At 64.4% G+C, this 56313-nt stretch carries 59 protein-coding genes and 1 pseudogene (1 of these 60 only partly in view); 23 read left to right on the top strand and 37 right to left on the bottom strand.

What is annotated here, in order from left to right; genetic code table 11:
- Positions 1 to 735, top strand: the end of a protein-coding gene (locus A39O_RS0128565) for a nickel-dependent hydrogenase large subunit (RefSeq protein ID WP_020508075.1). 996 nt of this gene lie to the left of the window's left edge; only the last 735 of its 1731 coding nucleotides appear in the window; the start codon falls outside the window, past its left edge; it ends in the stop codon at positions 733 to 735.
- 227 nt (positions 736 to 962) lie between these two features.
- Here the strand turns inward: A39O_RS0128565 and pgl are convergent, their stop codons facing one another.
- Positions 963 to 1688, bottom strand: coding sequence for a 6-phosphogluconolactonase (gene pgl / locus A39O_RS0128560; RefSeq protein WP_026199815.1), 726 nt, complete (start codon positions 1686 to 1688; stop codon positions 963 to 965).
- Between the two features lie 74 nt (positions 1689 to 1762).
- On the opposite strand from pgl, the gene A39O_RS37240 reads away from it, so the two are divergent.
- From A39O_RS37240 to A39O_RS0128545, 3 genes are all read left to right on the top strand, one after another.
- Positions 1763 to 2818: a response regulator gene (locus A39O_RS37240; protein ID WP_020508073.1), complete on the top strand. Its 1056-nt coding sequence runs from the start codon at positions 1763 to 1765 to the stop codon at positions 2816 to 2818.
- An 83-nt stretch (positions 2819 to 2901) separates the two neighbouring features.
- Positions 2902 to 3249 (top strand): TusE/DsrC/DsvC family sulfur relay protein, encoded by a 348-nt coding sequence (locus A39O_RS0128550; protein ID WP_020508072.1) that lies wholly within the window; start codon positions 2902 to 2904, stop codon positions 3247 to 3249.
- Between the two features lie 323 nt (positions 3250 to 3572).
- Positions 3573 to 4547, top strand: coding sequence for a serine hydrolase (locus tag A39O_RS0128545; protein ID WP_020508071.1), 975 nt, complete (start codon positions 3573 to 3575; stop codon positions 4545 to 4547).
- A 3-nt stretch (positions 4548 to 4550) separates the two neighbouring features.
- On the opposite strand, the gene A39O_RS0128540 is transcribed toward A39O_RS0128545, so the two are convergent.
- The 3 genes from A39O_RS0128540 to A39O_RS39560 all read right to left on the bottom strand — a co-directional run bounded on the left by A39O_RS0128540 (position 4551) and on the right by A39O_RS39560 (position 8163).
- A complete protein-coding gene (locus A39O_RS0128540; RefSeq protein ID WP_020508070.1) occupies positions 4551 to 4898 on the bottom strand; it encodes a hypothetical protein in 348 nt (115 codons plus the stop codon).
- A 248-nt stretch (positions 4899 to 5146) separates the two neighbouring features.
- A complete protein-coding gene (locus A39O_RS0128535) occupies positions 5147 to 7285 on the bottom strand; it encodes a glycoside hydrolase family 44 protein (protein WP_157640479.1) in 2139 nt (712 codons plus the stop codon).
- A 329-nt stretch (positions 7286 to 7614) separates the two neighbouring features.
- Positions 7615 to 8163: a DUF4189 domain-containing protein gene (locus A39O_RS39560; RefSeq protein ID WP_083924947.1), complete on the bottom strand. Its 549-nt coding sequence runs from the start codon at positions 8161 to 8163 to the stop codon at positions 7615 to 7617.
- A gap of 71 nt (positions 8164 to 8234) precedes the next feature.
- Between A39O_RS39560 and A39O_RS43315 the strand changes: the two genes are divergently transcribed.
- On the top strand, positions 8235 to 8366 hold the full coding sequence (locus A39O_RS43315; RefSeq protein ID WP_281170114.1) for a hypothetical protein: 132 nt from the start codon (positions 8235 to 8237) through the stop codon (positions 8364 to 8366).
- A gap of 655 nt (positions 8367 to 9021) precedes the next feature.
- Here the strand turns inward: A39O_RS43315 and A39O_RS0128525 are convergent.
- The 4 genes from A39O_RS0128525 to A39O_RS35625 form a co-directional block, all read right to left on the bottom strand.
- Entirely contained in the window at positions 9022 to 9444 is a 423-nt protein-coding gene (locus A39O_RS0128525) for a type II toxin-antitoxin system VapC family toxin (protein ID WP_020508067.1), read from the bottom strand.
- 40 nt (positions 9445 to 9484) lie between these two features.
- A complete protein-coding gene (locus A39O_RS35630) occupies positions 9485 to 9844 on the bottom strand; it encodes a type II toxin-antitoxin system Phd/YefM family antitoxin (RefSeq protein WP_020508066.1) in 360 nt (119 codons plus the stop codon).
- Positions 9841 to 9966 carry a hypothetical protein gene (locus tag A39O_RS43310; RefSeq protein ID WP_281170113.1) on the bottom strand — a complete coding sequence of 42 codons (126 nt, stop codon included), beginning with the start codon at positions 9964 to 9966 and terminating at the stop codon, positions 9841 to 9843. The genes A39O_RS35630 and A39O_RS43310 overlap by 4 nt, the downstream gene beginning before the upstream one ends.
- 161 nt (positions 9967 to 10127) lie before the next feature.
- Positions 10128 to 11585 carry a Y-family DNA polymerase gene (locus A39O_RS35625; RefSeq protein ID WP_020508064.1) on the bottom strand — a complete coding sequence of 486 codons (1458 nt, stop codon included), beginning with the start codon at positions 11583 to 11585 and terminating at the stop codon, positions 10128 to 10130.
- Positions 11586 to 11895: 310 nt separating this feature from the next.
- Between A39O_RS35625 and A39O_RS0128505 the strand changes: the two genes are divergently transcribed.
- Complete coding sequence (locus A39O_RS0128505) at positions 11896 to 12312, top strand: YchJ family protein (protein ID WP_020508063.1); 417 nt, start codon at positions 11896 to 11898, stop codon at positions 12310 to 12312.
- Between the two features lie 16 nt (positions 12313 to 12328).
- Here the strand turns inward: A39O_RS0128505 and clpX are convergent, their stop codons facing one another.
- The 6 genes from clpX to nifV all read right to left on the bottom strand — a co-directional run bounded on the left by clpX (position 12329) and on the right by nifV (position 17707).
- Positions 12329 to 13630: an ATP-dependent Clp protease ATP-binding subunit ClpX gene (gene clpX / locus A39O_RS35620; protein ID WP_051088905.1), complete on the bottom strand. Its 1302-nt coding sequence runs from the start codon at positions 13628 to 13630 to the stop codon at positions 12329 to 12331.
- A complete protein-coding gene (gene nifM / locus A39O_RS35615; protein WP_020508061.1) occupies positions 13627 to 14559 on the bottom strand; it encodes a nitrogen fixation protein NifM in 933 nt (310 codons plus the stop codon). Before nifM ends, clpX begins: the two co-directional genes overlap by 4 nt.
- Before the next feature lie 303 nt (positions 14560 to 14862).
- Positions 14863 to 15318, bottom strand: a complete 456-nt coding sequence (locus tag A39O_RS0128490) for a nitrogen fixation protein NifZ (RefSeq protein WP_020508060.1) — start codon at positions 15316 to 15318, stop codon at positions 14863 to 14865.
- Positions 15302 to 15646 carry a nitrogenase-stabilizing/protective protein NifW gene (gene nifW / locus A39O_RS0128485; RefSeq protein WP_020508059.1) on the bottom strand — a complete coding sequence of 115 codons (345 nt, stop codon included), beginning with the start codon at positions 15644 to 15646 and terminating at the stop codon, positions 15302 to 15304. Before nifW ends, A39O_RS0128490 begins: the two co-directional genes overlap by 17 nt.
- Before the next feature lie 344 nt (positions 15647 to 15990).
- Positions 15991 to 16533 (bottom strand): 3-isopropylmalate dehydratase small subunit, encoded by a 543-nt coding sequence (locus A39O_RS0128480; RefSeq protein ID WP_020508058.1) that lies wholly within the window; start codon positions 16531 to 16533, stop codon positions 15991 to 15993.
- Between the two features lie 22 nt (positions 16534 to 16555).
- On the bottom strand, positions 16556 to 17707 hold the full coding sequence (nifV, locus tag A39O_RS0128475) for a homocitrate synthase (RefSeq protein WP_026199813.1): 1152 nt from the start codon (positions 17705 to 17707) through the stop codon (positions 16556 to 16558).
- A gap of 554 nt (positions 17708 to 18261) precedes the next feature.
- Here nifV and A39O_RS0128470 point away from each other — a divergent pair.
- On the top strand, positions 18262 to 18567 hold the full coding sequence (locus A39O_RS0128470) for a helix-turn-helix domain-containing protein (protein WP_020508056.1): 306 nt from the start codon (positions 18262 to 18264) through the stop codon (positions 18565 to 18567).
- A 22-nt stretch (positions 18568 to 18589) separates the two neighbouring features.
- Here A39O_RS0128470 and A39O_RS0128465 read toward each other — a convergent pair whose 3' ends face one another.
- Entirely contained in the window at positions 18590 to 21040 is a 2451-nt protein-coding gene (locus A39O_RS0128465) for a heavy metal translocating P-type ATPase (RefSeq protein ID WP_020508055.1), read from the bottom strand.
- A gap of 139 nt (positions 21041 to 21179) precedes the next feature.
- On the opposite strand from A39O_RS0128465, the gene A39O_RS0128460 reads away from it, so the two are divergent.
- The 6 genes from A39O_RS0128460 (at position 21180) to A39O_RS35605 (ending at position 24564) form a co-directional block, all read left to right on the top strand.
- The gene (locus tag A39O_RS0128460) at positions 21180 to 21839 is read left to right on the top strand and encodes an ATP-binding protein (RefSeq protein ID WP_020508054.1); all 660 of its coding nucleotides are present in this window, start codon (positions 21180 to 21182) and stop codon (positions 21837 to 21839) included.
- A gap of 255 nt (positions 21840 to 22094) precedes the next feature.
- Positions 22095 to 22550, top strand: coding sequence for an ATPase, T2SS/T4P/T4SS family (locus A39O_RS43880; RefSeq protein WP_020508053.1), 456 nt, complete (start codon positions 22095 to 22097; stop codon positions 22548 to 22550).
- Positions 22551 to 22781: 231 nt separating this feature from the next.
- Positions 22782 to 23036: a type II toxin-antitoxin system ParD family antitoxin gene (locus A39O_RS0128450; protein WP_020508052.1), complete on the top strand. Its 255-nt coding sequence runs from the start codon at positions 22782 to 22784 to the stop codon at positions 23034 to 23036.
- Positions 23037 to 23049: 13 nt separating this feature from the next.
- On the top strand, positions 23050 to 23337 hold the full coding sequence (locus A39O_RS39535) for a type II toxin-antitoxin system RelE/ParE family toxin (RefSeq protein WP_083924944.1): 288 nt from the start codon (positions 23050 to 23052) through the stop codon (positions 23335 to 23337).
- A 212-nt stretch (positions 23338 to 23549) separates the two neighbouring features.
- On the top strand, positions 23550 to 23762 hold the full coding sequence (locus A39O_RS41370) for a hypothetical protein (protein WP_245562005.1): 213 nt from the start codon (positions 23550 to 23552) through the stop codon (positions 23760 to 23762).
- A gap of 355 nt (positions 23763 to 24117) precedes the next feature.
- Positions 24118 to 24564: a hypothetical protein gene (locus tag A39O_RS35605; RefSeq protein ID WP_020508049.1), complete on the top strand. Its 447-nt coding sequence runs from the start codon at positions 24118 to 24120 to the stop codon at positions 24562 to 24564.
- Between the two features lie 50 nt (positions 24565 to 24614).
- Here the strand turns inward: A39O_RS35605 and A39O_RS0128430 are convergent, their stop codons facing one another.
- From A39O_RS0128430 to A39O_RS0128390, 10 genes and pseudogenes are all read right to left on the bottom strand, one after another.
- Positions 24615 to 25763 carry a hypothetical protein gene (locus tag A39O_RS0128430; protein WP_020508048.1) on the bottom strand — a complete coding sequence of 383 codons (1149 nt, stop codon included), beginning with the start codon at positions 25761 to 25763 and terminating at the stop codon, positions 24615 to 24617.
- A 42-nt stretch (positions 25764 to 25805) separates the two neighbouring features.
- The gene (locus A39O_RS0128425; RefSeq protein WP_020508047.1) at positions 25806 to 28166 is read right to left on the bottom strand and encodes an nSTAND3 domain-containing NTPase; all 2361 of its coding nucleotides are present in this window, start codon (positions 28164 to 28166) and stop codon (positions 25806 to 25808) included.
- Positions 28167 to 28209: 43 nt separating this feature from the next.
- Entirely contained in the window at positions 28210 to 28611 is a 402-nt protein-coding gene (locus A39O_RS0128420) for a hypothetical protein (RefSeq protein ID WP_157640477.1), read from the bottom strand.
- A 135-nt stretch (positions 28612 to 28746) separates the two neighbouring features.
- Complete coding sequence (locus tag A39O_RS43305; protein WP_020508045.1) at positions 28747 to 28869, bottom strand: hypothetical protein; 123 nt, start codon at positions 28867 to 28869, stop codon at positions 28747 to 28749.
- On the bottom strand, positions 28866 to 29096 hold the full coding sequence (locus tag A39O_RS0128410; RefSeq protein ID WP_245562004.1) for a type II toxin-antitoxin system ParD family antitoxin: 231 nt from the start codon (positions 29094 to 29096) through the stop codon (positions 28866 to 28868). Before A39O_RS0128410 ends, A39O_RS43305 begins: the two co-directional genes overlap by 4 nt.
- A gap of 5 nt (positions 29097 to 29101) precedes the next feature.
- A complete protein-coding gene (locus A39O_RS43010) occupies positions 29102 to 29401 on the bottom strand; it encodes a type IV toxin-antitoxin system AbiEi family antitoxin domain-containing protein (protein WP_245562003.1) in 300 nt (99 codons plus the stop codon).
- Between the two features lie 18 nt (positions 29402 to 29419).
- Positions 29420 to 29494, bottom strand: a pseudogene (locus A39O_RS43735) (type IV toxin-antitoxin system AbiEi family antitoxin domain-containing protein); the annotation flags it as partial.
- Between the two features lie 331 nt (positions 29495 to 29825).
- Positions 29826 to 31037 (bottom strand): cysteine desulfurase NifS, encoded by a 1212-nt coding sequence (gene nifS / locus A39O_RS0128400; protein WP_020508042.1) that lies wholly within the window; start codon positions 31035 to 31037, stop codon positions 29826 to 29828.
- 46 nt (positions 31038 to 31083) lie between these two features.
- Positions 31084 to 31959 (bottom strand): Fe-S cluster assembly protein NifU, encoded by an 876-nt coding sequence (gene nifU / locus A39O_RS0128395; protein ID WP_020508041.1) that lies wholly within the window; start codon positions 31957 to 31959, stop codon positions 31084 to 31086.
- 45 nt (positions 31960 to 32004) lie between these two features.
- Positions 32005 to 32328, bottom strand: a complete 324-nt coding sequence (locus A39O_RS0128390) for a HesB/IscA family protein (protein WP_020508040.1) — start codon at positions 32326 to 32328, stop codon at positions 32005 to 32007.
- A 230-nt stretch (positions 32329 to 32558) separates the two neighbouring features.
- Between A39O_RS0128390 and A39O_RS0128385 the strand changes: the two genes are divergently transcribed.
- Positions 32559 to 32834 (top strand): nitrogen fixation protein NifZ, encoded by a 276-nt coding sequence (locus A39O_RS0128385; protein ID WP_020508039.1) that lies wholly within the window; start codon positions 32559 to 32561, stop codon positions 32832 to 32834.
- A gap of 248 nt (positions 32835 to 33082) precedes the next feature.
- On the opposite strand, the gene A39O_RS0128380 is transcribed toward A39O_RS0128385, so the two are convergent.
- The 4 genes from A39O_RS0128380 to glyA form a co-directional block, all read right to left on the bottom strand.
- On the bottom strand, positions 33083 to 33742 hold the full coding sequence (locus A39O_RS0128380; protein ID WP_020508038.1) for a riboflavin synthase: 660 nt from the start codon (positions 33740 to 33742) through the stop codon (positions 33083 to 33085).
- Positions 33743 to 34079: 337 nt separating this feature from the next.
- On the bottom strand, positions 34080 to 35228 hold the full coding sequence (ribD, locus tag A39O_RS0128370) for a bifunctional diaminohydroxyphosphoribosylaminopyrimidine deaminase/5-amino-6-(5-phosphoribosylamino)uracil reductase RibD (protein WP_020508036.1): 1149 nt from the start codon (positions 35226 to 35228) through the stop codon (positions 34080 to 34082).
- 24 nt (positions 35229 to 35252) lie between these two features.
- Positions 35253 to 35768 (bottom strand): transcriptional regulator NrdR, encoded by a 516-nt coding sequence (gene nrdR, locus A39O_RS0128365; RefSeq protein ID WP_026199811.1) that lies wholly within the window; start codon positions 35766 to 35768, stop codon positions 35253 to 35255.
- Positions 35769 to 35825: 57 nt separating this feature from the next.
- A complete protein-coding gene (gene glyA, locus A39O_RS0128360; protein ID WP_020508034.1) occupies positions 35826 to 37082 on the bottom strand; it encodes a serine hydroxymethyltransferase in 1257 nt (418 codons plus the stop codon).
- Positions 37083 to 37424: 342 nt separating this feature from the next.
- On the opposite strand from glyA, the gene ubiG reads away from it, so the two are divergent.
- From ubiG to A39O_RS0128345, 3 genes are read left to right on the top strand one after another with little or no spacing between them, the layout of a single operon-like run.
- A complete protein-coding gene (ubiG, locus tag A39O_RS0128355) occupies positions 37425 to 38162 on the top strand; it encodes a bifunctional 2-polyprenyl-6-hydroxyphenol methylase/3-demethylubiquinol 3-O-methyltransferase UbiG (RefSeq protein WP_020508033.1) in 738 nt (245 codons plus the stop codon).
- Between the two features lie 45 nt (positions 38163 to 38207).
- Complete coding sequence (locus tag A39O_RS0128350) at positions 38208 to 39074, top strand: squalene/phytoene synthase family protein (RefSeq protein ID WP_020508032.1); 867 nt, start codon at positions 38208 to 38210, stop codon at positions 39072 to 39074.
- Complete coding sequence (locus A39O_RS0128345) at positions 39065 to 39787, top strand: SDR family NAD(P)-dependent oxidoreductase (RefSeq protein WP_040529001.1); 723 nt, start codon at positions 39065 to 39067, stop codon at positions 39785 to 39787. Before A39O_RS0128350 ends, A39O_RS0128345 begins: the two co-directional genes overlap by 10 nt.
- On the opposite strand, the gene A39O_RS0128340 is transcribed toward A39O_RS0128345, so the two are convergent.
- A complete protein-coding gene (locus tag A39O_RS0128340) occupies positions 39774 to 40454 on the bottom strand; it encodes a CDGSH iron-sulfur domain-containing protein (protein WP_020508030.1) in 681 nt (226 codons plus the stop codon). The genes A39O_RS0128345 and A39O_RS0128340 overlap by 14 nt on opposite strands.
- A 122-nt stretch (positions 40455 to 40576) precedes the next feature.
- Between A39O_RS0128340 and A39O_RS0128335 the strand changes: the two genes are divergently transcribed.
- The 3 genes from A39O_RS0128335 to A39O_RS0128325 all read left to right on the top strand — a co-directional run bounded on the left by A39O_RS0128335 (position 40577) and on the right by A39O_RS0128325 (position 43402).
- The gene (locus tag A39O_RS0128335) at positions 40577 to 41638 is read left to right on the top strand and encodes a 3-deoxy-7-phosphoheptulonate synthase (protein ID WP_020508029.1); all 1062 of its coding nucleotides are present in this window, start codon (positions 40577 to 40579) and stop codon (positions 41636 to 41638) included.
- A 120-nt stretch (positions 41639 to 41758) separates the two neighbouring features.
- Positions 41759 to 42931, top strand: a complete 1173-nt coding sequence (locus tag A39O_RS0128330) for a TonB-dependent receptor (protein ID WP_020508028.1) — start codon at positions 41759 to 41761, stop codon at positions 42929 to 42931.
- Positions 42932 to 42943: 12 nt separating this feature from the next.
- Positions 42944 to 43402: a hypothetical protein gene (locus A39O_RS0128325; RefSeq protein WP_020508027.1), complete on the top strand. Its 459-nt coding sequence runs from the start codon at positions 42944 to 42946 to the stop codon at positions 43400 to 43402.
- Positions 43403 to 43452: 50 nt separating this feature from the next.
- On the opposite strand, the gene A39O_RS0128320 is transcribed toward A39O_RS0128325, so the two are convergent.
- From A39O_RS0128320 to A39O_RS0128290, 7 genes are all read right to left on the bottom strand, one after another.
- Positions 43453 to 44142, bottom strand: coding sequence for a class I SAM-dependent methyltransferase (locus A39O_RS0128320; protein WP_020508026.1), 690 nt, complete (start codon positions 44140 to 44142; stop codon positions 43453 to 43455).
- A gap of 364 nt (positions 44143 to 44506) precedes the next feature.
- A complete protein-coding gene (locus A39O_RS0128315; RefSeq protein WP_020508025.1) occupies positions 44507 to 45367 on the bottom strand; it encodes a ThiF family adenylyltransferase in 861 nt (286 codons plus the stop codon).
- Positions 45368 to 45416: 49 nt separating this feature from the next.
- Complete coding sequence (locus A39O_RS35595) at positions 45417 to 46232, bottom strand: PEP-CTERM/exosortase system-associated acyltransferase (RefSeq protein WP_020508024.1); 816 nt, start codon at positions 46230 to 46232, stop codon at positions 45417 to 45419.
- Between the two features lie 52 nt (positions 46233 to 46284).
- Positions 46285 to 46761: a Crp/Fnr family transcriptional regulator gene (locus A39O_RS35590; RefSeq protein WP_020508023.1), complete on the bottom strand. Its 477-nt coding sequence runs from the start codon at positions 46759 to 46761 to the stop codon at positions 46285 to 46287.
- Between the two features lie 218 nt (positions 46762 to 46979).
- Entirely contained in the window at positions 46980 to 47984 is a 1005-nt protein-coding gene (locus tag A39O_RS0128300) for a S49 family peptidase (protein WP_020508022.1), read from the bottom strand.
- Positions 47985 to 48123: 139 nt separating this feature from the next.
- Entirely contained in the window at positions 48124 to 48804 is a 681-nt protein-coding gene (locus tag A39O_RS0128295; RefSeq protein ID WP_026199809.1) for an HAD-IA family hydrolase, read from the bottom strand.
- A complete protein-coding gene (locus A39O_RS0128290; protein WP_245562002.1) occupies positions 48804 to 49889 on the bottom strand; it encodes an RluA family pseudouridine synthase in 1086 nt (361 codons plus the stop codon). Before A39O_RS0128290 ends, A39O_RS0128295 begins: the two co-directional genes overlap by 1 nt.
- 576 nt (positions 49890 to 50465) lie before the next feature.
- Here A39O_RS0128290 and A39O_RS43730 point away from each other — a divergent pair.
- From A39O_RS43730 to A39O_RS0128275, 3 genes are read left to right on the top strand one after another with little or no spacing between them, the layout of a single operon-like run.
- Positions 50466 to 54209: an Rne/Rng family ribonuclease gene (locus A39O_RS43730; protein WP_407635665.1), complete on the top strand. Its 3744-nt coding sequence runs from the start codon at positions 50466 to 50468 to the stop codon at positions 54207 to 54209.
- 9 nt (positions 54210 to 54218) lie between these two features.
- Entirely contained in the window at positions 54219 to 55766 is a 1548-nt protein-coding gene (gene dacB / locus A39O_RS35580) for a D-alanyl-D-alanine carboxypeptidase/D-alanyl-D-alanine endopeptidase (protein ID WP_020508018.1), read from the top strand.
- The gene (locus A39O_RS0128275) at positions 55753 to 56079 is read left to right on the top strand and encodes a helix-turn-helix domain-containing protein (RefSeq protein ID WP_020508017.1); all 327 of its coding nucleotides are present in this window, start codon (positions 55753 to 55755) and stop codon (positions 56077 to 56079) included. The genes dacB and A39O_RS0128275 overlap by 14 nt, the downstream gene beginning before the upstream one ends.
- Positions 56080 to 56313: the final 234 nt, after the last annotated feature.

The raw sequence follows: 56313 nt of genomic DNA, 5'->3' as shown, positions 1-56313 counted from the left end.
TATGACTATAGCGGCGGCAAGCAGACCGGATTACACCCCTACGCCGGCCAGACCACCCTCGACTACGACGGCCGCGGCGGGGTCAAACCGCCCTATAAACAACTGGCGGTCGACGACGGTTACTCCTGGCTCAAGGCCCCCCGCTGGCAGGGCCATGCGGTCGAGGTCGGCCCGCTGGCGCGGGTGCTGCTCCTCTACGCCAAGAACCATGCCCAAACAAGGGAACTGGTCGATTCGACCTTGTCCAAACTCGACCTGCCGGTCAGCGCCCTGTTCTCCACCCTGGGACGCACCGCCGCGCGGACCCTGGAGACCAAGATCGTGGTCGATCAGATGCAGGGCTGGTATGACCAGTTGATCGCCAACATCAGATCCGGCGACATCAGCACCTTCGACGCCACGCGCTGGGACCCGTCAACCTGGCCCGCAGAAGCCCGTGGTGCCGGCTTCATGGAGGCACCGCGCGGAGCCCTTGGGCACTGGATCGTGATCAAAGACGGGCGCATCGCCAACTATCAGGCCGTCGTGCCCTCCACCTGGAACGCCGGGCCGCGTGATCCCGCCGATCAGGCCGGAGCCTATGAGGCGGCGCTCCAGGACAACCACCAGTTGGCGGATGTGAAGCAGCCGATCGAGATCCTGCGCACCATCCACTCCTTCGACCCCTGCATCGCCTGCGCGGTCCACCTGTCCGATCCGCAAACCGGAGAGCGGCTGGAGATCAAGGTGACCTGAGGGGGGGGGCCGACGGCCCTGTGGGAGCGGCTTCCGGCCGCGGATGCGTAGTCAGGCCATCCTGGCCTGACACCGTCAGGGCTGGAAGCCCTGACTACGCATGCCGCCGGCAGGGATGACGATCAAGGCCGCCGCGCGGGATCCCCCGTATCAGAACTCACCCGGCCCCCAGCGCGGCCGGAGGCCGCTCCCAGTGGGGGAACGCTCATGTCACGGGGTGCGGTGTCTCAAGGCGGCGCGGCGCCTTCCGCGGCGCGGTCCACCAGGACCAGGGCCGCACCCAGTGCGGCGACGCGGCCCACCGGCAGGTCGGCCCCGGCGCGCCAGGCCCTGAGCGCATCGGCCTTGTCGGCACCAGTCACCAGAACCAACATCGCGCGCGCCGCGCACAGCGCCTTCGGGGTCAGCGACACCCGTTTCGGCGGCGGCTTGGGCGCATCCAGCACCGGGATCACCAGCGGACCATCAGGAACCGGGTGTCCGGGGAACAGGCTCGCGGTATGCCCATCCTCGCCCATGCCCAACAACACGAGGTCGAACGGGAGTCGCGGCACCGCGGCCGCCTTCCCGGTCGCCGACCCGGACAGGGTCCGCTGATAGCTCAGCGCGGCGGCGACTGGACCCTGCTCCGCCGGCATCGGGTAGATATTCGCCGGTGGGATCGGCACCTGATCCAGGAAGGCCTGCCGGGCGGCCACGCTGTTACGCTCCGGATGATCAGGCGGCAGACATCGCTCGTCACCGAAAAAAATGGACCAGCAGTCCCATTGCGCGGGTTTGCCAACGAGCATGGTGTACGCCATGATGGGGGTACGCCCGCCCGCCAGGACCAGGAGAAACCGCCCACGCTCGGCGACCGCGTGCTCGGCCGCGGCCAGAATGCGCTCGGCGGTCGCCGCGGCCACGTCCGCGCTGGTTGCGAGCGACTGAAAACGTACAGATCCTGCTGGCATGGCGATTTTCTCCGACCTTCATTACACTTCCGAGGCATTTCCTGCCTGGCCCGCTATTGGCGATCATGGACCCAATGAAAATCCTTTTGGTCGACGACTCCAAGTCCGCTCGCTACGCGTTGCGGCTCCAGTTGCAGCGTCACGGCGTCGAGGTCGACACCGCGGAGTCCGCGGAGACCGCCCTGGAGATCCTGAAGGGCGATCTGCCCGACGCCCTCTTGATGGATCACATGATGCCTGGGCTCAGCGGCTTCGAGGCACTCGAGATCATCCGCGCGGATGCGCGCACCGCGCACCTTCCGGTAGTGATGTGTACTTCACACGAGGACCCGGAATTCGCCGCCGCCGCCCAACGCAAGGGCGTCGTTGCGATTCTACCCAAGTCGGTCGCCGCGGAGAAACTCCCAGGGGTCCTGGCTCAGTTGAAAGCCGTATTGGATCGGCCGCCAACCCAACCCCAGGACGAATCCAGGCCGAGCCCCGCGAGCACGCCCACACCAACCGCGGCCCCCGACTGGCAGCGGCAGATCGAGCTGCGCATCGCGGGGCTGGTCGACGAGCGCGTCGAGGCCCGACTGTCAAACCTGATCGCACCGCTGCTGGCGGACCTTAATCGGGACCTGCGTGAACGCCTGCTGGCCGAGGCGCAACAACTGATCGCGATGCAGATCGCCGAGGCCCGCGCGGCGATCGAGGCACCGCTCGCGACCGACCGGGAAGCCACCTGGGCAAGGTTGGAGGCGATCACCGGCGAGTTGGAGTCTACCGCCGGCCGACTGGTCGCGGAGACCCTGCCCGACCTGGTCAAAGTCGAGATCGAAAGCGAACGCGGCGCGATCATGAACCTGGTCGATCGGTACGTGCAGGAATTCTCCCCCCCGATCCCGGTCGTACCGGGGACCGCCGGTCAGACCGTCCCGCTCGATGGCGAGTTGATGGCCCGCATCCAGGAGATCGCCAAGCGCGAGGCCAATGCGACCGCGATAGCCACGCTGGAGCGGTGCCAACAGCTGAGCGATGGCCTGGAGCAGCGGGTGCGAACCGGTCATGGTCTGCTCTACCTGGCCATCCTGGGAGCGGCAGTGCTCGGAGTCTTGGCCGCATTTCTCGTGTACGTTATCGTACGCTGAGCCGTGCGGCGCATACAGCGAGCCGGCGCTACAGATGCCGGCGTCTATTCAATCAGTCGGAGGTAACGAACGTGTTTCAAAGCATGAGCGAGTTCATGAATCCAGGTGCGACCACCCCGGACCCGGAGTTCCCGCAGGCACCGTCGGACTGGACCCGTGCCGGTGCCGCCGCCGCGGCCCAGACCGACGGGATCACCCTGAGCGAAGACCACTGGCATGTGATCAAGGCACTGCAAGGCTATTTCGCCACCCATGAGCGCCCGAACGTGCGCGAACTTCACGACGCCTTGGACGAGGCATTCCACGCCAAAGGCGGTCTTAAGTATCTTTACACGCTCTTGCCTGGCGGCCCGGTGGCCCAGGGCTGTCGTTTCGCCGGCTTACCGGCCCCGGCCGGCGCGGCGGACAAGTCGTTCGGCAGCGTTCAATAATCGCCGCGGACGGTCCGCACAGCGGACCCTACGGTATGACCTGTAGGGTCCGCCGCGCGGACCGACGACCGTGCCGATCGCGCGGTGGCCGGGTTGATGACCAAGACCCGGCACTTCATACAAGGCTACTTGAACAAAAAACCCGATACCGCTGACTTACTTAGATTTTCCTTGCTCGCACCCCCTTGTTTTCAGCACCACATCCGCCTATGCTTTCAGCGAATACCCCGATGGGGTGATGGCTGGGTCGGCTGGCAGGTTGCCTGTCCCGCACGTCCGGGCGCAGGCCCCGGCAGCCGAGTCAATACTGGGAGAATCTGAGGATGCACGACCAACCGCGCGACAGCGATGATCCGGGCCTGTTCAACCAGCACTTCTTTGTCAATCGGCGCGGGTTCCTGGAGGGACTGGCCGCGCTCTCGGCCGGCCTGCTGTGCGGCACCCCGAGCTTCGCAAAGGCCGGCTTTTTCGGTCAGGAGTCGCCCCAGCGCCAGGACGGGCTCCAGCGACAGGTCGCGGATTTGGTGCAGCGACTCAAGGCCCAGGGTCAGATCAGCGAGAACGAAAAAACCGCCTGGTCGGTCTACGATTTCTCCTCCGGCAAGAAACTGGTGGCGATCAATGAGGACGCCCCGCGCCAGGCGGCGAGCATGATCAAGCCATTCGTCGCCCAGGCGTTTTTCTTCCAGGTGAAAAACTCGCGAGGACGCGTGCGCTACACCGAGGACATTCGCGACACCATGGAGCGTTCGATCCGGCGCAGCAGCAACCCTGCCACCAACGAACTCATCGAACTGGTCAGCCGCAATCAATCAAAACGCGGACCCAAGGACGTCGAGACCGTGCTCAAGACCAATGCGCCGCAGGTTTTCGTGCAGACGCGGGTCGTTGAGAAGATCCCCGCCGGGGGCAAGACCTATCGCAACCTCGCCTCGGCTCACGACTACAGTCGGTTTCTGATTGCACTCTGGGAGGACCGCCTGCCCTATAGTCAAGAACTCCGGGCGCTGATGGCGCTGCCGAATCACGACCGCATCTGCCAGGGCGTCGCGTCCATGCCCTCTTCGGTGCGTGTCTACGACAAGACCGGTTCGACCTCGCAACTCTGCGGCAACATGGGCATCATCGAGGCCCAGACACTGTTTGGCCGACGCGTCCCCTACGCCTTCGTCGGGATCATCGAGCGCTCGAGCAGCGCCAAGAACTACGGAACCTGGATCACCAAACGCAGCAATGCCATCCGCGCCGTGTCCAATCTGGTCTACCTGGACATGAAGGACCGTTACCGCCTGGCGTGATTATCAACTCCCTGGATCGCCGTAGAACACGTAATTGGTCGAGTAGTCGCTGATCTCGAAATAGACCTTGCGCTCGCCCGGTTCCTGCTGGCCATTCTGATTCAGATCCAGCACGCCGTAACCGAAACGGTAAGGCCGCGCACCGCCGCCCTGGGTGGCGCCGGCCGTGGTGAGTTTGTCCACCTTGATGAAACGCCGCACGAGCTTCTCGCCCGCGTAGACCTCCAGCACGCCATCGACGCCGGTCCAGTTCTGGATCGAGCGGCCAATCGTATTCTGGGTTTCCTGGGTGCACCCGGCAGTGAGCAGGGTCGTGAGCAGCAGGCTGGTCAGGGTTCTGTTCCGGTTCATGGGTAAACATCTCTGAGTAACGAATCAAGAAGCAAGTGAAACACGAACATAATCGTTGTCGTTGTCGTAATCGGAGAATCCGGAAATCACCTTAACACGCACATGTGACAATGTGACAACGCCGGGCCAACCCTGAAGCATAAGAAGTTGTTGGCTGAGTTGGGCGGTCTGGGGGTGGTTTAGAATTGCTGCCCCCGCAGGTCCTCGCCCAACCCGACCGCCCGGCGCGCGTCCCTCAGCATTCAGGATCAAAGCCGCCTGCCGGGTACCCGGTAAAGCGTGATCGAATTGGCCGGACAATTGGCCGTGAACCTGCCGCTGCTCACGATCTGGTCGGCCGGATGCACGATTGCGGTCAATCGGGCTGGGCTATAGCGCCAGACCTGCACGACCCCGGTGGGGGTGAAGTGGCTCAGGGTGACGGGTGCCGACAGGCTGCCTGCGGTCTTGTTGATCGCGATCAGGGTCAGTGCCCCGGTGGCGGTCTCCTCGGCGGCATAGAGCGCCAGTCGGTCCTGGCCATTGCTGACTGCCGCGACGCTGGTCTCGCCGAAGCGGCCGCCGGCCCCGTTATAATTGCGGAACATACGGAAGGCAAATGCCGCCGGTTGAGTGGACTGGGGCGGGGACCAGAGCAGCGCCATATCCAGTCCCTCACGACCGAAGATGCCCAATACGTCGGCCTGGGCCAACGCACCGTTGATGTGCTCCGGCGCACCCCAGTTATACTCACCGACCGCGAGCTGGGTCCCCGGATAGTTGGCTTGCACCCAATCGCGCATGCGCGGGATCAGCTTGACGATGCCGCCGTCCGGACCGGCACTCGCGATCCAGCTCTCATCCACATAGCTCGGGTCCCAGAGCGAGCGGGTACTGTTCAGACGCAGTGCCTGGGTCGCGGCATTGCCAGCCGCGCTCAATGCCACACCGGGGGCTTGCGGATAATAGTGCAGGTCCAGGAAATCCAGGATGCGCGTACCATAGGACTGCTGGTAGGCTTGCATCTGCTGCAGATACCAGGGCACCAGCGGCGTGCCGCCGTGGGCATCGCGGTCGTCCGGGCTGGACCAGTCTTCCCTCTGCCCGTCGTAGGGGGAATGCCAATAATAGGTCCAGCCCATCACGGCGGGGCCTAAGGTCCGGGCCGCAGGGTCGGCGGTCTTGATGGCGGCTGCGTATTGATAAGTCAGGTCGCGCAGCTGATCGTAGGTCAACCCGACCGGTGCCAGGTCGCGATGGGTTTCGAACCAGATGTCAGGCTCGTTATCCAGATTGTAATAACGCACACCGCCGGCGTCGGCCCGACCATAGCGGTTCACCAGATAGCTCGTCCAATCCTGAACGAACTCGGGGCCGACCGCAAGACTGGTGTCGGTCGGGTCGTTGCCGGTCACCAGGCTGCCGTTGGCCCTGACTCCGTTGCCGCAGTTGGGTTGCCAGGTATCGACTTGCTGTTGCGCCCCGTATTTCGCCACGCTGAATCCACAGGTCGCGAGGCTGCCGTTTTTCGCGACATAGCCGATCATCGGCACGGTCAGTACCGTATCCATGCCCGATTGACGGTTCTGTGCGATCAGTCGGTTGGTGGCGGAATCGGCCGGCAGCGCGGTCCCGTTGCCCAGTCGGGCATTCTCGAAATACCAGTCGCCGGCGGTGTTGCCGGCGTCGATCCGCCAGTTGTAACGGGTCTTGTTGTTGCCGCCCCAGCGGCGCACCGTAATCCCCAGGCTCCGGAAGAACGCTGCGTCGGCGGCGGTTGCGGTGTCGCCATTGATACCGTAGATCAGCGGGCTGATGGGCTTGCGCGCCGCCGCGGCATCGACGCTCAGGGCCAATGCCGGCAGGGACTGCCCAACCAGTCGCAGGGTGTCCAGGTTGAACGTCGGCGTCACCGCGCCGGTCCCGTCCTGGATGTTGATTCGGGCGATCTGAGTCGGGTTACCCAAGGCGCTCAAGGGCACATTGATCTGGCTCCAGACATTCGGGGTGGGTGTGAATTCGACGCTCGGGCTGCCCGGCCCGTCGTCGGTCGACTGGATATAGAGCGACAACCGACCACTGCCGGTGCGGCCAAAGACCGCAAAACGGATCGCGGAGTACCCGGCGGCATTGATGGCCGGAGCGCGACGATACGAGAGCCCGCCCCAACCCGCGGTATAGGTAACCGCCAGCGACGAGGCGCCGGTCGCCTTGCGCGTGGTATCGACGGCCGAGCGCGTACTCCACGACCAGTCTTGCCAACCACTCGCCAGTGCATCCTCGTAGATCGTCAAATCGGCCGCCTGGGCGGCAGTGGCAAGCGCGAGACTGGAAACGAACAACAACCACAGCCGGCACCGGCACGCCGGTTGGCCGATCGCAGACGCTTTAAAGGCAGTGTCACTCACGGTGTCTCTCCTACTATCTCTTCGGGTGTGCGCGCTTGGGGGAGGGATAGGACATTCAGAGACCGGTTCCGGTAAGCATAGACGCTGGGAGGCCCGCTTGCCGGCTTCCCTGCGCACCCCCTCGCGCCCACTTCGCGACACTGGGCAAGTATTCGCGTCGCCTGCCGAGAACCGCGGGACCTGTAGGTTGCCGTGAAAGTCAGGCGCCTCCGGGTCTCGCTGGGCCCGCTCGCTCCCGCGCTCGCAATCGGACGCAAGCCAGCGTGATCCTGCGCGAGTTGGAGATCAGCGACCCCGCGAGAAAAATGGAGCAATAAAATGCGGTCGATTCAGTTCAATTGCTTCGGATAGCTGCAATTGCTGTAGAGGATTTCACAGTCGCTCGAGGTCTTGTTGCAAAGTTTGAGCGCTTGCTGGCTGGCAGTCGTGATATCGACAGCGGACGACGATACGCCGCCACTCGATCCCCAGACGTAAACCGCACATTGGTTGTAATAGGTGATCGACACCTTGCATGCGGCACGGCTTGTACCGGCAGTGCTCTCGCATTGTTTCAACGCGGCCTGCTCGGCGCTCCGTTTGCTGCGCATGTCACCGACCGCACCCCAGCCACCCGCCTTTCCTCTGGCGATGGCGCCCCAGCGGTCTTCCCATTCCGGGCCAGCGGGAACTGGGCCCGCACCTCCAGACGAATCTTTACTGCCATCGGATGCGCAGATCGGGATTACCGCAATGCCGCCGGATCCGCCGGTGGTACCGACCTGTATCTCGCCCGGGCCAGGGCCATTCGGGCAAACGAAAGTCTGAGCGGCAGCACTGGCCGGCCAGAGCACCGACGCTGTCAGTACCGCGAAGAACGAACACCGCAGACCCATCATGCCAAATCTCCTTAACCTAACGCCATCGGCCACATGGAACGGATAGGAAATTCAACCACCAGAGACCCGCTATGGCCCCGATCTTAGCCGTGCTCAGGACACCGGGCAAGCGGTTCTTGGCTGAGTTGGGCGATGGGAGGTGCAGCGCGACCGGCGGGGTGGCGCGTGACGAGCGGCGGTGGGGCGCCGGCACCCCGTGTTAGCGGTGACGATCGCGGCACGGCGGCGGGATCAGCGCGGCGAGCCGCTCCAAGGCGGGTTAGGAACGGCGCGGTTCGGCCGTCGGGCTGGGGACTCGGCAACCGATAGACCACCCGCTCGGGGTCGACCTGGGTTAGCCGTTCCAGGGCGAAAGCCGGGCGGGCACAGTAGAGCAACAGTCGTTCCAGGCCGACGCGGTCGTCCCCGGCAATCCGTACCGCGGCGTCGAGCGAAAAGCCACCGTGTTACCAGGTCAGCATGTCATGGGCGTCCGCGGCCTCCAGCAGCCCGCTGCGGGCGAACCAGCGAGCCGCTTCGGCAACGGGGTCCGTCAAGTCCGATCCTTCGCGTTCTCCGTGAAACACCGACACCTCGGCACTCAGTCAAACCGTCCACGAATCACAGAAATTGGGCCTCATTGATTCCATCGATTCGGAATTTACAAGCACAGCAGCCCATTCTGTAAAGCAATGCTCTCTCCGATTGAAAGCAGCGTTAAATCGTCCGGAATACGTTCTCCGAGCCAATCTCGGATCTTCTGCCCGAAACTACTCTTTATCTGAACGTAATCATCGGGCATTATGGTGCTTCGCGTTGCGTTTCAACTTGTTATAATGGAGGATGGGATAAAGCGATTAGGTGACGCGTCGGTGCAGGTCAGCGAGGACCATCAAAGGGGACTACCTTAAGACCAGGAACGCGCCGGAAGTCATCAACATCCGTGGTGAGCACGGCATGTCCGGCGGACACGGCGATTGCAGCAATCAGGAGATCGTTGGCGCCCAGGGTCTCGCCCCGGACATAGAGTGTCGCCTTGATCTCGGCATGAACGCGGGCCGCCGCCAGGTTGAAATCCAGGATCGGAAGGGCGGCCAGGACCGATTCGACGAAGGCCGATCGCTTGATGCGGCGTGCCTGTGTGGTCGCACGGTGGACGCCGACCAGCAGTTCCGAGGCGGTGACCGAGCTGATGTAGACGTTGCCGTAACCGGCCCAGGGGCTGAAATCGAGCGTTGGACACCCAGCGCCCGCGCTTCGCTCGGCGCGGATGAGCACATTCGTATCGAGTACCAGTCCCACGGCATCGGCCTTATCGGTCTTAAGCTCGGGGGACCTCGGCCTAGGTCCAAGGGTCCCGATCCGCGCCCACGGCGCACTCGCTCTCGCCGATGTCTTGCTCAAAGGCGTCAATGTCGTCCGGGTCCAGCCGCGGCAGGCGAGCAAACAAGGCGCTGAGTTCGAGAACCTTGACCTCTTTCAACGGGCTCGGGGGTACCAAACGGGCGATCGGCCTGCCGCCGCGGGTCAGTTCAAAGCTCGCGCCTTGGCGAGCGACGCGGTTGACCAGTGCGGTCAGGTTCCGAGCGGCTTGTGTGACGTTGATCTCTTCCATTTCAATGTCCCTGGCGAAAGCGGATGCGCTGATGATCAGCCGTTCGAGGGCGCCTGTAAAGGGGAATTCCGGGGACAGTTTACTCAATTCGGGTCCCCTTCGCCGACCAGATCGCCCGTGCAGCGATCCTGCTCGCGGGTGCGGTTGTTGGCTGAGTTGGGCGGTCTGGGGGTGGGATGGGTGTCGATGGCGATGAGAACTGAGGTCACGCGGTCATGCTTCAGGGCGGCGATTATGGCAACGACAACGACAACGACGATTGTGATTGACTTGTTCTTGACTCGCTACTAAACCGCGCCTACTCCATCAATCGTCGAATCTGCCGGGGCCGAGCCAATCCAAAAACATCGCATACCGCCCTGGGCGGGGTTTAATCGAAACGCCCATGCAGATACCAGCCACGACGCCCCCTGAGTTCCCGATAGACCCACAGACGTTCGCCGCGCCCATTGGTGGCGATGAAATAATCACGCGCCACGGCGCAGTCGTCCCACCAACCGGTATCGATTCGCTCCCGCTCCGCACCCAGGTCGAGCGCGCCGTCCAGCCAGGGCTTACCGTCACGCTCCTCCAACGGCACGGGCTGGGGCAACAGCCAGAGCGGGCGATCCAGCCGCGCGCTGCCGCCGCCGGTCTCGCCCGGTTCGCTCCAGCGCCAGGCACGCTCCGGACGGTGATCGGCGGCCAGCGCGAGTCCGCGCACCGCGTCCCGACCCAGACGGGCCCGTAAGCGGTCGAGCAGCGCGGGATCCGGGCGACAGCCGGGCCGCGCCAACTCCGGAAACAATTCGCCGCTACGCGGACTCAAGGGCAGGACAGCCGTCGCGGCCAGTGCGATCTCGCGCACCGGTGCCGGGAGTTCCATCCGCTCCAACTGGCCGCGCAGCAGTTCCAGCCAGCGCTCCGGGTCGGCCAATGGCTGGGCCGCGCCCAGGCTGAAGCAGGTAGCGGCCCGGCCGGCGTGGCCAAAACGCCAGTCGAGCCGCGGCACCCCGGCCTGACGCCCGCGCAGGAAGCCGGCGAGTTCGCCGAGCAGACGCCGACAGGGAAAGACCAACGACTCGGCCAGGTCGACCTCCGCGGGCAGTTCGATCCGCGCACTGAAGCGGGGCGGCGGCACGAACGTGGGGCGCGGGTCCGGGGTCTCGCCGAGCAGACGCTCCAGCCAGTCCACCCGCTTGGAACCCAGCCGCTCGCGCAGCCCCGGACGGGGCAGGCGCAGCACATCGGCGACGCGGCGCAGTCCCAGCGCGGTCAGGTCTTCACACTCGCGCGCACTGAGGCCCAACGCGGCCAGGGGCAAACCGTCGAGTGCGGCATGCAACGCGTCCAGATCGGGGATCATGGGCCAGCTGGCGGTCCCGGCCGACGCCCCCAGCTGCCGTGCCCAGACCAGGGCGCCCAATGGCGTCGGCGCCATGGCGAACCGCCCCTGATAACCCCGTGCGCTGATCCCCCCGCTCACCTGCGCGAGCAAGGCGTCGGCCCCGCCGAACAGGCGCAGGCTGGCCGCCACATCGAGCAGCAGCGCGCGGGGCGGCGCCAGACTGACCTGAGGCGTAAAGCGGATCGACCAGGCGGCCAGGTGCTCCAACGCCTCCTGTTCCGCGGCAGGCCGCCGGGGCATGATGGTCAGTTCGGCACAGCGGGCGCGGGCGGCACCGACCCCTTGGCCGGGACCAATACCCGCACGCATCGCGGCGGTGTTGCAGCGCAGGATGCGCTCGCCCCGACGGTGGACACAGACCGCGAGCGGGGCCTCGGCGGCGCGCGCCCGCGCGAAGACCTCCAGGGGCAGATCGGGGAGATGGATGGCAAGCCAGCGCATGAATGCACCCCGCGGGCCGGTGATCCTGGGAGAATAGCCGCCTTACGCCAACGCGGTCCAGTAGACCGAGGGGAATGCAGCAATTCCAAATTTTGGCGGCCTCGCGCGACCCCTGGTGGATGCGGCGCGCACGACCGACGTGGCGAGTCCCGAACATCGTGCGGCGCGCCTTATCCACCCTACAAAGTTGCGGGTTGTGTAGGGTGGACAAGCGCAGCGCATCCACCATCAGCCTCGCGGCCAGCACGCTGTTGGGGGTGACCACCCAAATTTGGAACTGCTGAGAGGAATGGGGGAATCGTCAAAGAGCATGAAAACCAAAACGACTGCCGCACCTGCCGCTTGTCCCTGCGGATCCGGGGCAGCTTACCTGGACTGCTGCGGCCGATTCATCGCCGGGGCCGCGCTGCCCGACACGGCAGAGCAGCTCATGCGCTCCCGTTACAGCGCGTACACGTTATGCGAAGAGGACTATGTGCGCGCGACCTGGCACCCGAGCACCCGACCCCCGGACCTGCAAGCCGACCCCAAGGTGCAGTGGCTCGGACTCAAGATCATCACGACCGAAGCCGGCGGGCCTGCGGACGTTCGCGGTCTGGTGGAGTTCGTTGCCCGCTACAAGCTGGGCGGGCGGGCGCACCGGCTGCACGAGCGCAGCCGCTTCGCGCGCCATCAAGGACGTTGGTACTATGTCGACGGCGACCTGTCGCCGGAGCGCGATCACTGACCGCGTCCTCTCAGCCTCACCCGCCATCCGCCAGCGCAAGACTGCCGTCCGGGTCCGCCTGGTCCGCATCCTGCGTCCCTTGCCAGCGGATGGCGCCCTCGCCGCTGACGGCGGCTTCATCCACCAGACAACCGGTGACGCCGCTCATCGACGGCAGCTCGAACATGGGCCGCTGTAACAGCCCCTCGAGCACGCTGCGCAGGCCGCGCGCCCCGGTCCCGCGCGCGATCGCCTTGCGGGCGATGGCGGTCAGGGCCTCGGGCTCAAACTCCAGGGCCACGCCTTCGAACAGGAACAACTGCTGGAACTGACGCACCAGTGCATTGCGGGGTTCGGTGAGGATGCGCACCAGCGCGGCCTCGTCCAGATCGTGCAGAGCGACGACCACCGGGAACCGGCCGATGAATTCCGGAATCAGGCCAAAGTGGCGCAGATCGTCCGGTTGCGTCTCGGCGTAGATGCCCCCGGCGCCCTGCGCATCGGACTTCGCTTTCGGCTCGGTATGGAAGCCGATGCTGGATGGGCCCGGCTCCAGCCGGCGCCGCAGCACCCGCTCCAGACCGGCGAAGGCCCCGCCGACCATGAACAGGATGTTGCGGGTGTCGATGACCGGTATCTCACTGCCCTCCTTGCGGCCCTTGGGGCTGATCTTGACCTGGGTCCCCTCCACCAGCTTGAGCAGTGCCTGCTGCACCCCCTCGCCCGACACATCACGGGTACCGTGGCTGCTCTCCCCGACGCGGGCCAGTTTGTCGATCTCGTCGATATAGACGATGCCCCATTCGGCCAGCTCACGTTTACCGCCGGCCGCATCCAGGAGCCGCGCGAGGATGCTTTCCACGTCCTCACCGACATAGCCGGCCTGCGTCAGGGTGGTGGCATCGGCGATCACGAAGGGGACGCCGACGATCCGCGCCAGGGTGCTGGCGAGCAGCGTCTTGCCCGTTCCGGAGGGGCCGAGCATCAGGATATTGGACTTATCGATCTCCACCCGATCCGGATCGTCCAGGACACGGCGGGGGTGATTCGCTTCCGCCGCCAGCCGCTTGTAATGGTTATACAGGGCGACCGCCAGGCATTCCTTGGCGGTTTCCTGGCCGATCACATAACGGTCCAGATGGTCTTTGATCTCTTTCGGCTTGGGCGGCGCTTTCAGCGGTCCGGTCAACGCGCGGGTGCGCCCCCAACTGGTGACCACTTGGTGAGCCAAGGCCACGCAAGCCTCGCAGATGTGACCATCGATCCCGGCGATCAGTGGGGTATCGGCGCCCTGAACGGCACCACAGAAGGAACAGGCGTGAGGGGGCGGCGTATTCATGCGGCCTGCCCCGAGCGCCAGGCCTGAGCGGCAGGCGCGGTCGGCCCGGCCGCATCCCCGGCCGCTCCTCGGCGCAGTTCCGCAATCCAGGCCGTCTGGCTGCGGCGCCGCTGCCGCTCCTCCAGAATCCGGCGGATCTGCGGCTGCGCCTCGGTAAACTGAAGCGCGTGCGCCGGCAGAATGTGCTCGCACAGGAGCAGGTGAAAGCCGAGTTCGGACTCCACCGGGCCGCTGATCTCACCCGCCGCCAGGCTGAACAGAACCGCGTCGAGCGCCGGATACAACTGGCCCCGACGAACCTCACCCAGACGTCCGTCCTGCAGGGCCGTCGGACATTCCGATTGCTCGCGCGCCAGCACCGCGAACCGCTCCGGGCGGCCAGCCCCGGAATGGTCCAGGTCCGCCGCCAGCCGGTCCATCCGTGCCCGCACCGCCTCCCGGCCGTTCTCCGCGTAGGCGTCGTTCACCGTAATCAGGATATGTCGGGCACCGCGCCGCTCCGGAACGGTGAACCGTTCATGGTGAAGCTCATAAAAAAGCTGTTCATCCACGGCGTCGACGCTCAGCCGGTGATCGCCCACCCGTCGCAGCACCGCGTCAAAGGTCAGCTCCCGCCGCAGCGCGCTGCGCAAGGTGTCCAGATCCAGCGCGTTGCGTTCGAGGTCCGAGACAAAGTCGTCCCCATCCGGATAGCGTGAGCGCAACTCACCCACCGCGGCTTCAACCTGGTCGATTGGGATCACCACCGCCCGCGCTTGCGGTGAGCCGAGGACCAGGTCCTCCAGTTCAAAGGTCCGCTGCGCCAGCCGGGTCGCCTCCGCCCGCTGAGCAGCGTCCAGAGCCCAGGTGCCAAGCTGAAAACGCGCACCGGCGGCGCGCAGCAGATGGTAGCGAAACTCGGCCGGGAGACTTGGGGCTTCAGCGGACATGGATGTGCTCGTTAGGAACCGTTTAAAAATAGCCTAAACAAATACATTGAGGAACCCCTTTGGCGTCGCGGTCGTTGTCGTTGTTTGGCCTATTCCCCGACACGTTACTTATCGCCTCCCGCGTTCATGGACCGTGCTTCCATTGCTGAATGCCGACCACCCGCTCCAGGATCATGCGGGCCTCGATCAAGATTCCGGCCACTTGAGCTCGCCGGGTGCGTAGTCAGGCCATCCTGGCCTGATGCCGTCAGGGCTGGAAGCCCTGACTACGCATGCCGCTGGCCGGGATTACGATCAAGGCCATCATGCGGCGGCGTCTGCGTCCGGACCGTCCAATGCCGACTCCGGAACCTGCAGCGTACCGGCGCCGCTGAAATGCACATGGTAGGCGACTCCGCCGGGGGCATCGCGGACCACCTTCATCACCTCACCCTCGATCCCCCGCTCCACCAGAACGCGTCCTTGAATCCCTAACGGGATACGCGGCCGAACCCGGTCGCGGAACTCGAAACGGCTGGGGATCCAGGGGTCGGTCGCCAGTTGCAGTTCCTCCTCCCGACAGCCAACCATCCGGTCCGCATCGAGGAAATGGACCGTGTAAATGATCTGGTCCTGCAGGAAGGTTCCCACGTCGCGCACCACGCCGGTGCTGCCGCGCCTGACCAGCAGGCTGCCGGTGGCCTGTCCGGGGAAGGTGCCGTCGTTGCGCACGTTGCGCACGACCCGCACCTCGGTACCGAAGTCAAACGCCGGCCGCATGAGGAATCTGACCCAACAGGTCGCTCAGGGGAACACTGGCGATCTTCGGCTCGTGCATATGAAACACCCGAAACACCTTCTCGGTCTTGGCGTCGGAGGTCACGAAGTCCAGGTAGGCGGCACCCAGCAGGTCGGCGTGCAAGGCCCAGCGCGCGTCCGCCCCGTCCGGCTGTTCATCGACATCGGCCAGATAATCATGGAAGCGCTGCAGAATATGCAAACGGTTGACCTGCACGACCTTGGGGTCGTACTCGATCTTGAAATACTCCAGGAAATCCTCCGCGCTGGAGAGTTCTTCCAGATCGGATTCAAAGTCATCGTCGGTCATGGCGATCTCCGGGCTTAAGAAGTGGTTAGTGGTTAGTGGTTAGTGGTTAGTGGTTAGTGAATGCAATACGGTGGTATGCACGGACTCTCAGCGGCGCTCATCGCCCTTACTCGCGAAAAGGGCCTTGATCGTAATCCCGGCCGGCGGNATGCGTAGTCAGGGCTTCCAGCCCTGACAGTGTCAGGCCAGGATGGCCTGACTACGCACCCGGCGCGCCCAAGTGGCCGGAACGACGATCAAGGCCGCGAAAAGCAACGGAAAAATAAAATTTTTACACTCTCGCTGATTGATCACCCCGCAAAAGACACGGCTTACAGCAACCGTCAACCACTATCCACTAATAATCATCGTCCAATGAAGCTCACATTGCCGCCGATGCGCTCCACCGCGGCCTCGGTGATCGACGATTGCGCCATGGCGCGCAAGTCCTTGACCCCGAGTCGATCGCTGGTGTCGATCTCGGCGATCTTGTCGAAACGCTGTAGGGCCGCCGCCGGGTCACCCAAGCGCATCAGCAGGTAGGCGGATCCTTTGAGCGCCAGCAACAGAAACCGCGTCATGCTCATGGAGACCAGCACCGACCCGCCCAGATGGGCCGGGGTGAGCTGCTCCCAGCGGCTCGGCAGCTCCAGCCGCCGGGCCGCCACGGCAATCGCCCGGTCGGCCGTGGTGAGGGCCTCGCGGAACCGGTGGCGGTAAAAGAAATACCGATACAACGCGACCAGTACGGTCAGGTGCTCCGGTTCGAGAAAATACGCGCGCATCAGGCTGTGCTCGGCCGCATCATCCCCATACTGCTGCGCCACGGCCAACAGCAGGGCCTCGACCTCCGGGGTCACCGGCTCATCGAAGTACATCTCCTCGCCGCTGAAATCGAGTAGATCCATCGGTTCAGCTCCTTGATTCATTTCACTGAAGAACGGCACCGGGGTGGCCGATCTCCACCAGGAAGCGGCGCAAATCCGCCGTGCATGGCGAGCGTTTGGTTTGGGTGACGAAACGGCGCACCAGCGGCAGCACCTGATCCGCCTCCTCGGGTCCCAGGTCCAAACGCAGTTGGTCGGCATAGACCTGACAGACGGCGTGCCGTCCCGAATGTTTGCCGAGAACCAGACAGTGGCTGCGACCCATCTCGGCGGGATCGACGCCCTGATAGTTCAGTGGGTCTTTGAGCAACCCATCGACATGAATGCCGGCCTCGTGCGTAAAGGCGCCCTGACCGACCAGGCTCTTGTGCCAGGCCACCGGTTTTCCGGACGCCCTGGCCACCAGCCGGGAGAGCGTGCCGAACTCCGACAGGTCCACGCCGGTGATGACGCTCTGGGTGTGCTTCAGTGCCATCACCACTTCCTCCAGCGCGGCATTGCCCGCCCGCTCGCCCAACCCGTGGACGGTGGTGTTGACATGGGTCGCCCCGGCGCGCACGGCGGCCAAGGTGTTGGCGGTGGCCAAACCCAGATCATCATGAGCGTGCATCTCGATCTCGAGATCGACGATGGCGCGCAGATCGCGGATGCGCTCGAAGGTGCCGAAAGGCTCCAGCAGACCCAGGGTATCGGCATAGCGGATGCGGCTGGCGCCCGCCTCCTGGGCAGCCTCGGCCAGCCGCCACAGAAACTCGGGATCGGCGCGCGAGGCGTCCTCGGCACCCACACAAATCTCCAGCCCGAGATCGCGGGCCGCGGTCACCTGCGCCTGGACCTGACCCAACACCCATTCCCGATCACGCCCCAGTTTGCCCGCGATCTGCTGATCGGACACCGGGATCGAGAGATCCACTAGGTGCACCCCCAGCCCCCGGCACTGAGCAATATCGCCGGGCAACATGCGCGCCCAGACCATGAGGCGCGACGGCAGCCCCAGCTCCGCCAGGACACGGATCGAATGGCGCTCCTCCTCACCCATGGCCGGGATGCCGACCTCCAGCTCCGGCACGCCCAGGTCCGCGAGTCCGCGGGCGATGGCCAGCTTTTCCTCCAGGGAAAAGGCCACCCCGGCGGACTGCTCCCCGTCGCGCAGGGTGGTGTCGTTGATGGTCACGGTCATTGGCTTGGTTGACATAGGCGTGCTTCCGGTTCGTCTAAGCCGCAATGAAAGCAAAGACCGCGCCAAGGCGAAGACCATCGCCCAGTCAGTGGTTTCGCCGAGCGTTGGCAGGGTTGTGGAGGATTTCCGACAACTCCCAACCTTGGTGCTTGTCGTATGTCGGTCCAACTGCCGGCCAGCCTGCGGATCGACTACAGTCCACCGGCCACACAAAGCGCCGCTGCAGGCATGACGCGCGGCAGCGTGCCGTGCACCCAAGAGCTGAGGCTCTAGCCGACTCACTGACCGGAGCACAATCGACTCCGGTCCGGTGCGCCAGGCACCGAAGCGAGTCGGCGAGTTGCCGCCACGCTTCAGCAACTCCAAGTTTGGGCGACATCTCGCGACCCCTGGTGGATGCGACGCGCGCGACCGCCGTGTCGGGTCCCAGACACCGAGCGGCGCGCCTTATCCACCCTACAACGGACCCGGTTTCGTAGGGTGGATAAGCGCAGCGCATCCACCATCAGCCTCAGATCGCGCAATCGATCAGGCATTAAGTGCAACCGCATTGGTCGAGGTGATAGACAATGACAGAAAGCATTCTTGAAGCAGTCCACCAAACTGCCCAGGGACTTGCGAAAGCAGGTGTAATGGATACCGTAACGCTGCGTGAGTTTGACGCCCTGTGCCTACCGAAGATCCACGCGTATACAGCGGAAGAGATACGCACCATCCGGCTGCGCAACAAGGCCAGCCAAACAGTATTCGCCGCCTATCTCAATACCAGCCCCTCAACGATCCAGAAATGGGAGCGGGGTGATAAGCGACCCCGCGGCCCATCTTTGAAGCTGCTCGAATTGGTAGACCGCAAGGGGCTGGAGGCACTGGTGTAAGTAAAGTGGCTGAGCGGCTCGCTCACATTGGAACCGGCGACCTGAAGCGCCGCAGCCGCAGGCTGTTGGCCACCACGAACAGGCTCGAGACGCTCATGGCCGCCGCGGCGATCATCGGGTTGAGCAGCCATCCGGTCAGCGGGTAGAAGACGCCGGCCGCCAGCGGGATCAGGGCGACGTTATAGCCATAGGCCCAGAAGAAATTGCCGCGGATGGTGCCCAGGGTGCGCCGCGCCAGCGCGATGGCGTCGGCAATGGCCGCCGGGTCGGCCGTCATCAGGACGACTTCGCCGGCCTCGACGGCGATGGCGGTGCCCGACCCCATGGCGATGCCGACGTCGGCCTGGACCAGCGCCGGGGCATCGTTGATGCCGTCGCCGACAAAGGCCACGCGGTGACCGGCAGCCTGCAGCCGTTTGATCTCCGCAATCTTGTCCGTCGGCAACGCCTCGGCCACGACCTGTTCGATGTTCAAGTGACGGGCCACCGCCGCCGCGGTGCGGCTGCCGTCGCCGGTCAGCAGGGTGACCGAGAGCCCCAGGTCGTGCAGGCGGGCGACGGCCGCCCGACTGCCCGCCTTGACCGGATCGGCCACCGCCAGCACGGCCGCCAGTTGTCCGTCGGCCGCCAAATACAGGGGCGACTTCCCCGCGTCGGCCAGGCGCTCCGCCGACGCGGCACCCGCCGCGAGCGCGACGCCCAGACGATCCATGTAGCGGGCGGCGCCCACGGCGACCAGGATGCCGTCCAGCCGGGCGCGGATACCGAAACCGGGAACGGCCTCGACCTCGGTCGCCGCGGCGAGCACCAGCCCCCGCGCCCGCGCGGCCTGCACCAGGGCGGTGCCGATCGGGTGTTCGCTGTGCTGCTCGACGACGGCGGCGAGCGCCAGGGCCGCATCCTCGGTCATCCCGAACGCCGCGAGATCGGTGAGCGCCGGCCGTCCTTCGGTGAGGGTTCCGGTCTTGTCGAGCACCACCTGATCCACCCGCGCCAGGGTCTCCAGCGCGTCGCCGCGGCGAAAGAGAATCCCCAGGGCCGCCCCGCGACCGGTACCGACCATGATCGCGGTGGGCGTGGCGAGCCCCATGGCGCAGGGGCAAGCAATCAGCAGCACGCTGACCGCGGCCACGAAGGCATGCGCCAGCGCGGGCGCCGGGCCGACCCACAGCCAGGTGAGAAACGTCAGGAGCGACACGGCCATGACGGTCGGCACAAAGACCGCGGCAATCCGGTCGGCCGTCCGCTGTATGGGCAGCTTGCCGGCTTGCGCATCCTCGACCAGCCGCACGATCTGAGCCAGCATCATGTCGGCTCCCACCCGGGTGGCGCGGTAGCGGAAAGCACCGGTGCCGTTGACGGTAGCCCCGACCACCGGGTCGCCCGGTCCCTTACGAACCGGCAACGACTCGCCGCTGATCATCGATTCGTCGACATGACTCCCGCCCTCGGTCAGGGTCCCGTCGACCGGAATGCGCTCGCCGGGCCGCACCGCGATCAGGTCGCCCGGCACCACGGCGGCGGCCGGTATCTCGGCCTCCCCCTCCGGGCGCACGACCCGGGCGCTGTGCGGCTGGAGATGCATCAGGCGCCGGATCGCCTCGGAAGTCCGACCCTTGGCCAGCGCCTCCAGATAGCGCCCGAGCAGGATGAAGGTCACGATGACCGCCGACGCCTCGAAATAGAGGTTGGCGGTGCCGGGTGGGAAGCGGCCGGGCAGGATCAGCACGGCAACCGAATAGAGGTAGGCGGCGCCGCTGCCGAGCATCACCAGGCTGTTCATCCCGGGGCTCAGGTGACGCAGCTCCCGCCAACCGGAAATCAGAAAGCGGCGGCCGGCCCAGAGCACGACCGGCGTGGCCAGGATCAGTTCCAGCCAGCCCCAGAACGTCACCGGTGCCGGTACCGTACCGTGCGACATGTCGGCATGGCCGAACCAGAGCATCCGCCCCATGCTCACAAACACCAGGGGCAGGGTCAGGACCACGGCCGCCAGCAGGTCGCGACGCAGTCCAACCAGGGCGGCGGCCTGCCGGACCCCGGCCTCATCCGGCGCCGGCTGCGCCGCAAGCGGCTCATAGCCGGCCTCGCGGATCACCTGGCTGATCCGCTCGCGGCTGACGCTCGCGGCCAGGAACTCGACCGTCGCGGTTTCGGTGCTCAGATTGACCGACGCTGAGAGCACCCCCGGCAGGGCCTGGATGGCCCGCTCCACCCGCGCCACACAGGACGCGCAGGTCATGCCCTCGATCCCGATGGTCGCGGACGCCAACACCGGCTCATAGCCGGCAGCGCGGACGGCGTCCAGGAGCAGCGGAACCGCGGTCCCGGCGAACCGCACGACCGCGGTCTCCGCCGCCAAGTTGACCAGCGCCGACTCGACCCCCGGCTGCCGCGCGATGGCCCGCTCCACCCGCGCCACGCAGGAGGCACAGGTCATACCGGTCACGCCGATGCGGACTTCTTCTGTCATGTAGGTTGCTCGCTCGAATTCCTGGTGGGTAATGACTGCGGCAGGCAATATCAAGCCGATGAATCTAAATGGATTATGTCACTATTCGGACCGATTCTTACAGATTGCAGGTACAACCTGCAATCTGTAAGATCGGCGGATGATCCCACGCCATGCCAAAGAGACCGCGTTGCGCCTGGCACGCGGATTCCCGATCCTCGCCATCACCGGGCCGCGCCAATCCGGGAAGACCACCCTGGCCCGGATGCTCTTTGCCGACCGCCCCTATGTTACGTTGGAAGATCCTGACCAGCGCGAACTCGCCCTCACCGACCCGCGGGGCTTCCTCGCCCGCTTCCCGGACGGCGCGGTCATCGACGAGGCACAGCACGGCCCGGAGCTGATGTCCTATTTGCAGGGACTGGTCGATCACCGGGGACGCATGGGCGATTTCGTGCTGACCGGCTCACAGCAGTTCGGACTGATGTCGCGCATCAGCCAGTCACTGGCGGGTCGCGTGGGGCGGATCGAACAGCGGTTCAACAACGGCCGGCCCGCCGGGTTGTATTTCTGGCGCGACAATACCGGTCATGAGATCGATCTGCTCTTCGAGATGGGCGGGCGCTTACAGGGCATCGAGATCAAGTCGGGCGCGACCTTGGTACGCGAATGGCTCAAAGGTCTCACCAAATGGCAGACGCTGGCCGGCGAGCAGGCGCTGCCGGGCTGGCTGATCTACGGCGGGGACGAGGCCTACAGCCGCGAAGGCATCGAGGTATTCGACTGGCGGTCGCTCGACGAAGCCGCGCAACAAAACTGAATGATGTCAACCGTGGGAGCGGCCTCCGCAGGGCCGCTTCGTCCGGCAAACCACCAACGACACCCTGTCCGGGGTACTGGGCGAGTTAGCCAAGATAAGCCGACCCTGAACAAGAACCAGGGAACCCGATGGGTATCATCTGTCAGCGAACGGGCGCCGATCCTGAGCGGCCACCTGCCCACCGGCGAACGGGTCCAGATCGTCCTGCCACCGGCGGCCGAGGAGCCCTCGATCACCATCCGCCGGCCGTCGCGTGTGACCTTCAGCCTCGACGAGTTGGCGGACAAGGGCACCTTCGCGCCCCTGTCCAACGGGGATACCAGCGCGGCGCGCCACCGGGCGGCCGTGCGGTCCAGGCTCGCCGGCTGGCCCATTGGGAATCAGGGCGATGACCAAACCAGCGTCCCCGCCATCCTGCGCGAGATCGTCGCCCACCGGCTCAACGTCATCGTCTCGGGGGCCACGGGCTCGGGCAAGACCACCTTGTCAAAGGCGATGATCGCCGAGATCCCACTCGACGAACGCCTGATCGCCATCGAAGACGCCAAGGAGTTGGCCTTCCCCCACGCCAACACCGCCCGCATCTTCTTCAACCGCGACGGGGCCGGGGTCTCGCCGGTGACGGTCAAGGACCTGCTGGCGTCCTGTCTGCGCATGAAGCCGGACCTGAAAGCCGCCGCCGCCCGACACCTGCGAACGGCGTTAGCGTAAGTTTTCGTACCAAAGATTGTCGAGCCCCTTACTGTGCTTTATGTTCCGCTTTCTGGAGCGGCCCCAAATGGCCCTTGGTGACACGACTGTTGGGAGCCCTACCCACCGTTGGCCCGGATTCCTCAAACCAAGTCGCCCCTGCTTTTGCTGGATTCTTTCAGTGGTTCGCGCTACAAATAGCAATCTTTGCTAATCTTTGTTACTGACGGCCGAGCTGGAGAACCCAAGCCCATGAACATCTCCCTGACTCCGCACCTTGAGGAACTGGTGAAAGGGAAGGTCGAGAGCGGACTTTACAACTCCGTGAGCGAGGTGATGCGGGATGCCTTGCGCCTCCTAGAAGAACGCGACCAGTTGCGCGACTTACGGCTTGAGGAATTAAGGCGCGACATCCAGAAAGGCATCGACAGCGGCGAGGCAACCCCCTTGGATATCCAAGAGATCAAGGCGCGAGGTCGCAAGCGGCTGGCCGCGGAACAAGGGTAAGGATGAAATCCCCATGGCCCGTTTACTGAAACGACCAGAAGCGGAGAGCGACCTCGACGACATTTGGTGGTATATCGCCCAGGACAGCCCGCAGAATGCGGACAGGTTTCTTGATCGTATAGAGGAGCGATGCGTCGCCCTCGCCGACTTTCCAAACACGGGAGCGCCCCGTGACGAGCTTAGACCAGGCTTGCGAAGCCATCCCGTTGGAAATTATCTGATTTTCTATTTTCCGCTTGGTGACGGCATTGATATTGTCCGCGTTCTACGTGGATCGCGGGATGTTGATCGCCTCTTGTAGTCATGACGGCCGCTCAAGGGACCCGGAACGTTCCGGGCGCTCGGCCCCCCGCGAACGGCCAAGAGCCCTGAAGAATGCGATGGCTGGGGTTGCTTCACCGTTGATCGGTGCGTGGGAAAGAGGACGGTTTGTCCCCGACGATCAAGCGCCACTACCAGCGAAGCAAAATGGATGCAACGACGAGTGCTGCCCATGACAAAGTGAGGACGAGTATGACGATCAGCATCACCGACGCGGAATGGGAACAACTGTCGCCAGAGAACCTCGATACCACGACGCTGCTGAGCGCGGTCGATGCCATAGACGAGATGCGCGGCGATAGCTACACCAATTGGCAATGGCCGTGGTCAATAGCGGCGCACGCCACCAGGTGGCCGAACTATTCGACCTGGCCGTCGAACTGGAAGATCAGGTGTTCGGCCTGATGACATCGCAGGAGCAGGTTCAGAACACACTCTCCCAGTTAACGGCACTCTGCCCGGAGAGCCTATCCTATGCTGACCTCGACGACTAACTCGATCAGATGGCGACGACTCTCCAAGCCCGTCGCCAACTCACTGGATGGGCCACCGCAAGGATTGCCGCGTCAACTCTCCCGAACCGCGCCTATTCCGTCGAGTTGAGCCAGGACCGCAGCCATGGCGCCGACCGGGATTACCCAGTTTCGGTATGCCCCGTTGTAACGGCCACCGAACGATTTGGCAATCGCTTTCAGCATCGCAGTCAGACCGCGGCTTCTATCTCGGGGGTTAGGGAGGGAAAATCTTTGTTGGGGTATTCTTGATTCTGCTGATCGCCGCCGCACTCTGGTCCTGGCTCGTCTTGGTCGGCATGGGTGCCGCATCCACGACCGTAGCCTTCCTCAAACTGGGCTTCATCGGCACCCTCACCCTCTTGATCGCCTACACGGTCCTCGGTTGGCAGTTTCGCCTCGTTGCCGATCGCGTCATCCTTGCGCCCTGGTTCTTGCAGCCCCTATCGCTATCGAAGCAGGATGACTACCTGCTTGAGCTTCGGAGAAACGAGGGAGCCAAACGGAACACCCTCTATCTCGTCCGGTACGTGGCCAACTGCCCTGTCTGTGGCGCCAAGGGGCTCGACATGGTTCGCGTTGAATCCGGGCGACTGGAGTTCTTCGGCCGCCTTGTCGGGCGCTGCAACCGGGCGCCAAATGCCCATGTGTTCTCGTTCGATCATGTGTCAAAACGAGGACGGTTTCTGCGCTGAAGGTAGGCCGCGGGCGAAGAAGCATTCCCGGACCCAACGGTTGCCTCGACCTACAGCACATACTGCGAGAACAGCGCATCCAACTGCGGATTCGATGTCACCAACGACACCTGCTTGCGCACCACCTCGCTGTTGAGTTCCAAGCGGACATAGCATTCCCCACCGGCCTTCGATGGCTGCTTGCGGATGAGTTGAATACGGTGGAACAAATGGCCATGGCGTTCGGCGAAGCGGGCAAGGCCCACGGCCTTCTCGAAGTTGTCCGCCAGGCTCGGATCGTGGGGCTCCAGGATATCGAACCGGTAGCCGCCAACCGCGGAGTCGGCGCCGGCGTCACCCTGACGGACGCCCTCTTTCTCCTTGAGCTTCCCGATGGCGTGTTTGTGGCGGTCATACAGAGAGTCGAACGCAGTCTCGGCCTTGGCCTCCAGCCCGGCCATGACGGCATGACTGCGGGCCAGCAGGATGACCTCGACCTTCACGTCCAGGGCATCACGATCGCCGTGGGCGTCCCAATAGGTCTGGTGCAGCCCATTGCTCAGGCGCTGCCCGGCCTCGGCAAACTGGCGATCGAGGTCCGCTTCGGACGCCTCGATCTCGCACTCGCGCACCGGCGTGACTAACTCGCTACCGGTATCCAGGGTCGTGGTCCTCATGCCGACCCGCATGATGGCCGCCGCGGATTTGGCGAAGGTCCCCGCCGCTTTGAGCCCGTCCAACGCGGTCCCGAGCCAAGCGACCACCTGCCCCCTGACCGCCCCCCAGGCCGCCGGCTCGATGTCGTCCAGGTTCAGCCGCCGCGCCAGCCCAACGAAGCGGCGCAGATGGCTTTGCGCCCGGGCCGCGTTGGCCCGATAGGTCACCAGCCCAGTCATGGCCGCGAAGATGTCGGCCGCGTCCGCGCGTCGATTGAGCGTCACCAGCTCGCGGCTGGAGCCGACCACCGCCGGGGGCGCGTGCTCGACGTCCTTCAGGTCATCCACCACGGCCTTGACCGCGGCATCGTCGAAGTACGGCAGGAACAGATGCACGTCGTTCAGGGCCGCATCCCGCTCGATCCGCCGCGCGAGCGGTGTGCGCACCATGCGCCCGAGCAACTGGGCGATGTAGGTGTGGTCCTCCGCCCGGCGAAAGGACATCATCACCTCGGCCCGCGGGCAGTCCCAGCCCGTGGAGAAATTGGTCTTGAGAAGACCCAATCACGACGACGCGAGCCAGGCCATACTAACCTGCGGTGTACTCTAACGATCCAGGAGTCCCTGAAAGAGTCCATCTAAATCGAATTCTTGATCCAGTTTCTCTGCTTCTGGGATGCGATCCACATCGTCATCTTCATTTTCTTCTATCTTTTCCTCCAGCGACTGTGCAGTACTCAGCAGTTCCTCAATCAATGGACTGGCGGAACAAGAAAGCAGCTTGCTCACCTCCGTCAGGCTCTCGGCCTCAGACCGAAGTATGTCGGGCTCATCCGCGTTCTGTAACACTCCATGTGCCGTGGCCGTCGCCGCCCCCACTAACGCCTGGCGCAGATCGTCTCCGACACAGGAGTTAACTATTGTTATGGCATGGCAAAGCTCCACGACAGAGTCACAGGCGGCAAACCATATGTCTTCTGACAAGATAACGCGCAAGATAGCTTCGCGCAGACAGTTTTCGGAATTCGTCTTCTCTTCAGTCGTCCATTTGCTTGAGTGCACAATCCAACGCTGGAGCGCGAGTGTATGAGTCGCGACGCTCATATTACCATCAAGCGGCCGAATGATCTCCTCCCATCCAGAGGTTGTCAGAACCCCCTCTTTAATAACCATTGACTTATGATCATCGCTCCCTGCCTTTGCATCAATCTCCAACCGGGTAAGCACTCCCTGCGCCGCAGTGGGCCGCGTCCGCGACCATAACGTCAGCGGTTTCTCAGAAGATCCAAATAACATCCTTTGTGGCCTACCAGTTTGCACTCGCTCGAAGCTCGCTCCGCTCTCTCTCATGAATGACCAAAACTCAGCCGAAAGACATTGCGTGGAGTGGTCGCTGATATGGTGAAGTATCTGCCTCGCCTGCGCCAATGAAGACACTGCTCGGCAGAGTACCTCCAGCCAGGAAGGGTCCTGAATTATTTGTCGTTCAATAAATTCCTCTATCGAAGGATTCTGAAAAGCAATAACATGAACCCTGGCCCCCTTGCCCGCGTACATATCATATCGATTGGTAGCGACGAAGTTTCCCTCAATCTGCTTGAGCGCCGCATCGAACTGATGCTTATACTCTGGACCTGAGGCGACTGTCGCAACTCGGGCTACAGCTTTGCTCAAATCGCCGACCTCAGCGGGGCCGCCGAAGGTCCATAGCACTAGGAGGATCTCTCGGGCGAGTTCGCCAATTTCATATCGAAACGGGTGCTGCCACAGCTTCGCCGGGTTATCGAACTCCTCCTGAACGAATGCAATAAACTCCTTATCGCTCCGCGCGCGACTGTTCGCATACTTGCTGATTGACTCCACTATTCTCGGGTTAAAGTGCCGATGGTCCACGACAAATCGGTACGCCTTGGTCTTTACAAAACGTTTGATCCGTAATTGCGGAAGGTCCGAGAAATAGAGGTGATTGAATACCATTTGAGCGCGGCGAGCCCGCGAATAATCTTCAAGGGAGAGCACGCACGTGAGCAGCGCATGCGCTCGCTCGTCGAAGGAACCATGCATGCGCTTTGCGTCTTCAAGGATATACTCCCGTGTCGTCAATATGAGGCGAAGATTGGATGACCTCGCCACTTTTTCGACAAGCGTCAGAAGTGAGACGTCTTCATTCTTTTCAAATCGCGGCGACTCGAAACGTAAGCGACCGAGAAAGTCATCGTAAACAACGACGAGCCGCTGCCCCTTAGCATCATGTCCGCGGATTAGGTTCCAAGCATCCCGAATGTCGCTCGTAACCCAGACAGGTTCAAAGCCTTGGGTCAAATAATGGCAAACCAGCATCTGTGCCAAGGTCGTCTTGCCGATGCCGGGGTTTCCGACAATTAAGACGTGATGCTGTGCCTGAAGTAAGTCGAGCGCTCGCGACAAACCCTCGTGAACTACCAATCTGCTTAGTTGGTGCCGCGCCTCTTCCAGGGTCGCGTCGGTCAGAGAGAATACGCCAGCATGTAGAACCCGTTCGAGAACAGTTGTGCTGGAGATCCAAAGCTTGAAGTGAGCACGCTCGACCTCAGGAAACTGCCGCAACAGCCCGTTGAGTTCATCTGGACCGTAGATATCTGCGGGCGAACGGCACCAGGGAGAAAGAGTTGCGACCAGTTTGTCCTTATTGTCTGGAGAAAGAGGAACTGTCGTAGCCAAGACATATCGCGTCGGTTGCAGCTTCGCTAGCTTCGGAAGCTCCTCCTTGCATTTCCTCACCAGTCGCGCGAGAGCATTGGTCGCGTACCGCTTGCACTGTACAATTGTCGTCGGTTCGTTTTCCGGTATCCGCGAATGACGGAGATCAATTCCGCCATCCTTTCCCTCCTTGAATGACTCAAGCCGAGAGCCCCAGGACTTCGAGAGCAAGTCACTGGCCAGCGCCTCGAATTCAGTCGGATCGAGAACGGTTAGATCGTAAGCCATTTTTCTGACCGCGTACCGGGAACATTGAGCAGTCGGACGAGCGCTAATGGTAATCGCCGGAGTGGCGGGACGTGTCGATATAGATGCAGTCCACTCTCCCGGCGTAGAGATAGGTCAGCAGTTGGAGTGCGTGGAAGTTGTCCGCTTCGATCAGACAGTGCCAGGGCGCTCCCGCCGGGCCGTTCTGGACCTGACCCATCGGCACCAGGGCGGGAAAGATCGGCTCGCCGAACGGCCGCACGACTGTCAACTCGTCGACCGGCCAGTCCCAGGGGTCGCCGGCACCAGGGGTGCCTTCGGGTCGGACGCAGTGGGCCATCCCCTCGCTCACTCGACGCACTCGCCAGAGGTCGGTCAGCGTGCCGCCAGTGCGTGCAACCACGTCGCCGCGCCGCGGGCGGGCCTTCGGGATGGGGACCAACTCCGGCAAGTGACGGTCGAACACCAGGCCGAACTTCCTAGTCTTCTGCGCCTGCGCCCACTCGCGCCCCAACTGCTCGCGCAGCCTGGATTCCTGGACCTGGGCAATCAGATCGTCGATGGCGGACGAGGAAGATCCTCTTTTTGTGAAGTCGCGGGGTCAGGTGTCGTCGCGGTCCGTTGGTTCCCGCATCCACCTGGCGATATCGCGCTTGCCATGGAGCACGCGCCAGACGTCGATGTAGTCGGCCCGTTCGCGAGGGATGACGGGCTTGCCGGTCACTCCGCGGTGCCTTGGCCGGCGCGCGTCCGCAGGGCTTCGAAATAGGCTCGATCGGCGGGGGCCGCCGGTGCGGAGTCGGCACCAGCCAGGAGCAAACCGCGCAACCGTTGCCGATCCTGGTCCCGCCGGATCAGGTCGCGCACGTACTCGCTGCTGGTGCCGAAGCGGCGGCCGACGACCTGCTCGTCCACATAGGACTTGAGCGCGTCGGGCAAGGAGATGTTCATGGTGCTCATGTCTTCAGGTTAGCGGCCATGGTAAATATTGGCAAGATGGGGGCGTCCCCGGCGAGGCGCGGGCGTTGTGCCCCCCCTAGTCCATCGGGTAGCGAGGTTGGGTGCCGGTCGACGGTCACGCGGATCGGGCTGGGTGAGCATATCGCACGGACTCGGTCCGGCCCGGTCGGGATGGCGAGCCAGATCGCGAACGGCGCCTGGGTGGTGAGTTCGTGGAAGCGCAGCGCCGAGAGCAGACAGACCACGGCCCGCGGGTGCTTGCGGGCGACTTCGGCCAGCGTGGAGTGCTCCGACACCGGGCGGTCCGGGAGAGCATAGAGCCCGCGGCCGACACGCGCAAGCCGACCCTGGCACACCAGTCGGGTCAGAGAGACGCGGGATGGTCCTATTGGCCGCAGGCGGCCCTAGCAGCCTGTCGGACTTTTTGCGATTTCCGAATTAGACGCTATCAAGAATCAAGCTCCGTAGGAGCCCGCTTGCGGGCGACGTGACCTGCCGGAATCGNGTCATTGTGCCCCNCCCGTCGCCCGCAAGCGGGCTCCTACGGGTTGGATTTTTCGCGGAAATCACCTTACGTTAGATTGTGGAGCAACAAAAAGCCTTTATGTTGACTCATACCCTAATCCTAGGGGCTAAGTCCGACAGGCTGCTAGTCCGGCTCACGCTGGGTACCGTGCGCGGCTCCCGTACACACCGGCCGGAACGAGGACCAAGACCCGATCAGGCGTAAGCCGGGGCAAACGCCCGCTCGGGGTCGGTGACCGGGCCGTTCTCGCCCCAATAAGGTGAGAGCTTGCGCAACTGCGCGACAATCGGGGGCACGGCGCGGATCACCTGATCCACCTCGTCCATGGTGTTGTAACGGGAGAACGAGAAACGCACGGTACCGTGGGCGGCGGTGAACGGGATGCCCATGGCACGCATGACGTGCGAGGGTTCCAGTGAGCCGGAGGTGCAGGCCGACCCCGAGGACGCCGCGATGCCCTGCTTGTTGAGGAGCAGCAGGATGGCCTCGCCCTCGATGTACTCGAAGGCGATGTTGCAGGTGTTAGGCAGGCGATTGTTCGGGTCGCCAGTGACGAAGCAATGCGGCACGGCCGCCAGGATGCCCCGCTCCAGCCGGTCGCGCATCCGGCGCACCGCGGTTTTTTCATACTCCATGTGCTGCATGGCCTCCTCGCACGCCTTGCCCAAGGCGACGATGGAGGCGGTGTTCTCGGTTCCGGCACGTCGGCCGCGCTCCTGGTGACCACCGCGCAGCAGTGGCCGGAAGCGGGTATTGCGGCGCAGGTACAGCACACCGACACCCTTGGGCGCGTGAAGTTTGTGCCCTGAGAGCGACAGCATGTCGATACAGGTATCCTTGAGATTGATCGGCACCTTGCCCACGGCCTGAACCGCATCGGTATGGAACATGACCCCGGCGGAGCGCGCCAGATCGGCCATCTCCTCTACCGGAAACAGGGTGCCGGATTCATTGTTGGCCCACATCGCCGAGACGATCGCCACCCGATCCGACAGCAGGTCCATGTATTCGTGAATGTCCAGCCGCCCGCGGCTGTCGACCTTGAGACGATGGATCTTGTAGCCCTCCTTTTCCAACTGTTCGCAGAGTGCCAGCACCGCCGCGTGCTCCACCACGGTGGTGATGATCTCCTTACGCTCGGGCTGCGCCCGCAGCGCCGAGAGGATGGCGGTGGAGTCCGACTCGGTCCCACAGGAGGTAAAGACGATCTCGGAGTCGTGTTCGGCGCCGAGCAGGGTCTGCACCTGAGCACGGGCCTGCTTGAGGGCCAGACCCACCCGATTGCCGAACTGATGCATCGAGGACGGATTGCCGAACTGCTCGGTGAAGAAGGGCAGCATGGCCTCCACCACGGCCGGCGAGACCATGGTGGTGGCGTTGTTGTCCAGATAGATACCTTGGGTCATGGGCTCGCCTCGGTTGAATCGTCGCTCGACAAAAGGGTCAGTCGCCTTAGGCCCGGTGCTGCATGGCGCTGGCCGGCAGCACGCGGACGAACTCGCCCAAGTCCTCGACGATGCGCTGCTGGATGCCGTCCAGCGTGGTGGAGGCCATCTGGCAGCCGACACAGGCCCCGGTCATGTTCACATAGACATTCTTGCCGTCGACCTCGACCAGTTCGACATCACCCCGGTCCCGTTGCAGGTTGGGCCGGATCGCCTCGATCGCTCCTTCGATCCGGCGGATGCGCTGAAGATTACTGAGTTTCTTCCCCTTGGCGAGCACCGGGGCGGCACCCGTGGGATCGAAGACGCGGCCCTGTTCCTTGAGAACCCGGGTCAGGATCTCCTCGACGCCCTCGTGACAGGCCGAGCAGCCGCCGCCGGCCTTGGTGTAGTTGGTCACGTCTTCCACGGTGGAGAGTGCATTGGCGCGGATGGTCTCCTCGATCATCACCGCGTCCACCGCGAAGCACTTGCATACCAGCGCGCCCTCTTCGTGGTCGTCCTTCCACACCTCGCCGCGGTAGTTGGCCACGGCCGCCTGTAGGGCTTCGCGCCCCATCACCGAGCAGTGCATCTTCTCGGGTGGAAGACCATCGAGAAAATCGGCGATATCCTGATTGGACACCGTGAGCGCCTGATCGAGCGTCATGCCCTTGATGATTTCGGTCAGGGCGGAACTGGAGGCGATGGCCGACCCACAGCCGAAGGTCTGAAACCCGGCGTCTTTGATGATCTGCGTTTCGGGATCGACCCGTAGCGTCAGCCGCAACGCGTCACCGCACGACAGCGACCCCACCTCACCAACGGCATTGGCACCGGTCACCGCACCGGCATTGCGGGGGCTGAAGAAGTGCTCTTTGACCTTGTCCGAGTAATCCCACATGACAGTTCTCCGGGGTTCGTGAATCGTGATGACCCGCCAGTCGCCTCAAGCGCTGAACGACTTGCCGCAACCGCAACTCGACGCGGCGTTCGGGTTCTCGAACTTGAAACCGCTGCCGCTCATGCTGTCCTGGAAGTCCACCGTCACCCCGGCAAGCATAGGCGCACTGGCGGGATCGATCAGGATCGTCAGCCCCTCGCAATCGACGACCAAGTCGTCCGTCCGGGCCTGCCCTTCCAGGGTGACGCCGTACTGCAGTCCAGAGCAGCCGCCGCCGGTGACCGCGATGCGCACTCCGGCCACCGGGTCCGCGTTGCCCTTGATGAAACGGCTGACCGCTTTCCTGGCGCTGGGGGTGAGAGTCAACATGGGTCCGGTGCTCCGTTTGGCTTGAGTCTTGCTAAATCGATGAGAGAATTTCAGCAATCTCCATGCCACCGGGAAATCATTGCGTGGAACATTGACTTAAAAAGGAAAACCACAGCGTTGCCGGCCCGCTTGTCGGCTCTGCGACAGTCTGACGCACCAATTGGGTGGGATATCCGACAGCACCGGGCAGACACCCGGAAACCGATCGTTTTTTCTCAGGAGCCAGCACCATGACACTCGACCAACTGAGCCCCGGCGACCTGGTCTACGCCGCAACGCAGATCAGCAATGACGGGGGCATCCCGGACCTGGCGGAGGACGCGGTGATCGCCGCCGCCGGCACACGCGGCGTGATCCTCAACATCGGCCATCTGGAGGAAGATCCGGAGCGCCCGCTCTATCTGGTCCGCTTCGAGGGACCGGATCTGGTGCTGGGACCGCCGACCGGATGCTGGGGAGAGGAGCTCACGACGGAAGGACCTGGGGCAAGTGTGGGGCGACGGTAGGGGTGACTGTAGGGGCGACTTTAGTCGCCCCTGAAGCTCCTCCGGATCTTGCAGACATGCGCAGTCGGGTTGTTTACCAAATTTGGGCGGCATCGCGCGGCACCTGGTGGATGCGGCGCGCGCGACCGCCGTGCCGAGTCCCTAACACCGAGCGGCGCGCCTTATCCACCCTACTGCTCCAGCGGAGCCGTTTTTGTAGGGTGGATAAGCGCAGCGCATCCACCATCCCGCTTGCCCGGTCTCTCGGTTCAGCCCCCGAATCCGTGCTCGGCCAGAAATTCACGGGTCAGACCGCTCCCGCCGGATTCGGCCGCCCGCTCGCGCAGGAGCAGGCGCTCCAGATAGCGGGCGATCAGATCGACTTCGAGATTGACCCGCGTGCCGATCCGGTAACCGGCGATGATGGTTTCATCCAGGGTATGCGGGACGATGTTGAGTTCGAACGCGGCACCCTCGACGCCATTGACCGTGAGACTCACGCCATCGACACAAATCGAGCCCTTGTGCGCGATGTAGCGGGCCAACTCGGCCGGGGCTTGGATGCGCAGGCGCCAGGAACGGGCGTCCTGCGCACGCTCCAGGATCTGGCCGACCCCGTCGACATGACCGCTCACCAGGTGCCCGCCGAGCGGCGTGGACAGGGTGAGCGCTTTCTCCAGGTTGACCGGACTGCCGGGGGTCAGCCCCCCGAGGGTGGTCAAGGATAAGGTCTCACGCGAGACGTCGGCCGCGAAGCCGTCGGCGGTGAGGACCACGGCCGTGAGACAGACGCCATTGACGGCGATGCTGTCGCCCAAGGCGGCGTCAGCCAGGGGGAGTTTACCGGTTCCAATGGTGAGCCGGACATCCCCGCCGCGGGGCTCCAGGCGACGGATCTGGCCGACGGATTGAATGATTCCGGTGAACATGGTAACAAGCCAATCATTAAGAAAAAACGGGTATTGTCGATGTCATTGTCGTCGGATAAACCTTCTTCATCTGTGACATCTGTGGATAATTCCGAGTGGCCGCTTTGGCCGGAACCGCGATCATGGCCCTCGCGGGGGCCTTGATCGTCATCCCGGCCGGCGGCATGCGTAGTCAGGGCTTCCAGCCCTGACGGTGTCAGGCCAGGATGGCCTGACTACGCACCCGGCGAGCCCAAGTGGCCGGAATCTTGATCGAGGCCCTCGCGGGTGTCATCACCTCGATTACGACAACGACAACGACCGAGACGCCAAAGACCTTCCCTGATGGGCTTGCTTCTCACCGGGCGCCGGCAGTCCCTGGCCGCAGCAACAGCCGCAAGTCGGGGCCGATCCGCCGCACATCATCGATAATCAGCGGGATACGGTGCTCCATATGCTCCAGTCCGGGGAGTTGGAACAATCCGCGCGCGCCGTCGCCCATGAGGTGCGGAGCCAGATAAAGAATCAACTCGTCGATCAAGCCGCCGGTCAGCGCCGCCCCGGCCAGGATCGGCCCGGTCTCCAGCAGCACCTCATTGATTTCTTCCTCGGCGAGCCAGCTCATCAGGGCCCGCAGGTCGACCAGTCCGTGATGGTCCGGAAACTGTTTCACCCGGGCCCCGGCCAGTTCCAATTGACTCACCCGCCGCTGATCGGCCGGGGCTGAGCAGGCGATCACGGTGATCCCGGGCAAGCCGAGCAGGCGGGCACCCGCCGGGGTACGCAGACGGGTGTCCACCACCACACGCCAGGGCTGGCGCACGGGTTCGTCGGGCTCCATGCCCGGCAGATCAGCGGCGGCTAAACGCACGTTGAGCGACGGATTGTCGCCGAGCAGGGTCCCGACCCCGGTCACGATGGCCGAGTGTCGGGCGCGCAGATGCTGCACGTCGAGGCGCGAAAACTCGGAACTGATCCAGCGGCTCTCGCCGCTGGCCATGGCCGTGCGCCCGTCGAGGCTGGCGGCAAGCTTGCAGCGGCAGTACGGCAGGCCGCTGGACATCCGTTTGATGAAGCCGGGATTGAGTCCCCGCGCCTCGGCTTCCAGCAGGCCGGTCCGGACCTGAATACCGGCGGCACGCAAGGCGGCCAGCCCCTGACCGAACACCAGCGGGTTGGGATCGACCATGGCACAGTGCACCGTCGCCACCCCGGCCTCGATCAACGCCTGGGTGCAGGGCGGGGTGCGGCCCTGGTGACAGCAGGGCTCCAGCGTCACATAGGCCGTGGACCCGCGCGCCCGTGGACCCGCCGCGGCAAGGGCGATGCGCTCGGCATGCGCCTCCCCGGCGCGCCGGTGCCAGCCCTCACCCACCACGTCCCCGGCCTGCACCAGGACACAGCCGACCCGCGGATTCGGGTCGGTGGTAAAAAGCCCGCGAGCGGCAAGGCGGACGGCCCGCGCCATCAGTTCCTGGTCGGCCGCGGTCGGATCAGCAGCGGTCATACGCGTGTGGTCTCCTGCGTGCGGTCATTTGGGTTTGGGTTCCAGACCATCGAGCAGGTCGAGTTGTTGCCGTCGGACCTCAGGGGTCGGTTGCCGCTCCAGCCGATCGATCTCCTCGCGAAAGGCAGCGACATCCTCGAACTTGCGATAGACCGAGGCGAAGCGGACATAGGCGACCTGATCGAGCCCGCGCAGTTCATCCATCACCAGCTCGCCGATCCGCCGCGACGGCACCTCGGACTCACCGCTCGACATCAGCCGCCGCTGAATCCGCGCCTGGGCGGCATCGATCTGCTCGGTGCCCACCGGGCGTTTCTCCAGCGCACGCATGATACCCGAGCGCAGTTTACGCCCGTCGAAGGGCACGCGGCTGCCGTCACGCTTCACCACACGCGGCAGATTGAGTTCGGCCGCCTCATAGGTGGTGAACCGCTCCTTGCACACCTCGCACTTACGGCGGCGACGGACCTGATCGCCCTCGCCGGCCAGGCGCGAGTCGACGACCTTGGTATCCTCGGCGCCACAAAAAGGACAGCGCATCCCGTCAAGCCCCCGGTCGGCCGCCGCCAATCGCCATCGGGAAACGGACCCTGATGATCACCGCTGGTAGACCGGCAGCCGCCGACACAGGTCCAGCACCCGCGCCTTGGCGGCCGCGATCACGGCCGGATCGCCGCGCCCGTCGATGACGTCGCACATCCAATCCGCCAGGTCGCGGGCCTCCGCCAGGCCGCAGCCGCGCGTGGTCATGGCCGGAGTACCGACCCGGATACCGCTGGTGACAAAGGGTGACTGGGGGTCGTTCGGCACCGCGTTCTTGTTGACCGTGATATTGGCGGCGCCGAGCCAGGCGTCCACGTCCTTACCCGTCAGCCCCTGATGGATGAAGCTGACCAGAAACAGGTGATCGTCGGTACCGCCGGACACCACGTCGTAGCCGCGGGCGAGAAAGACCTCCGCCATGGTCTGCGCATTCAGCACCACCTGGCGCTGGTAGTCCTTGAAGCCCGGCTCCAGGGCTTCCTTGAAAGCCACCGCCTTGGCGGCGATCACATGCATCAGCGGGCCGCCCTGGGTGCCGGGGAAGACCAGCGAAGACAGCTTCTTCTCGATCTCCGGGTTGGACTTCGCCAGGATCAGGCCGCCGCGCGGGCCGCGCAGGGTCTTGTGCGTGGTGGTCGTGGTCACGTCCGCGATCTGCACCGGACTCGGGTAGACCCCGGCCGCCACCAGACCGGCCACATGCGCCATATCGACGAACAGATAAGCACCGACGGCATCGGCAATGGCACGGAAGCGCGCCCAGTCGACCACCCGCGAATAGGCGGAGAAGCCGGCGATCACCATGCGCGGCTTGTGCTCCTGGGCCAGACGCTCGACCTCGGCGTAGTCGATCTCGCCGGTCGCGGGGTCCAGACCGTACTGCACCGCGTGGTAGAGCTTGCCGGAAAAGTTGGGCTTGGCGCCGTGGGTCAGGTGTCCGCCATGCGCCAGGCTCATGCCAAGAACGGTGTCACCCGCCTGGCACAGGGCCATGAACACGGCGGCATTGGCCTGGGAGCCGGAATGGGGCTGGACGTTGGCATAGGCGGCACCGAAGAGTTGCTTGGCCCGGTCGATGGCCAACTGCTCGGCGATATCCACGAACTCGCAGCCGCCGTAATAGCGCTTGCCCGGATAGCCCTCGGCATACTTGTTGGTCATGACGCCGCCCTGCGCCTCCAGAACCCGCGGACTCACATAGTTCTCGGAGGCAATCAGCTCGATATGCTCCTCCTGACGGCGCTCCTCGCCCTCGATCGCCGCCCAGAGTTCCGGGTCGTAGTCGCGAATCGTCATGGATTGGTCAAACATAGGAGGTCTCCCGGCAGGAAAAGCCGTCTAGTTTAGTCTGTTCCAGGCGGGTGCGCTTGAGTTCCGCGCGACTTGATCCGCCGCATCGCAGCCCATCCCCGCCTGGCGCAGGATTGTTCGATTCGTCCCGCCGCGGGGGATCTCGAGTCGGCGCTGCCGCCCATCAGGAGACATGGTAGCAATCCCGCCGAACCGAAGGCGTTGACCAACGTCAGGCGGCTGCCCCTTGACACGACAGCCGCTGCCGGAATATGCAGTATTGCTCTATTTTAGTCAGCCTTGTCATATAAAATGACCGGATTGACGCTTCCAGCCAATCAGCCAACCAGGTTCCTCCAGCCCATGACCGAGACGATTCATCACAGCGACCACCACGCGAACGTCGACCCCGGCGAGATCGGCAAGTTCGAGGCGCTGGCCTCCCGCTGGTGGGACCCGCAGAGCGAGTTCAAGACCCTGCACGACATCAACCCGCTGCGGCTGGAGTACATCGAGCGGACCGGTACCCTGGCGCAGCGCGCGGTGGTGGACGTTGGCTGCGGCGGCGGACTGCTCTCCGAGGGCATGGCCGCGCGCGGCGCTCAGGTGCTGGGAATCGACATGGGCGCCATGCCCTTGCGGGTGGCTGAACTGCATACCCTGGAGACCGGCGTGGCGGTCGACTACCGACGCATCCCGGTGGAAGCACTGGCGGCGGAACGACCCGCAAGCTTCGACCTCGTCACCTGCATGGAGTTGCTGGAACATGTCCCCAACCCGGCCTCCGTGGTCAGCGCCTGCGCGCGCCTGGTGCGTCCCGGCGGTCACGTCGTGTTTTCAACCCTGAACCGCAACCCCAAGTCCTACCTGTTCGCCATCCTCGGCGCCGAATACCTGCTCGGCATGTTGCCCAAGGGCACCCATGACTTCGCCCGCTTCGTCCGGCCGGCCGAACTGGCCCGGTGGATACGCGCCGCGGGTTTGCGTGCCGCCGATATCACCGGAATGACTTACAACCCACTGACGCGCGCCTATCGGCTCACCCCCGATGATGTGGACGTGAATTATCTGGTGACCTGTGTGCGCGACGCCGATGACTGAGACCAGCCCCGGACAGCGCGGCGCGGCGCGCGGAACCCCACCCTGATGCCGGGCGACTGGGGCTTCCCCAACCCCGCCACGCCGCCGGGTTCGTCCACCTATTACAGCCTGCGCCTCGCCCCGACCAGCCGGCGGGACGGGCTCGCCGCGTTGTACGGTTGGCGCTATCAGGTGCAGGCGGTGCTGGATCAGGTCACGGATACCGCGGTCGCCGCGGCGAAACTGCGCTGGTGGCAGGACGAGTTGGCGCGCACCGTCGCCGGGACGGGAAGCCACCCCTTAAGCCGGCAACTGGGCCAGGTCATCGACCAGCGCGGACTGCCGACCGAGCCCTTCCTGGCGATGACCCGCGGGGCCGCGGCCATCATCGAACGCCGCCGGCCGCGCGATCCGGACGCCCTGACCGCCGCGGCTGCGCAGGATTTGGGAGCACTTTTCGAACTCCTGACCCGTGCCGCGGGCGACCCGGGGCCGGCGCAGATCGATCGCGCACGCCGGCTCGGCGCCTACACCACCCTGGTCTATCAGATCCGCGACTGCGGCCGGCTGCTGCGCCGCGGACGCGACGAATTCGTATCGACACAGCAACTCGACGCACTCGGACTCAACCCCGGCGACCTGGCGCGGCCGACACAGCGGCATCACCTGCCGCCTATCCTGTCCGCACTGGCGGATCATGCGCGCCGGCTGCGCGGCGAGCGTCGGGAGCCGGATGGACTGTCGACGCCGATCCGCATCCGGGTGCGCCTTGCGGACCTGCTGCTCGATGAACTCGCGGCCGGCGCGTTCGACCTCGCCGACCAACGGATCGCACTCACCCCGCTACGCAAGCTCTGGCATGCCTGGCGCGAAAGCCGGCAACCGCCACACCGCTCACCGAACACCATCGAGAACCCGCACCCATGGAACTAGCACCCATTCCCCTGAAGCAACCCCTGCACGGCCGGATGATCCTGGTGACCGGCGCGGCCGAGGGCGTCGGACGCGCCGTCGCCTTGGCCGCCGCGGCCAAGGGTGCGACCCTGGTCCTGTGCGACCACCCCGATGCCGACCTCGCCGCCGTCTATGACCAGATCGAGGCCGCCGGCGGGGCCGAGCCCGCCATCCTGCCGCTGAACCTGGATACGACCAACGAGAAGGGCTGCCGCACCGCGGCCGATCTGGTGGGCGACTGCTGTGGGCGACTCGACGCACTGATCCACTGCGCGGCCTTCGCGCCCTACCTCGCCCGCATCGACGACTACGACAGCGGCGAGTGGGAGCGCGTGCTGCGCGTCAACCTCACCGCACCCTTCCTGCTCACCCAGGCCTGCCTGCCATTGTTGCGCGCGTCGGCGGACGCGGTGGTGATCTTCACCTCCGACCGGGTGGGACGCACGGGCCTGGCCTATTGGGGCGCCTTCGCGGCGGCCAAGTTCGGCATCGAGGGCTTGGCGCAGGTACTGGCGGACGAGACCCGCGACAGCAGCCACATCCGCGTCGCCTGTCTCGATCCGGGGATCGTCCGCACGGGCCTGCGCGCCCGCCTTTACCCCGGCGAGGACCCGTTCACCCTTCCCGCACCCGAGAGCGTTGCCCCGCGCTACCTGGAGCTGCTGACCGGCAGCGTGCTCAGCCGCTCTTGAAGCCGACCGTTTGGTGGCTGCCGTCACAAAAGGGCTTATTCTTCGAAGCCCCGCACCGGCACAGGGCAGCCTCCGTCCCCTCCCAGGCGGCGCGTCCGCTGGCGGCACGGATGCTCAGGTTGCCTTTGACCAGCAGTGGCCCGTCCACCAGCGGCTTGATCGTCAGCGGGCCGCCCAAGGCCGTGAGCGGTGTCCCCCGCTCCCCGACTGACCCGAAGTCCTCGAACCCAGCCTTGAGGTGGCTGTTGTCGCAGAAGGGCTTGTTGGTGGATAGACCGCAACGGCAGAGCGCGGCGCGGAACCGGACTCCCGGCATATCCGCGGGCGCCCCTTCGATCTCCAGCTCGCCGCGGGCGTACAACGGACCGTTGTAGGCGACCGTCACCGTGTTCTCCCCCGGGGCGACCTCGGGCCTGTCGTCATGGTCGTGGTAGGACAGGGCCCCACTGGGACAACGCTCGATGATCTCGCGCACCTCCGCCTTGCTGCACTGGTCCGGAATGCACCAGGGCTCACGGCCGCCGACGAACAAGGTACCGGCCGCGTTGCCGCACTCCCCGATATGGATGCACAGACGTTCGTCCCAGTGAACATCGATCGCGGCACCTGGATACTCAACTAAAGTGCTCCGGCTCTCGTCTTGCTGATTCTCGTCTTGCTCGCTCATCTGGCTGACCTCTGTGCTGGCTTTGACTCACGTACCGGCAGAACGGTAGACTCCGCGCGCATCAGTTTCAAGCGCCAGGAGCATCCTTGAGGGTCGGCAGAGCCAAACCTCGATCAGACGTCATGCAAGCAACCGCAAACCTCAACATCGCGGCGTTCGACACGATGCCCGCACCGGAGGAGATCCTGCGCCGCGTTCCCATCACGGATCGGGCCACGACCACCGTGCTGTCCGGCCGTGCCACGCTGGAAGCCATTCTCGATCGACGCGATCCGCGCCGGTTCGTGGTGGTCGGCCCCTGCTCGATGCATGACCCGGTCGCCGGCCTGGACTACGCGCACCGGCTGCGCGGGCTCGCCGATGAAGTCGCCGACGTACTGGTGCTGGTCATGCGCGTCTATTTCGAGAAACCCCGCACCACCACCGGCTGGAAGGGCTTCATCAATGATCCGTTCCTGAATGATACCTTTCATATCGCGGACGGCATGCAAATGGCGCGGGATTTCTTATTGGCCGTCAATGAACTGGGACTGCCCGCCGCGACCGAGGCGCTCGACCCGATCGCACCGCAGTATCTGGGTGATCTCATCGCCTGGACGGCGATCGGTGCACGGACCGCTGAATCGCAGACGCATCGCGAAATGTCCTCGGGATTATCGACGCCGGTCGGTTTCAAGAACGGCACCGACGGCAGCATCGACACGGCCATCAATGCCATCCTCTCGGCGGCGCAGCCCCACAGCTTTCTGGGCATCAACGCCCTGGGTCAATCCTGTGTCGTGCGAACCCGCGGCAACCGATACGGCCATCTGGTCCTGCGGGGTGGCGACAGTCGTCCGAACTACGACACCGTCAGCGTTGCCATGGCGGAGCAGGCTTTGCTCAAAGCCCAACTGCCCGCCAATCTCGTGATCGATTGTTCTCACGCGAACAGCCATAAGCGGCCTGAATTGCAGCCGCTGGTCATGCAGGATGTCATCAATCAGATTCGCGCCGGGAATCACTCGATCCTGGGCATGATGGTCGAAAGCTTCATCGAAGCCGGTAACCAGCCGATTCCCGCCGATCCGGCACGGCTGAAGTACGGCTGCTCGGTCACCGACGCCTGTATCTCCTGGCCAACCACCGAGCACATGATTCGGGAAGGCGCCGCCGCATTGCGCATACGTGACCGCGCGCGATGACAACAGCCCGTCACCGCCTGACGTCGCCCAGGTAACGGCCAAACCCCTGTGACTCAAGCCACGGCTCCCTGCTGCGACGCCAACCCTGATCCGCGGACGCTCCGGGGGTGCTGCATCGGCTTGAGCGTCGCAACCTGTCTGCTGTTCTCCGGCGCGACGACGGCAGCCGACAGCTTCTGGAGCACCATTCAACTGCATGGGTTCGCCGCCCAGAGCGTCATCAAGACGAGTGACAACCGGTTCTTTGGCGACAGCCCCGACACCTCATTCGACTCGACCGAGATCGGCGTCAACGCATCGGTTCGACTCGATCCGAAAGTTCTGGTCGCCGGGCAAGTGCTGGCCCGACGTGCCGGCGACATGTACGACGGCACCCCATCGCTCGACTATGCACTGACCGACATCGCACTGATCGCCTCCCCCGAGCGCATCCTCGGGATTCGCCTCGGACGCGTCAAGAACCCGCTCGGACTCTACAATGAGACGCGCGACGTCCCATTCACACGCCCCGGCATCTTTCTCCCCCAGGTGATCTATTACGACAAGGTGCGCAACATCGTGCTCTCCTCTGACGGCGCCGCCGTCTATGGATCCCTGTACAACGATCTGGGGGAGTTTTCAGTAACGCTCGTCGGCGGCTGGCCAGTGCTCGATGACAACGTCCAGTGGACTTACCTCGGCGGGGACTTCCCCGGCACACTCAGACCAAACGGCTCGGTATGGACCGGCAGCCTCTGGTACGCGACGGTCACCGAGCAGTTGCGGTTCGGATTGAGCGGCGCACTCGCGTCCCTGCGCTACGCCCCCCACCAGAACGACATCCTCGGCCCGGGACAGACCGATATTGTTTACGGAATCGCTTCCTTGCAATATAGTGCACGGCGCTTCACGCTGTCCGCTGAATACGGGCTGGAGCCGGTGAGATGGCGGCGCTATGGGCCATTGCTGCCGCGACAGAAAGTCACCTCCGAAGGTTATTATTTGCAAGGCACCTATCGGATCCGTTCGAATCTCGAGCTCATGGCGTGCTACGAAGAGGGTGTCGCCGATAGTGACGATCGCGACGGCAGTGAGTTCGCCGGAGTGACCGGCGGACTGGTTCCAGCACACGCCATGTTTTCAAAGATCGCCACTGTCGGCCTGCGGTGGGATCCCACCCCCAACCTCATGCTGCGCGCCCAGTACCAATGGAACCAGGGCACCCTCGTGCTTTCCCAGCTGGAGAATCCGGACTTCCCGCGACAGCGTGAATACTGGACGCTGCTGGCACTGCAAGTCGCGTTTCGCTTCTGAGGTCGCAACGGGGTGACTCATCGAATCGCCAGCAACCCGATCCATTGGCCGCAATGGGTCGCCGCACTTGCCATCATCGCCATGGTCCTGGCGTTCACTCCCAGGTGGGCGCCGGCACAGGAAATCATTGCGAATTCCGGTTTGCCCAAGACCGCGATCACCCGCAACGAGGCCCGGCTGTTCTTCTCGATGAAACTCGGCATTTGGCCGAACGGGGCGCCGGTTCAGGTCTACGTCCTGCCTGACGATCACCCGCTGCATCGTGAGTTCTGCACCCGGGTGCTCGGTCTGTACCCTTACCAACTTCGTCGTGTCTGGGATCGCCAGGTCTTCTCCGGCACCGGTCAATCACCCGTCACGATTTCGAGCGAAGCGGAACTGATCGAACGCACCGCGGCTTCGCCGGGCGCGGTGAGTTACGCGGCGAAGCCCCCGGACAACCCGGGTGTCCGTGTGCTGCCCGTTAAGTAACGGGTCAAGGATGTTTCGTTTGTTGGTCAACCGCTCCTATGGCGGTTGAATCAAACCGGTTCCGGCGGTTTGCGCAGCACTACATTGTAGGCGTTGCCGCAGACCTCTTCCGCGACTATCGCAAGGCCGGACGCAATCAACTTCTCGCGGATTTCGGCGTGATGATAAGGCGTATAGAGGATGCCTTTGCGCATTCCCCACTGGTTGATTTGCTCGGCGATCCGGCGCAGTAACCGCGGACCGCGCGGATACAGGAGGACATTCGCTGCCAGCGTGCCGCCGGGCTTGAGAACGCGAACGACCTCCGCCAGTGCGCCGTCGAGGTCGGAAAAACAGTGCATGGCGTTGGCGATGTTCGCGCTATCGAAACTGGCATCCGCGAAGTCGAGCGACGATACATCCGCGTGCAGCAGTGCCATGTCGGGCTTGCCGGAGAAGCGTTGCCGCGCACCGACGAGCATCGGCTCCGCGTAGTCAAAGCCGACGATCTGCACCCGCGGCAGTCCTTTCCAGCGCCTCCAGCGCAGGATGATATCGAGCAAGCTGCCGCTGCCGATGGCCACTTCAAGGTGATATGCGCCGATATTGCGTCCGAACAGACGCACTTGCCGGCCGAGCGTGCTCCGGTAGGCAAAGGTCAAGATGAAAAGTCCGCGGATGTCGTACCACCAAGGCGGCGACGAATAGGCTCCGGCGATCGTGTCGCGGGAGTGATCTGACGTGGGCGCTGACCGGACCATCGTGGCAATGACCTGTGTTTAGTAGCGAGTCAAGAACAAGTTAAACACCATCGCTGTCGTAAGGAACCGTTCACCAATAAGTGAAACAAGTCCATTAGGTAACGTCTTTGTCGTCGTTGTCGTTGTCGTTGTCGAAATCGAGTTGATGGGTAATGTTGCAATTTACGGGTCCGCGAAGAGGACGGGAATCGCTAATCCTTCGATTTTTCGATCGTTTCCGGTCAAAGTTGCGGGTCTTCGCCTACAGATTGCAGAACTACCCAATCGCTTATCCGACTACGACTACGACTACGACAACGACAACGACAACGGCAACGGCAACGGCAACGCCTTATTCGTTGTTTAACTTATTTCTGACTCGTTGCTAACGCAGCAGACGCAATGCTGACGCGAGCACGAGTCGCTGCAGCGGATTGGCGTTACCCCAAGGCCGCCAGGTCTTCGCGTAGCGGTTGCGATAGGGGTCGAACTGTTGCCCCCAAGGCGCCGCCAGTACCTTGCCCCGGCACAGCAGAATCTTGAGCACCTGAGTCGCCGCCATGCCCGCGCAGATCTCACAGGCCATGGGCGTCGAAGGCCCCCGCTGACGCGCGAAATCGACCGCTTGCGGATAGACCAGGTAACGCAGTTGCAACATCGCCGGCGAAAGGCCGACAAGAAATCGAACCAACTGCTCGTGCTCAGTCCGGCCTTGCAGGCGAAAATACGTCTCAAAGGTCATCTTTCCAGGCAGAAAAACCAGCATCGCGGCGCCCATGCCGAGTGGCGCCGCGGTCACCGAGGGGATGGCGCGTTCCGCACAGGCGGCGAAGACCGCTCGCCGCGCCGCGACGGCGAAATAGTCCAACCCATCGAGATAGAGATCGGCATCATGCAGGAACGCCCTCACGTTACCCCCGTCGATCTCCGTGTCGAAGGTCCGCAGATCGAGATCGGGATTGATGTCACGCGCCATCCGGGCGAGCACCTCGACCTTGCGCTGACCGCAGGTGCTCACATAGGCGCCGGCCTGACGATTGAGATTGACCACTTCAAAGATGTCGGGATCAGCAATGGTGAAGCGCTCGACCCCAAGACGCGTGAGAGTCAATAGATGGCTGCCGCCAACGCCGCCAAGTCCGGCAATCGCGACCCGTTTCGTTCGCAGCACCCGCTGCTCATCAGGCGTCAGCCAGCCGACGTTACGTGAGAACGCCTCGGTAAAGTGGTCAGTTGTGGTCGACATGCCGGGACGCGGTACCAGTATCATGCTATTCAAAGCGGCCAGCAAGCTGTTAGCCAACCGCCTCTCCACCTGAACATAGCCCCGCATTGCTGCAAGTCAGAGGCAGATCCTCGACGTCTGGTTGCTGCGGCGATTCTTGTATACTCTCCGCGATCCAATCGTAGAGCTGACGGAACTCCTGATCCAGGGCCAGCACGAAGGCATCGGTATCGATACAATAAACTGCCCTTATCCCATGATAGTCCACATCGTGACCGACGCGATCAAAACTGATCCCGAAGCGCCTCAATAAGCGCGGCAAGAACGGCTCCATGAGCGCGAACACATACGGACGGTTGAACTGCTCTGCCATCACCGCGGCCCCAAACATCAGGCCGACTGATATCAGCGGGAAGGTACGCCGCTCCGAATCCGAAAGATCCCATGCCAAGGCCTCGCCAAAGCGGGTGAGCGCCTCGCCGGAACGGCGGCGAAAAACCCCATCGACAGCGAAACGCGAGGCCTCGCACATGCGCTCGCGGGGCGCCCGGAAAACGCTATGCTTGACCTCATCGACACTCTCGCTACAAAACCGCTCGTAAGGCATCAAGTGGAAGGCGGTTCCGATGGATGCCGGACAGATCCGCACGCAGCCGGCAGCCAATCCTGATCCATTATGGGTGATCAGACAGTGCGTCGCGGTTTCATCGAACGCGTCCAACTCCATTCCGTTTGGGAAGCGCTCCGGGGGCTCGTACCCAAACTCTTCACAATAGACCCGATAGCGTATTCGGAAAGTCTCCTCAAGGTCGGCCGCGGTCATCGCCAAGCTGATCGTGAAATAGCGCTGGAGATCTTCAAGTGGATACTGTGATTCCTTGAACATCGCGCCGCGCCCCGCTTACCTATCGATACCGATGCCTGCCGTGGGCCGACACTCAGGGCTGCCTGACAACTCCGAACAGTTTAAACCCGAGCGAGGAAAGATCCACCACTCCACGGTTCGTTTTAGCCATGTTATCAAGCTCCAACGCAAGTAAATATTTAAAGAACAGGTACCCCTGATCCGGATGGTCATCCAGGTAAATCATCAGCATAGCTCCGTTGATCTGGAGGACGCCGCCGTCGGTCAAGGCGCGAACCGTCGCGATACTCTCATAGCCGCCAATCAGGGACGACTCGCCGAAGACATCCCCGGCCGACAACTCCGCAATCGTGATCTCCAGTGCCGACTGGTTCGAACGCTCCGCCCGCCCCAACACGGCCAGTCGGCCGCGCTCGACAATGAACAACGACTGACCCAAGCGCCCCTCGGTGGTCAGACTCTCACCGGCCGTGAACTTGCGCCGGACCCAAGCAGAACCCTCACAGAGACGCGGACTGCGCAGCAGATCTTGCACGAATTGGAGAAACATGGTGGCGCTCGACTCCAAACGTCCTGTTCCCGCCGGCACGAGCCATACCCGAGTCGCGGGCACTTTTCAACGCCGGCCGCCTGTGGAACTGAGCCCGGTACCCCGTCGCTGTCTTGATGCCGACGGGGAAGAACCGGCGAGTCCACTCACGTCGGCTGAGCATAAACCTACCAGGCAAAGGGAATCAATCGCCGTCGCAGCGGCCGTCGCCGCCGGCCTCAACGCAGACTGCCGAAATCCGCGAGGCCGAGCACTTGCAGAAGGCCGCCGGCGACGTTCGCCCCGAGACGTTCAGCGAAGCTCTCGAGCAGATCCTTCTTTTTCGTATAGTCGACCAGGGTCTCGGCGCCGATCAGTTCCCGCGCGACATAGCTGGAATTCCCCAGGCCGTCCGCCAACCCCAATGTCAGCGCCTGCTCGCCGCTCCAGAAGAGCCCGCTGAAGATCTCCTCCCCCCCTTGCAAGCGATCACCGCGTCCGGTCTTGACGGCGGCGATAAATTGCCGGTGCAGATCGTCCAACACCGTCTGTATGAACGCCCGCTGCGACTCGGGGAGTGGGGAGAACGGATCGAGGATACCCTTATTGGCCCCGGCAGTGAGCAGGCGCCGCTCGACCCCAAAGTCCTTCATGGCATCGACGAAACCGAAACCGTCGATGCGCACGCCAATAGAACCGACCAGGCTCGCCTTGTCCACGTAGATCTGATCCGCCGCCGCGGCGATGTAATAGCCGCCGGAGGCGCACAGATCCACGGCCACGGCGTAGACCGGCATCTCCTTCTCATTGTCTTTCTTGTATTTTTCCTTGAGTCTGTGAATTTCGTCGGCGATGTACCCGGACTGTACCGGACTGCCGCCGGGACTGTTGATCCGGATGATGACGCCCTTGACATGGTCCGCCTCGAAGGCTTCGCGTAACGCCGTGATCACGCGGTCGGCACTCGCCGCCGTCTCGGCGGAGATGACCCCCTTGACCTGGATCAGGGCCGTATGATCTTCACCGGTCTTGAGGCCCTCCCACGCATTACGCGCCAGGGCGGCCCCCAAAATCCCAATCAAATAGAGCAGAATCAGAATCTTGAAGATATAGCTCCAACGTCTGCCGCGGCGCTGGTCGCGCAGATGCTCCAAGGCCATCCGATTGATCAAAGACCGCTCCCAGTCCGGGTCACCGGGCGCCGGCATCGGCGCGTCGTCGCGTTTCCAGAATCGCCAATTCATCGCTGGTCCTCTCTATGATGCACGGGAAATGATGCGAAAGGGTTACGGCGAACGCCGTGCCGGCTTCCGGGTCGATGACGTTTGCCGGACGTAGGGGCGGGTTTCAAACCCGCCCCTACACCAAGGCCATGTTTGGCTATCAGGTGCGAAGGCTCCGGTCCGCAGCGTGCGAACGCGTCGCCAACCAGTCCGGGATGGCGGCGAGCGACTGCACACACGCCAGCGGCCCGCACGCCAGCAAGCGCTCCGGCGTATGAACTCCGTAGCAGACGGCCAAGGCACCGACGCGGGCATTTGCAGCCATGTGCAGGTCGTATTCGGTGTCGCCGATCATCAGGGTCTGCGCTGGTTCCACGTCCAACGCGTCCATCAGCTCCAGGAGCATTAGTGGATCCGGCTTGGAGGCGGTTTCGTCAGCACAGCGGGTAGCCTGGAAAAAGCCGGCAAGCCCAGTCTCCGCCAACGACAGGTCGAGTCCGCGCCGGCTCTTGCCGGTCGCGACGGCAAGCAAATAGCCTTGCGCCCGCAACCGTTCGAGGGTCTCGCGCGCACCCGGAAACAAGGCCGTGGGGGTCTGGTCGGCAAACAGGAAGCGCTGCCGGTAATGCCCTGCCACCAGCCGCCGCTGCGCGGCGTCGGCCGCCGGCCACAGCCGCGCCATGGCCTCATCCAACCCCAGACCGATGATGTCCGCGGCCGCGGCACGGGTGGGCGGCGGCTGGCCCGCATCCGCAAAGGCCGCTAACAGACAGTTGACGATCCGCGCCTGCGAGTCCATCAATGTCCCATCCCAATCAAAACAGAGTAATGCGAAACTCATCAACCGGTCACCTCGACAGTTGCCGCGGCGGCGAGACGCACGAGCACCTGCTCCAACTCCGCCGGGAGGGGTGCGTCCACGCGGAGCTGCTGCTCCATATAGGACGCACGAAAGCTCAGGTTCCCCGCGTGCAGAAAGAGCCGATCGAGCCCCACGGCCTTGAGGCGCCGATTGGCCTCGAAGTCACCGTACTTGGGATCACCCGCCAGGGGCGCCCCCAGATGGGCCGCGTGGACACGGATCTGATGGGTGCGTCCGGTGAGCAGGCGCGCCTCGACCAGGGTCACCACCCCGCGCCCGGTGACTTCACTGAGCGGACCGTTGCAGACAAAGCGGCGTAACCGCTTGAATAGGGTTCGGGCCGGCTTGCCGGCGACCCGGTCGACTTTCACCACCCGCTCGCCGCCCGACTGCCCGTGCTTGGCCAAGGGCGCATCGACGGTGACCGTCTGGCTGGGCAGATCTCCCAAGATCAATGCAAGGTAGCGCTTTTCCACGTCACCGTCGCGCAACAACTGGTGCAGGTCACGTAAGGTGCTGCGGCGCTTGCTGACCAGCAGGCAGCCCGAAGTGTCGCGATCCAGCCGGTGGACCAACTCCAACTCGGCGCCCGGACGCAGCTGGCGCAGGTTCTCGATGAGGCCGTAGCTCAAGCCGCTGCCGCCGTGCACGGCGAGCCCGGCGGGCTTGTCGATGACCAGCAGCCGCTCATCTTCGAACAGGACCGCCGCGGCCAGGCGGGCCAATGAGCGCTCAGGCGCCCGCACCGGCTGGGTCGGCGCGGACATCCGCAGCGGCGGGAGACGCACGAGATCACCAGCCTGCAACCGGTAGTCGGCTTTGACCCGGCCCTTATTGACACGCACCTCGCCACGCCGCAGGACCCGGTAGAGGTGACTGCGCGGGACACCCTTCAGGTGGCGGACCAGGAAGTTATCGATGCGTTGCCCGACCGACTCTGAGTCGACACGGACCAGGGCGACGGCCGGGCCGCGATCATCCGCGGTCGCGAGGGGTAAGGCGGGGGTTGGAGGGGTCTGAGTCAACGGGGGTTGCATCCGGCCTTGCGGCTCAATTGCTGCCATAGATATTCACTGTTAGTATTCGGGCCTTGCGCAGGCGAGCGAAAGACTCAAGAACTTGCCGCAAGCGACGCGTGCATTCCGGAGGCTCGACGGCCTTGGGTGATACGACGCGATGGTTGGTTCCGACCGGCAGTTAAAGTGACTTGGCTGCCGTCTGTACCGAGGCCGGGCCAGCCCGGCGAGACACTGAAATTGGTCGGCGAAGCGCTTGGGCGAGCTGCGGCACGTCCCAGGGGTTCGGTCAGGTCGGGGGGATTCTACACCCGGACCGCCGTGCCCGCCCGCGGCCCCTGACCGGTGCCCTCGCCACTGAACGAATCCGGGACGCCGCCGCCACTGGCGCGTCCCAAGAGACGCGGGCGACTTCAACAACTTGCCCGTAACCCTAAGAAACGGATGTGCATGTCCGTCCCGGTCCGGCCCGCGCTCAGTGCGCCCGCCCCAGGGACACCGAGCCGCGATGGCGGTGCCGCCCCACCTGCGGCGGCACCCACGCGGTACGTCCGGCAGCGGGCCAAGTCCGCGCCGCGGACGGTGTTGACGACGGACCATGCGCCCTGTGCGAGAAGGAACAACATGAAAAGAATGCTGATCAACGCGACTCAGCCGGAAGAGTTGCGCGTAGCGACGGTCGACGGCCAGGTCCTCTACAACCTCGATATCGAATCGCCTGGCCGCGAGCAGAAAAAAGCGAATATTTACAAGGGCACCATCACCCGCGTCGAACCCAGCCTGGAGGCTGCCTTCGTCGACTACGGCGCGGAACGTCACGGCTTTCTGCCCCTGAAGGAAATCTCGCGGATCTACTTCGAGGCGGACAGCGCCAAGCCCGGCAGCCGCATCAACATCAAAGAGGTCCTCAAAGAAGGGCGCGAGGTGGTGGTGCAGATCGACAAGGAAGAGCGCGGCAACAAGGGTGCCGCGCTCACCACCTTCGTCTCGCTCGCCGGCCGCTACCTGGTGCTCATGCCCAATAACCCACGGGCCGGCGGGGTCTCCCGCCGGATTGAAGGCCAGGACCGCAGTGAACTGCGTGATGTCATGAGTCAGCTTCAGATCCCCGAGGACATGGGGCTGATCGTGCGCACCGCGGGGGTGGGCAAGAACACCGAGGAGCTCCAGTGGGATCTGGATTACCTGCTCCAGCTCTGGCGGGCGATCGAAACCTCCGCCGCGGGGCGTAAGGCGCCCTTCCTGATCTACCAGGAGAGCGACGTCATCATCCGCTCCATCCGCGACTACCTGCGGGTGGACATCGGCGAGATCGTGATCGACGACCGGGCGGTCTACGAACGGGCCGAAGCCTTCATGCGCCAGGTGATGCCCGGCAACCTGAAGAAACTGCGGATTTACCAGGACGAGGTCCCGCTCTTCACCCGCTATCAGATCGAAAGCCAGATCGAGACCGCGTTCCAGCGCGAGGTGCGCCTGCCGTCCGGCGGCTCCATCGTCTTCGACCACGGCGAGGCCCTGACCTCCGTCGATATCAACTCCTCGCGCGCCACCAAGGGCGCGGACATCGAGGAGACGGCGCTCAATACCAACCTGGAGGCCGCGGACGAAATCGCCCGGCAATTGCGCCTGCGCGACTTGGGCGGACTCTTCGTCATCGATTTCATCGACATGACCCCGCCGAAGAACCAGCGGGCGGTGGAAGATCGGCTGCGCGATGCCCTCAAACACGACCGCGCCCGCGTCCAGGTGGCGCGCATTTCGCGCTTCGGGCTGCTGGAAATGTCACGTCAACGCCTGCGCCCATCGCTGGGAGACTCCACCACCAGCGAGTGCCCGCGCTGCCATGGCCAGGGCAAGATCCGCGGGGTCGAGTCGCTCGCGCTGTCGATCCTGCGCATCATCGAAGAGGAGGCGATGAAAGACAGCACCGAGCGCATCATCGCCCACCTGCCGGTCAGCGTCGCCACCTTCCTGCTCAACGAGAAGCGGCGGGCGATCCTGGACCTGGAAGCGCGCCAGGACGTCCAGGTCATGCTCCTGCCCAACGCGCAGATCGAGACCCCGGACTACCAGATCGAGCGTGTCCGAACCCAGGATTTGGCCAAACAGCCGGATGATCGCCCCAGCTTCGAGTTGGTCGCGCCCACCCAGACGGTCGCCAGCCCCTATGCGCGGCATAGCGAACCGGTGCGCGGCGAGGAGCCGGCGGTCAAGCAGGTCACCCCCTCCTGCCCCATGCCGACGCGCGAGCCCCCACCGGACGCGGACGAGCGGCCCTATCCACCCCGCGGCCCCGAGCGCGTCGCCGAGCGGCCCGCCGAACGGCACCCGGATTTCCGGACCGGCACGGAGGCGGAGCGCCCGCCCCAAGAGAACCTGCTCAAACGCATCTGGACCGGGCTGTTCGCGCCGCGCGGCGTAGAGCCCGCCGAACCCCCCTACGAACGGGACCCGTCGGCCGATCAGCAGGGCCCGCGAGCCGAGCGGCCACATCAGGCCGGCCAGCGGCGGCCGGACGCGGGACAGCGCCCACGCGGGGACGACACGCGACGCGACCCACGCGACAGCCGGCGTCCACCGGGGGCCGTGAACCCCGGTCGCGGCGAGGCGGAACGCCAACGCACCAGCGGTCGTAACCCCGAGCGCGCGGGCGATCGACCGGCTGACCGACCCAACGATCGACCCACCGACCGACCGGGTGATCGCCCCACTGACCGATCGACGGAGCGGTCCAGCGAACGGAGTGCGGCGCCGAATGGCAACCGGGATACCCAGCGTACCCAGCCCCGTCCGGACGGAAATCGCGCGGATACCGGACGTTCCGATACCGGGCGTACCGAGACGCCGCGTGCGGAGACCGGGCGTGCGGATAGCGCCCGTCCTGAGTCGGCAGACGAGCAGCCGCGCGAACGCCGTGACGGCGACTCGCGCAGCCGCCGCGGGGGTCGCGGTCGCGGTCGACGCGACGAACCCCGGTCCGCCGTCGATGGCGCCCAGGCGGGCGGCTCGCCCGGCGGCCAACGTGATCAGCGCCGGGATCTTCAGGAGCCGACTCAGGAAGGCCAGGGGCTCCCGCCGACCGAGCGGGTCGAGAGTCGGGCAACCCCGATCGAGCGCCCGGAACCGCGCACCATGCCCCACGCCGAACCGCGCTTAGCACCAATCGCCGAGCCGACCAGGACGGCGGAACCACGCGACGAACAGCCGCGTCCGGACAGCCCGGCGCTGGTCATTCCCACGTCGACGGCGGTCGAACCGACCCAACCGCCAATCACGACGCACGCAACGCACCAGACGCCGGCATGGCAACCCGATCAGGCGATCAGCACCGAGACCAGCCCCCCGCGCGATGTCATCGAGCGGCCGGCGGAGTTGGAGACCAGCCACCCGCGCTGGCCCGCTGCCGAAATCGTGCCCGAGCGCAGCGATTGGGATCACTCCCCGGCGGCACCGGCGAGCGACACGCCAACGGTCGAGAGGCCGCTGGCGACGGCCGCGCCGTCCACCGACCGGGCGTCCGGGTCATCGACCTGGTGGCCGACCGATCGCGTACCGAGCGCGGATCCGGTCGTTGCACCGTCGGCTGAGGTCGCGGCCCACGCTGAGCCCGCACCCGACCTTGAGTCCATCAGCCCGGTCGCCGCGCAAGACGCGCCGGTTGCGCCAAGCACAAGTCCGGTGACGGTGATCGCCGGCGAGCCACGGGTTGCGCAGGAGCGCCAGACACGCGACTGGGATCGTCAGCGACCGGTGGATACATCGCCGGAGGCGGCCGGCCAGCCGACGACGCGAACGTCCGCCGGCGCGGCTGACATCGAGCCGGAGGCTTGGGTTGGCTATGACGAGGACGACGACGAGGAGACGGACGATGTCGGCGGCGCCGACTTGATCCAAACCGAGCTGTCCCCGGCGGAACCGCCCCGGACGTCCCGCCGGCGGCGCGGCGGCAGTCGCAATCGGCGCCGTCCGAGCGCCAACGGTGAACGCGCTTCGTCAACGGACGCGTCCGCGCCTGACACCCCTGTGGCAACTGGCGTGGAAAGTGGCGTGGAATACGGCATGGAATCCGGCATGGACGCTGGCGCGGTCATTAGCGGCGGGGCTGGCTGGACCGCGCAACCGGAGTCGGATGGCCCGGCGCCGATGCCTCCAGCCGCGCGGCAGCACATCGACAGTGACCAGGTCGCGCCGGCGGCACCGGCCGCGGCAGTCGCCGCTGCGGTGACCATTCCCGTTCCGGCGCAGGAGCCGCCGCCCGTCGCCCGGGTCGCGCCCCCGATGGACGTCGGCCGCGAGCAACACGCGGACGCCGAGCCGCCGACGGGGCCGCGGACCCACGAGATCAAGGACGACTCGCCCGCTTGAGCGACTGACGTGGTCGCCCACCGTCACCCGACCACCCGCCGGCCCGGCGCCCTGACGTGGGGGCGCCGGCTCCTCGGCGTACTCGTCGTGACCCTGGGCCTGGCGCACGCCGAGCCCTTGCCGGTCGCTATCGACAAGGCGCTGCGGCTCCAGCAGATCGACCAGGCCGATCTGAGCCTGTACCTGCGCGAGGTCACCCAGACGCAACCGCGGATCGCGGTCAACGCGGACACCCCGCGACAACCGGCCTCGACCATCAAGCTTCTGACCAGCATCGCTGCCCTCGGCGTACTGGGGCCCAACTTCCGCTGGCAGACCCGCGCCTGGCTGGATGGTCCACTGGTGAACGGCCGGCTGGCCGGGAACCTGATCATTCAGGGCGGCGGCGACCCCAGCCTGCGCCTGGCCGACCTGTGGCGGTTCCTCCGGGCCTTGCGCGCCCAAGGCCTGCAAACGATCGGCGGCGACCTCATCATCGACAACAGCGCCTTCGACCCACCCGAGACCACCCGCGCGGCCTTCGACGGCAAGGGACAGTCCGCCTACAACGCCCTGCCGGTCGCCTTCAGCATCGACGAGCAACTGACCCAGGTCGAATTGCGGCTGGACCCCAAATCCGCGGCGCTGAGCGCCTGGCTGGAGCCGCCGGTCGCCAATCTGGATCTGCAAAACCAGTTGAAAGTGGTCAAGGCCCCCTGCCAGACCAAGCACCATCGGGTGCATGCCGCACTGACCGGCGAGAGCGCCCCGACCATCATGACACTGACCGGGACCTTCGCCACCGAATGCCGACGTGACAGCGTCGCCGGGCTCCTGCTGGACCCGATGCAGCAGGCGGGCCGTGCCGTCCTGGCGCTGTGGCAGGACCTGGGCGGGAGCCTGGAGGGCGTCCTGCGCGAGGGCGTCCGCCCCAAGGGTGCAACCCTGCTGCATTCAATCGAGTCGCCGGAACTGCCGGTGGTCCTGCGCGATGTCAACAAATGGAGCAACAACCTGATCGCCCGCACCCTGTTCCTGACCATTGGCATGGAGCGCTACGGCCGCCCGGCCACGCTGGAGAAAGGCCGGAACGCAATCAAGGAATGGCTGGAGCAACAGGGTCTGGACTTCCCGGAACTGGTGCTCGACAACGGCAGCGGTCTGTCACGGGACGACCGCATCTCGGCACAAAGCATGGGGCGGCTGCTCGCCTGGGCCTACACCCATCCGGGCATGGCGGAACTGATGGCCTCCCTGCCCATCCTGGGCGTGGACGGCACCCTGCATCGCCGCTTCAAGCGTGAGCCCCTGCGCGCCCAGGGGCACCTCAAGACCGGCACCACCCAAGGCGTCACCGCCCTCGCCGGGTTCCTCGACGATGCCCGCGGCCGGCGCTGGGTGCTGGTCTCGCTGATCAACAACCCGCGGCTGGCCACCTGGCGCGGCAAGGCGGTGGAAGACGCCATCCTGCGCTGGGTCTACGACGAAACCGGCGGCGCCCGGCGCGGCGCCGGGGGCTCGGGTACAGCCGGCACGGCGGCCAGGCTGTCGGAGGAGTTTGGCTATGCCACTCACTGAACAAGAGATTCTCGAACGCGATGCACAGCGCAATATTGGCGAGGAACTGCTGCAAGCCGTTCGCGATATCAAGGCGGGCCGTTATGGCTCGGTCTACGAGGTGGAGCCGAACGAGATTGCGGCAACCCGCCTGCGGTGTGGTTTGTCTCAGGCGCAGTTCGCGGCAGCTCTCCGCATCTCGCCGCGGACATTGCAGCAGTGGGAGCAGGGGCGTCGCAGGCCGTCAGGAGCCGCTGAGACATTATTGAAGATCGTTGCGCGTCACCCGGAAGTTCTGCATGAAATCAGCTGGCTCATGAGGCCAACTGTGTGACGCCACACAGCATTCGGAGAAATTCTATGCAGCATATTTTGATGTTGTGAGCCCATTCATGAATGGCGACATACTGCTGAAGATAGACCTTGTTGACACCACGAAATGGGCGGAGAAAATTGCGCAATCCTGTCCAAAAGCCCTCGCTGGTATTTACATGCACTTCCCGAATGCCGTCTCCGTCATCATCTCTGGCCCAGACGCGCTTGCCGGGCGTATGACACACCGTCACAT

The sequence above is a fragment of the Lamprocystis purpurea DSM 4197 genome, assembly GCF_000379525.1.
Taxonomy (GTDB): Bacteria; Pseudomonadota; Gammaproteobacteria; order Chromatiales; family Chromatiaceae; genus Thiodictyon; species Thiodictyon purpureum.
This window is presented reverse-complemented; position numbering and strand designations above follow the sequence as displayed.

Coding starts and splice junctions, on each gene's coding strand:
- A39O_RS0128335 (WP_020508029.1), top strand. CDS start 40,577: ATGCAAGCAACCGCAAACCTCAACATCGCGGCGTTCGACACGATGCCC.
- A39O_RS35625 (WP_020508064.1), bottom strand. CDS start 11,585: ATGCGCTGGCTTGCCATCCATCTCCCCGATCTGCCCCTGGAGGTCTTC.
- A39O_RS0128345 (WP_040529001.1), top strand. CDS start 39,065: ATGGAACTAGCACCCATTCCCCTGAAGCAACCCCTGCACGGCCGGATG.
- A39O_RS0128380 (WP_020508038.1), bottom strand. CDS start 33,742: ATGTTCACCGGAATCATTCAATCCGTCGGCCAGATCCGTCGCCTGGAG.
- A39O_RS0128465 (WP_020508055.1), bottom strand. CDS start 21,040: ATGACAGAAGAAGTCCGCATCGGCGTGACCGGTATGACCTGTGCCTCC.
- A39O_RS0128540 (WP_020508070.1), bottom strand. CDS start 4,898: ATGAACCGGAACAGAACCCTGACCAGCCTGCTGCTCACGACCCTGCTC.
- nifW (WP_020508059.1), bottom strand. CDS start 15,646: ATGACCGACGATGACTTTGAATCCGATCTGGAAGAACTCTCCAGCGCG.
- A39O_RS0128410 (WP_245562004.1), bottom strand. CDS start 29,096: ATGAACATCTCCTTGCCCGACGCGCTCAAGTCCTATGTGGACGAGCAG.
- A39O_RS35590 (WP_020508023.1), bottom strand. CDS start 46,761: ATGTTTCTCCAATTCGTGCAAGATCTGCTGCGCAGTCCGCGTCTCTGT.
- A39O_RS35595 (WP_020508024.1), bottom strand. CDS start 46,232: ATGTTCAAGGAATCACAGTATCCACTTGAAGATCTCCAGCGCTATTTC.
- A39O_RS0128290 (WP_245562002.1), bottom strand. CDS start 49,889: ATGGCAGCAATTGAGCCGCAAGGCCGGATGCAACCCCCGTTGACTCAG.
- A39O_RS0128320 (WP_020508026.1), bottom strand. CDS start 44,142: ATGGTCCGGTCAGCGCCCACGTCAGATCACTCCCGCGACACGATCGCC.
- A39O_RS0128315 (WP_020508025.1), bottom strand. CDS start 45,367: ATGTCGACCACAACTGACCACTTTACCGAGGCGTTCTCACGTAACGTC.
- pgl (WP_026199815.1), bottom strand. CDS start 1,688: ATGCCAGCAGGATCTGTACGTTTTCAGTCGCTCGCAACCAGCGCGGAC.
- ribD (WP_020508036.1), bottom strand. CDS start 35,228: ATGACCGCTGCTGATCCGACCGCGGCCGACCAGGAACTGATGGCGCGG.
- glyA (WP_020508034.1), bottom strand. CDS start 37,082: ATGTTTGACCAATCCATGACGATTCGCGACTACGACCCGGAACTCTGG.
- A39O_RS0128385 (WP_020508039.1), top strand. CDS start 32,559: ATGACACTCGACCAACTGAGCCCCGGCGACCTGGTCTACGCCGCAACG.
- A39O_RS0128350 (WP_020508032.1), top strand. CDS start 38,208: ATGCCGGGCGACTGGGGCTTCCCCAACCCCGCCACGCCGCCGGGTTCG.
- A39O_RS43315 (WP_281170114.1), top strand. CDS start 8,235: ATGGCCCCGATCTTAGCCGTGCTCAGGACACCGGGCAAGCGGTTCTTG.
- A39O_RS0128545 (WP_020508071.1), top strand. CDS start 3,573: ATGCACGACCAACCGCGCGACAGCGATGATCCGGGCCTGTTCAACCAG.
- A39O_RS0128340 (WP_020508030.1), bottom strand. CDS start 40,454: ATGAGCGAGCAAGACGAGAATCAGCAAGACGAGAGCCGGAGCACTTTA.
- A39O_RS37240 (WP_020508073.1), top strand. CDS start 1,763: ATGAAAATCCTTTTGGTCGACGACTCCAAGTCCGCTCGCTACGCGTTG.
- A39O_RS0128460 (WP_020508054.1), top strand. CDS start 21,180: ATGATCCCACGCCATGCCAAAGAGACCGCGTTGCGCCTGGCACGCGGA.
- nifS (WP_020508042.1), bottom strand. CDS start 31,037: ATGACCCAAGGTATCTATCTGGACAACAACGCCACCACCATGGTCTCG.
- nrdR (WP_026199811.1), bottom strand. CDS start 35,768: ATGCGCTGTCCTTTTTGTGGCGCCGAGGATACCAAGGTCGTCGACTCG.
- A39O_RS0128505 (WP_020508063.1), top strand. CDS start 11,896: ATGAAAACCAAAACGACTGCCGCACCTGCCGCTTGTCCCTGCGGATCC.
- nifM (WP_020508061.1), bottom strand. CDS start 14,559: ATGTCCGCTGAAGCCCCAAGTCTCCCGGCCGAGTTTCGCTACCATCTG.
- nifV (WP_026199813.1), bottom strand. CDS start 17,707: ATGTCAACCAAGCCAATGACCGTGACCATCAACGACACCACCCTGCGC.
- A39O_RS0128490 (WP_020508060.1), bottom strand. CDS start 15,318: ATGCGGCCGGCGTTTGACTTCGGTACCGAGGTGCGGGTCGTGCGCAAC.
- A39O_RS0128300 (WP_020508022.1), bottom strand. CDS start 47,984: ATGAATTGGCGATTCTGGAAACGCGACGACGCGCCGATGCCGGCGCCC.
- A39O_RS43730 (WP_407635665.1), top strand. CDS start 50,466: ATGAAAAGAATGCTGATCAACGCGACTCAGCCGGAAGAGTTGCGCGTA.
- nifU (WP_020508041.1), bottom strand. CDS start 31,959: ATGTGGGATTACTCGGACAAGGTCAAAGAGCACTTCTTCAGCCCCCGC.
- A39O_RS0128275 (WP_020508017.1), top strand. CDS start 55,753: ATGCCACTCACTGAACAAGAGATTCTCGAACGCGATGCACAGCGCAAT.
- A39O_RS0128550 (WP_020508072.1), top strand. CDS start 2,902: ATGAGCGAGTTCATGAATCCAGGTGCGACCACCCCGGACCCGGAGTTC.
- A39O_RS0128390 (WP_020508040.1), bottom strand. CDS start 32,328: ATGTTGACTCTCACCCCCAGCGCCAGGAAAGCGGTCAGCCGTTTCATC.
- A39O_RS0128295 (WP_026199809.1), bottom strand. CDS start 48,804: ATGAGTTTCGCATTACTCTGTTTTGATTGGGATGGGACATTGATGGAC.
- A39O_RS39560 (WP_083924947.1), bottom strand. CDS start 8,163: ATGATGGGTCTGCGGTGTTCGTTCTTCGCGGTACTGACAGCGTCGGTG.
- A39O_RS0128470 (WP_020508056.1), top strand. CDS start 18,262: ATGACAGAAAGCATTCTTGAAGCAGTCCACCAAACTGCCCAGGGACTT.
- A39O_RS0128480 (WP_020508058.1), bottom strand. CDS start 16,533: ATGGATCTACTCGATTTCAGCGGCGAGGAGATGTACTTCGATGAGCCG.
- clpX (WP_051088905.1), bottom strand. CDS start 13,630: ATGAATACGCCGCCCCCTCACGCCTGTTCCTTCTGTGGTGCCGTTCAG.
- ubiG (WP_020508033.1), top strand. CDS start 37,425: ATGACCGAGACGATTCATCACAGCGACCACCACGCGAACGTCGACCCC.
- A39O_RS0128425 (WP_020508047.1), bottom strand. CDS start 28,166: ATGGCTTACGATCTAACCGTTCTCGATCCGACTGAATTCGAGGCGCTG.
- A39O_RS41370 (WP_245562005.1), top strand. CDS start 23,550: ATGACGATCAGCATCACCGACGCGGAATGGGAACAACTGTCGCCAGAG.
- A39O_RS0128450 (WP_020508052.1), top strand. CDS start 22,782: ATGAACATCTCCCTGACTCCGCACCTTGAGGAACTGGTGAAAGGGAAG.
- A39O_RS39535 (WP_083924944.1), top strand. CDS start 23,050: ATGGCCCGTTTACTGAAACGACCAGAAGCGGAGAGCGACCTCGACGAC.